Source organism: Nonomuraea sp. NEAU-A123, from assembly GCF_018603905.1.
GTDB lineage: Bacteria > Actinomycetota > Actinomycetes > Streptosporangiales > Streptosporangiaceae > Nonomuraea.
Genome location: NZ_JAHFZZ010000031.1, coordinates 1 through 57,671, shown reverse-complemented (window position 1 = coordinate 57,671; position 57,671 = coordinate 1). Strand labels below are relative to the sequence as shown.

37 protein-coding genes and 4 CRISPR repeat arrays (1 of these 41 running past the window's edge) are annotated in these 57,671 nt (G+C 66.1%); of the genes, 29 read left to right on the top strand and 8 right to left on the bottom strand.

The window, feature by feature from the left end; genetic code table 11:
* Window positions 1-1,364: a CRISPR direct-repeat array (repeat unit 28 nt; unit sequence GGACCATCCCCGCGAGCGCGGGGCCGAC); it reaches 1,155 nt to the left of the window's first position.
* A 12-nt stretch (window positions 1,365-1,376) separates the two neighbouring features.
* A CRISPR array of direct repeats spans window positions 1,377-2,807; the repeat unit is 28 nt; unit sequence GGACCATCCCCGCGAGCGCGGGGCCGAC.
* Window positions 2,808-3,011: 204 nt separating this feature from the next.
* From cas3 to mobF, 9 genes are all read left to right on the top strand, one after another.
* Entirely contained in the window at window positions 3,012-5,900 is a 2,889-nt protein-coding gene (gene cas3 / locus KLK06_RS52260) for a CRISPR-associated helicase Cas3' (RefSeq protein WP_214643347.1), read from the top strand.
* A gap of 242 nt (window positions 5,901-6,142) precedes the next feature.
* Window positions 6,143-7,822, top strand: coding sequence for a type I-E CRISPR-associated protein Cse1/CasA (casA, locus tag KLK06_RS52255; protein WP_214643346.1), 1,680 nt, complete (start codon window positions 6,143-6,145; stop codon window positions 7,820-7,822).
* Between the two features lie 14 nt (window positions 7,823-7,836).
* On the top strand, window positions 7,837-8,475 hold the full coding sequence (gene casB, locus KLK06_RS52250; RefSeq protein WP_214643345.1) for a type I-E CRISPR-associated protein Cse2/CasB: 639 nt from the start codon (window positions 7,837-7,839) through the stop codon (window positions 8,473-8,475).
* Between the two features lie 60 nt (window positions 8,476-8,535).
* Complete coding sequence (cas7e, locus tag KLK06_RS52245; protein WP_214643344.1) at window positions 8,536-9,684, top strand: type I-E CRISPR-associated protein Cas7/Cse4/CasC; 1,149 nt, start codon at window positions 8,536-8,538, stop codon at window positions 9,682-9,684.
* Entirely contained in the window at window positions 9,681-10,463 is a 783-nt protein-coding gene (gene cas5e, locus KLK06_RS52240; protein ID WP_214643343.1) for a type I-E CRISPR-associated protein Cas5/CasD, read from the top strand. The genes cas7e and cas5e overlap by 4 nt, the downstream gene beginning before the upstream one ends.
* Window positions 10,464-10,469: 6 nt before the next feature.
* Window positions 10,470-11,249 carry a type I-E CRISPR-associated protein Cas6/Cse3/CasE gene (cas6e, locus tag KLK06_RS52235; RefSeq protein ID WP_214643342.1) on the top strand — a complete coding sequence of 260 codons (780 nt, stop codon included), beginning with the start codon at window positions 10,470-10,472 and terminating at the stop codon, window positions 11,247-11,249.
* Window positions 11,249-12,298, top strand: a complete 1,050-nt coding sequence (gene cas1e, locus KLK06_RS52230) for a type I-E CRISPR-associated endonuclease Cas1e (RefSeq protein ID WP_214643341.1) — start codon at window positions 11,249-11,251, stop codon at window positions 12,296-12,298. The genes cas6e and cas1e overlap by 1 nt, the downstream gene beginning before the upstream one ends.
* Window positions 12,295-12,573: a type I-E CRISPR-associated endoribonuclease Cas2e gene (cas2e, locus tag KLK06_RS52225; protein ID WP_214643340.1), complete on the top strand. Its 279-nt coding sequence runs from the start codon at window positions 12,295-12,297 to the stop codon at window positions 12,571-12,573. Before cas1e ends, cas2e begins: the two co-directional genes overlap by 4 nt.
* A gap of 18 nt (window positions 12,574-12,591) precedes the next feature.
* Window positions 12,592-14,999: a CRISPR direct-repeat array (repeat unit 28 nt; unit sequence GTCGGCCCCGCACGCGCGGGGATGGTCC).
* 318 nt (window positions 15,000-15,317) lie between these two features.
* Window positions 15,318-19,322, top strand: a complete 4,005-nt coding sequence (gene mobF, locus KLK06_RS52220) for a MobF family relaxase (RefSeq protein WP_214643339.1) — start codon at window positions 15,318-15,320, stop codon at window positions 19,320-19,322.
* Window positions 19,323-19,683: 361 nt separating this feature from the next.
* Here the strand turns inward: mobF and KLK06_RS52215 are convergent, their stop codons facing one another.
* On the bottom strand, window positions 19,684-20,031 hold the full coding sequence (locus KLK06_RS52215) for a GntR family transcriptional regulator (protein ID WP_214643338.1): 348 nt from the start codon (window positions 20,029-20,031) through the stop codon (window positions 19,684-19,686).
* A 729-nt stretch (window positions 20,032-20,760) separates the two neighbouring features.
* Here KLK06_RS52215 and KLK06_RS52210 point away from each other — a divergent pair.
* The 7 genes from KLK06_RS52210 (at window position 20,761) to KLK06_RS52180 (ending at window position 35,014) form a co-directional block, all read left to right on the top strand.
* Window positions 20,761-21,159, top strand: coding sequence for a hypothetical protein (locus KLK06_RS52210; RefSeq protein ID WP_214643337.1), 399 nt, complete (start codon window positions 20,761-20,763; stop codon window positions 21,157-21,159).
* A 15-nt stretch (window positions 21,160-21,174) separates the two neighbouring features.
* Window positions 21,175-22,023, top strand: a complete 849-nt coding sequence (locus KLK06_RS52205; protein WP_214643336.1) for a hypothetical protein — start codon at window positions 21,175-21,177, stop codon at window positions 22,021-22,023.
* 382 nt (window positions 22,024-22,405) lie between these two features.
* Complete coding sequence (locus tag KLK06_RS52200) at window positions 22,406-24,256, top strand: recombinase family protein (RefSeq protein ID WP_214643335.1); 1,851 nt, start codon at window positions 22,406-22,408, stop codon at window positions 24,254-24,256.
* The gene (locus tag KLK06_RS52195) at window positions 24,204-24,983 is read left to right on the top strand and encodes a DUF2637 domain-containing protein (protein WP_308168861.1); all 780 of its coding nucleotides are present in this window, start codon (window positions 24,204-24,206) and stop codon (window positions 24,981-24,983) included. The genes KLK06_RS52200 and KLK06_RS52195 overlap by 53 nt, the downstream gene beginning before the upstream one ends.
* 643 nt (window positions 24,984-25,626) lie before the next feature.
* The gene (locus tag KLK06_RS62790; protein WP_214643333.1) at window positions 25,627-29,286 is read left to right on the top strand and encodes an AAA domain-containing protein; all 3,660 of its coding nucleotides are present in this window, start codon (window positions 25,627-25,629) and stop codon (window positions 29,284-29,286) included.
* Window positions 29,287-29,324: 38 nt separating this feature from the next.
* Entirely contained in the window at window positions 29,325-32,546 is a 3,222-nt protein-coding gene (locus tag KLK06_RS52185; RefSeq protein WP_214643332.1) for a hypothetical protein, read from the top strand.
* Complete coding sequence (locus KLK06_RS52180) at window positions 32,543-35,014, top strand: HAMP domain-containing sensor histidine kinase (protein WP_214643331.1); 2,472 nt, start codon at window positions 32,543-32,545, stop codon at window positions 35,012-35,014. The genes KLK06_RS52185 and KLK06_RS52180 overlap by 4 nt, the downstream gene beginning before the upstream one ends.
* Here the strand turns inward: KLK06_RS52180 and KLK06_RS52175 are convergent.
* Both KLK06_RS52175 and KLK06_RS52170 read right to left on the bottom strand, forming a co-directional pair.
* Window positions 34,969-36,048, bottom strand: coding sequence for a hypothetical protein (locus KLK06_RS52175; protein WP_214643330.1), 1,080 nt, complete (start codon window positions 36,046-36,048; stop codon window positions 34,969-34,971). The two genes, KLK06_RS52180 and KLK06_RS52175, sit on opposite strands and share 46 nt — an antisense overlap.
* Window positions 36,049-36,668: 620 nt before the next feature.
* Window positions 36,669-36,887: a transposase gene (locus KLK06_RS52170; protein WP_308168867.1), complete on the bottom strand. Its 219-nt coding sequence runs from the start codon at window positions 36,885-36,887 to the stop codon at window positions 36,669-36,671.
* Window positions 36,888-37,064: 177 nt separating this feature from the next.
* Here KLK06_RS52170 and KLK06_RS52165 point away from each other — a divergent pair, with 177 nt between their 5' ends.
* Entirely contained in the window at window positions 37,065-37,667 is a 603-nt protein-coding gene (locus KLK06_RS52165) for a hypothetical protein (protein ID WP_214643329.1), read from the top strand.
* Window positions 37,668-37,811: 144 nt separating this feature from the next.
* Here the strand turns inward: KLK06_RS52165 and KLK06_RS52160 are convergent, their stop codons facing one another.
* Complete coding sequence (locus KLK06_RS52160; RefSeq protein WP_214643328.1) at window positions 37,812-38,804, bottom strand: nucleoside triphosphate pyrophosphohydrolase family protein; 993 nt, start codon at window positions 38,802-38,804, stop codon at window positions 37,812-37,814.
* On the opposite strand from KLK06_RS52160, the gene KLK06_RS52155 reads away from it, so the two are divergent.
* The 4 genes from KLK06_RS52155 to KLK06_RS52140 all read left to right on the top strand — a co-directional run bounded on the left by KLK06_RS52155 (window position 38,795) and on the right by KLK06_RS52140 (window position 41,503).
* On the top strand, window positions 38,795-39,085 hold the full coding sequence (locus KLK06_RS52155; RefSeq protein WP_214643327.1) for a phosphopantetheine-binding protein: 291 nt from the start codon (window positions 38,795-38,797) through the stop codon (window positions 39,083-39,085). The genes KLK06_RS52160 and KLK06_RS52155 overlap by 10 nt on opposite strands.
* Window positions 39,082-39,498 carry a helix-turn-helix domain-containing protein gene (locus KLK06_RS52150; RefSeq protein WP_214643326.1) on the top strand — a complete coding sequence of 139 codons (417 nt, stop codon included), beginning with the start codon at window positions 39,082-39,084 and terminating at the stop codon, window positions 39,496-39,498. Before KLK06_RS52155 ends, KLK06_RS52150 begins: the two co-directional genes overlap by 4 nt.
* Window positions 39,495-40,442 carry an ImmA/IrrE family metallo-endopeptidase gene (locus tag KLK06_RS52145; protein WP_214643325.1) on the top strand — a complete coding sequence of 316 codons (948 nt, stop codon included), beginning with the start codon at window positions 39,495-39,497 and terminating at the stop codon, window positions 40,440-40,442. Before KLK06_RS52150 ends, KLK06_RS52145 begins: the two co-directional genes overlap by 4 nt.
* A gap of 206 nt (window positions 40,443-40,648) precedes the next feature.
* On the top strand, window positions 40,649-41,503 hold the full coding sequence (locus tag KLK06_RS52140; RefSeq protein ID WP_214643324.1) for a hypothetical protein: 855 nt from the start codon (window positions 40,649-40,651) through the stop codon (window positions 41,501-41,503).
* Window positions 41,504-41,564: 61 nt separating this feature from the next.
* Here the strand turns inward: KLK06_RS52140 and KLK06_RS52135 are convergent, their stop codons facing one another.
* On the bottom strand, window positions 41,565-42,608 hold the full coding sequence (locus KLK06_RS52135; protein ID WP_214643323.1) for a nucleotide kinase domain-containing protein: 1,044 nt from the start codon (window positions 42,606-42,608) through the stop codon (window positions 41,565-41,567).
* A 993-nt stretch (window positions 42,609-43,601) separates the two neighbouring features.
* The gene (locus tag KLK06_RS52130; RefSeq protein ID WP_214643322.1) at window positions 43,602-44,327 is read right to left on the bottom strand and encodes a hypothetical protein; all 726 of its coding nucleotides are present in this window, start codon (window positions 44,325-44,327) and stop codon (window positions 43,602-43,604) included.
* Window positions 44,328-44,534: 207 nt separating this feature from the next.
* Between KLK06_RS52130 and KLK06_RS52125 the strand changes: the two genes are divergently transcribed.
* Entirely contained in the window at window positions 44,535-45,119 is a 585-nt protein-coding gene (locus tag KLK06_RS52125; RefSeq protein WP_214643321.1) for a hypothetical protein, read from the top strand.
* 62 nt (window positions 45,120-45,181) lie between these two features.
* Here the strand turns inward: KLK06_RS52125 and KLK06_RS52120 are convergent, their stop codons facing one another.
* Complete coding sequence (locus KLK06_RS52120) at window positions 45,182-45,352, bottom strand: hypothetical protein (RefSeq protein ID WP_214643320.1); 171 nt, start codon at window positions 45,350-45,352, stop codon at window positions 45,182-45,184.
* On the opposite strand from KLK06_RS52120, the gene KLK06_RS52115 reads away from it, so the two are divergent.
* Entirely contained in the window at window positions 45,345-45,548 is a 204-nt protein-coding gene (locus KLK06_RS52115) for a hypothetical protein (protein ID WP_214643319.1), read from the top strand. The two genes, KLK06_RS52120 and KLK06_RS52115, sit on opposite strands and share 8 nt — an antisense overlap.
* A gap of 32 nt (window positions 45,549-45,580) precedes the next feature.
* On the opposite strand, the gene KLK06_RS52110 is transcribed toward KLK06_RS52115, so the two are convergent.
* Window positions 45,581-46,552, bottom strand: a complete 972-nt coding sequence (locus KLK06_RS52110; protein ID WP_214643318.1) for a hypothetical protein — start codon at window positions 46,550-46,552, stop codon at window positions 45,581-45,583.
* 623 nt (window positions 46,553-47,175) lie between these two features.
* On the opposite strand from KLK06_RS52110, the gene KLK06_RS52105 reads away from it, so the two are divergent.
* The 6 genes from KLK06_RS52105 (at window position 47,176) to KLK06_RS52080 (ending at window position 57,651) form a co-directional block, all read left to right on the top strand.
* Window positions 47,176-48,549, top strand: a complete 1,374-nt coding sequence (locus KLK06_RS52105; protein ID WP_214643317.1) for a recombinase family protein — start codon at window positions 47,176-47,178, stop codon at window positions 48,547-48,549.
* Between the two features lie 225 nt (window positions 48,550-48,774).
* The gene (locus KLK06_RS52100; protein WP_214643316.1) at window positions 48,775-49,452 is read left to right on the top strand and encodes a DUF2637 domain-containing protein; all 678 of its coding nucleotides are present in this window, start codon (window positions 48,775-48,777) and stop codon (window positions 49,450-49,452) included.
* A 143-nt stretch (window positions 49,453-49,595) separates the two neighbouring features.
* Window positions 49,596-51,710: a CRISPR direct-repeat array (repeat unit 28 nt; unit sequence CCACTCATCACCCTGGAGGGATCGCAAC).
* A 460-nt stretch (window positions 51,711-52,170) separates the two neighbouring features.
* Window positions 52,171-52,860 carry a CRISPR-associated endoribonuclease Cas6 gene (gene cas6, locus KLK06_RS52095; RefSeq protein ID WP_214643315.1) on the top strand — a complete coding sequence of 230 codons (690 nt, stop codon included), beginning with the start codon at window positions 52,171-52,173 and terminating at the stop codon, window positions 52,858-52,860.
* A complete protein-coding gene (locus KLK06_RS52090) occupies window positions 52,848-54,284 on the top strand; it encodes a hypothetical protein (protein ID WP_214643314.1) in 1,437 nt (478 codons plus the stop codon). Before cas6 ends, KLK06_RS52090 begins: the two co-directional genes overlap by 13 nt.
* Window positions 54,284-55,348: a type I-B CRISPR-associated protein Cas7/Cst2/DevR gene (gene cas7i / locus KLK06_RS52085; RefSeq protein ID WP_214643313.1), complete on the top strand. Its 1,065-nt coding sequence runs from the start codon at window positions 54,284-54,286 to the stop codon at window positions 55,346-55,348. Before KLK06_RS52090 ends, cas7i begins: the two co-directional genes overlap by 1 nt.
* Window positions 55,349-55,353: 5 nt before the next feature.
* Window positions 55,354-57,651 (top strand): CRISPR-associated endonuclease Cas3'', encoded by a 2,298-nt coding sequence (locus tag KLK06_RS52080; RefSeq protein ID WP_214643384.1) that lies wholly within the window; start codon window positions 55,354-55,356, stop codon window positions 57,649-57,651.
* Window positions 57,652-57,671: the final 20 nt, after the last annotated feature.

Sequence of the window (57,671 nt, the reverse complement as noted above, 5' to 3'; positions counted from 1 at the left end):
CATCCCCGCGAGCGCGGGGCCGACCAGGGGTTCACGGTGGAGCAGGCTGCGGGCCGAGGACCATCCCCGCGAGCGCGGGGCCGACGTCCCCCTGGGGGTGCGGTCCTGGCTGGGGCGGGGACCATCCCCGCGAGTGCGGGACCGACCACCTGCGCCTCGCCTACGGCGGGAAGATCCGAGGACCATCCCCGCGAGCGCAGGGCCGACGCGTCCAGGTTGGGCACGCACCCGTAGCCCGTGGGTCCATCCCCGCGAGCGCGGGGCCGACCATGCGGCTCTCCGAGCCGCTGTTCGCCTGGAAGGACCATCCCCGCGAGCGCGCGGGGCCGACATCGAACCACACGAAATGGCTACTCGCAGGTACCGATCACCCCCGCGAGCGCGGGGCCGACTTGGACACCCAGACCGTCTACGAGAACGACACCGGACCATCCCCGCGCGTGCGGGGCCGACGAAGCGGGCGCACCCCATCGACGGGAGCGCCTAGGACCATCCCCTCGCGTGCGGGGCCGACCAAGTCGGCAATCTGCGTGGCTCGGTGAACGAGGGACCATCCCCGCGAGTGCGGGGCCGACGGACCGGCCTCGATCACCTGCTGCAGCAGCGACGGACCATCCCCGCGCGTGCGGGGGCCGACTTCTGGGCGGACTTGACGTCGTCCTGGGCGTCCGGACCATCCCCGCGAGCGCGGGGCCGACGACAAATGGGCGATACTGTTCATCATCGTCGCAGGACCATCCCCGCGAGCGCGGGGCCGACCCGTTGCGTTCGATGCGGTCGGCGGCCCGCATGGGACCTTCCCCGCGAGCGCGGGGCCGACGCCCCCACCCAGAACGGCAAGACGTACCTCGGAGGACCGTCCCCGCGAGCGCGGGGCCGACGCCATCCAATGGCAGCCACACTCCCCTGAGTGGGGACCATCCCTGCGAGCGCGGGGCCGACGGCGCCAGAAAGATCCGGTCCGGAACCAGGCTGGGACCATCCCCGCGCGTGCGGGGCCGACACGGTGACGGGCTTGTGCGGGCGGCTGATCGCCGGACCATCCCCGCGCGTGCGGGGCCGACCCGTCACACACCGCGGGTGCAAACTGATGAGAGGACCATCCCCACGCGTGCGGGGCCGACGGCGGCGACCAGGCCCGCTGGCGCAGGGCCTGAGGACCATCCCCGCGAGCGCGGGGCCGACTGCCCGCTACGGCTCGACAGGTCGGCCCGCTCCGGACCATCCCCGCGAGCGCGGGGCCGACTCCCGGGCGACCATCCGGCCGAGCATCGGCAGCGGACCATCCCCGCGAGCGCGGGGCCGACAATCACCACGGCGCGCTCCTGCCAGGAGAACGGACCATCCCCGCGAGCGCGGGGCCGACGATGGTCCCGGGACCATCCCCGCGAGCGCGGGGCCGACGTGACCGCATTCCGCGCGTCATCGGGTCACGCAGGACCATCTCCGCGAGCGCGGGGCCGACCCCAGCAGCGCGCCGCTCGTGCCGAGCACGGCGGGACCATCCCCGCGAGCGCGGGGCCGACGTCAACCAGGCTGCCACGTTCGACGGGGTGGCCGGACCATCCCCGCGAGCGCGGGGCCGACAGTCCCGTACTCACGCCGGCCACCAGCGCCGTCGGACCATCCCCGCGAGCGCGGGGCCGACACCAGCTCGCCCTCATCCGAGTCGGGCTGAACCGGACCATCCCCGCGAGCGCGGGGCCGACGGAGGGGACGGTCCGGAACACTGCGGTCGGCGGGGACCATCCCCGCGAGCGCGGGGCCGACTTGACCGGCTCGTCACTGGCGGCGATCTCGATCGGACCATCCCCGCGAGCGCGGGGCCGACTCCAGGGCTCCCTGGGAGACTCCGTCCGCCACGGGACCATCCCCGCGAGCGCGGGGCCGACGTTTCGCGCGGTTCCGGGGCCGAACGTGGCGGGGGACCATCCCCGCGAGCGCGGGGCCGACCTTGCCGGGCAGGACGCGGCGTTCGTGTTCGTGGGACCATCCCCGCGAGCGCGGGGCCGACGGTGCCAGTGAAGGCGGTCACGTGGAGCCAGGCGGACCATCCCCGCGAGCGCGGGGCCGACCGGTCGTCGGGGTCGGCGATATGCGCGATCACCGGACCATCCCCGCGAGCGCGGGGCCGACCACCTGGAAGTCCACGTCGGGGCGTCCTCCGGCGGACCATCCCCGCGAGCGCGGGGCCGACGCCGCCGCCTGCTGGCGGGCCTGCTTCTCCAGGGGACCATCCCCGCGAGCGCGGGGCCGACGGCGCCAGCGGCGATCGCGGCCACCCTCTTGGAGGACCATCCCCGCGAGCGCGGGGCCGACGTCAGCTCGCGCATCGCCGGGTCGGCGTGCGGGGGACCATCCCCGCGAGCGCGGGGCCGACGATCTTCGTGGGCTTCATCTACTCCTCCGGAGCGGACCATCCCCGCGAGCGCGGGGCCGACTATGCGCTCCCCTGAACGAAGTAGTTGACCGCCGGACCATCCCCGCGAGCGCGGGGCCGACCGGCGAGCTGGCCGCGGTCCAACGGCGGCAAGGGGACCATCCCCGCGAGCGCGGGGCCGACCTGGCCTTGCTGATGCCGACCCGCTCGGCGAGCGGACCATCCCCGCGAGCGCGGGGCCGACGTCGCCTTTCTGTCGTGCGAGCCGAAGACCAAGGGACCATCCCCGCGAGCGCGGGGCCGACCTGCTCGATGAGGGGGATCGGTTTGCCCTCAAAGGACCATCCCCGCGAGCGCGGGGCCGACAGCGCGATCAGGATCGTCACGAACTGGAGCAGCGGACCATCCCCGCGAGCGCGGGGCCGACACTTGTTCACCTGCGGTTTCGTTGGCGGGGCGTGCTGTTTTCCTTTAGTTGCTAGCGAGGGGTGCTGCATCTTCTGCTCTGTGGCCTATTCGGGTCGCTCTTCCTGCTAACGCGGTGAAGTGGGTGAACGATACCGCAGGTGTGGATCACGGTCCTGTTTTGTCGGTGGCAGTGTTTAGCGTGGCCAGTTGATGGGAGGGCGCGATGCAGTGGCATGACGAGTTTGGTTACGACTCTGTGCTAATGCGGCAGCTTGGGGCTCTGTGGGGTAAATCCCGCCAGAAAGCAGGCGGTAGGACAAATCTCCTGCTTTCGCATTTATTGGACACTGCGGCTGTGGCGGAGCAGATCTGGGATAACTATTTGCCGCCCTCGGCCAAGCAGACATTGAATGACATTTCGAACGGTCGGGGGAGATCGTTTTTCGCCTGGCTGTGCGGGGTGCACGACTGCGGAAAGGCGACGCCCGCGTTTCAGCGGGTAGATGCCGAAGGCGCGGAGGCGGTACGGCGGGCTGGGCTGAGCTGGAACGAGCTTGTGGTGAAGCGGGCTCGGTGGCGGCATGACAAGGCCGGTGGAGCGCTCCTGCTGCGTCTTCTGCGGGAGGTCGGCTGGGAGGCCGGGCAGATCGCGTGGTTGTGGCCGCTGGTGGCTGGCCACCACGGATCTGTTCCGGCGGTGGGTGCGTTGGCGGGGCTCAGGACGGCACGGGGTGAGCCGCAGGGGCAAGGTCCGGCGTGGATCAGGGTGCAGTCCGCGTTGGTGGAGGTCTTCACCCGGCTTGTCGGATTCAAGGATCTCGCCGACGTGCAGCCCGAGAATGCGCCCAGCCGTGCCGTGCAACTGCAGCTCAGTGGCCTGGTGGTGATGGCTGACTGGATCGCCAGCGACGAGCGTCATTTCGCTGGGGTCGATGACCTGGCCGACGTGACCATGCAGCGGTCTCAGGCGCGGGCGTTGAAGGCATGGGGACAACTCGGGCTGCGCGGCGGCTGGGGGCGGCTGGAATGCCCGACGCCGGAAGCCTTTGAACAGCGTTTCGATCAGCCGCCGCGCCCATCACAGGAACTTGTGACGCGGGTGGCAGGGCGGATGCCCGGGCCTGGATTGCTGATCGTCGAAGCGCCGATGGGGGAGGGCAAGACCAAGGCGGCCTTGTTGGCGGCCGAGGTGCTGGCGGCGCGGTTCGGAGCCGATGGGGTGTTTGTGGGTATGCCGACGCAGGCGACGAGCGATCCGATGTTCAGCCAGGTACGCGCCTGGCTGAACAGGATCGACGGGGAGTTGGCCGGTCAGGTGGCGCTGCTGCACGGCAAGCGGATGTTCAACAAGGAATGGCAGAGCCTTCTGGATGAGCCGGGCACCGATCCCGACAGCTTCTATGGCAGCGTCGAGGAAGACGACCTGTACGGCTTGGCCGACTCCCCGTTCAGCCAGGGGGTGCAAGGGAACGCGGAGCGGCAGGCGCCGGCTGAGTGGTTCCTGGGCCGCAAGCGCGGGCTGTTGAGCCCGTTCGTGGTCGGCACCATCGATCAGTTGTTGTTCGCGGCGACGCGGACCAAGCATGTGATGTTGCGCGCTGCCGGGCTCATGGGCAAGGTCGTCGTCTTGGATGAGGTGCACGCGGCCGACGTTTACATGTCGCAGTTCCTCAAGGAAGGGTTGCGCTGGCTTGGGCAGGCGCGGGTGCCGGTGGTGTTGCTGTCGGCGACGTTGCCGCCGGCGCAGCGACGCGAACTGGTCGAGGCTTACCTGGCCGGTGCGGCATCGGCGGAGGTGTTCGACGCGGCGGAGCTGCCGCAGGCTGGGGGATATCCCAGTGTCAGCGCCGTGTGCCTGGCAGGTGGGCGGGCGGTCTACGACGTGGATCATGTGCGGCAGTGGCGGTCCGATCTGAACGTGTCGGTGACAGTCCTGCCCGAGGCCCTCGACACAGGCACGGCAGGGGACGGCCGGGCCGCTGAGGGCGCGGTTGCCGAGCTGTTGCAGGAGCGGCTGGCTCAGGGCGGATGCGCGCTGGTGATCCGTAACACCGTCCCTCGGGCGCAGCGCACCTATCAGGCGCTGCGGGAGCGTTTCGGCGATGAGGTCCGGCTGTTGCATGGGCGGATGACAGCCCATGATCGGGCGGAGGGCACCCAGGAGTGTCTGAATCTACTCGGTCCCTCGCGCGAGGAAGGTTCGCCGCGGCCTGGGCGATTGATCCTGGTCGCCACTCAGCTCGCCGAGCAGTCTTTCGACGTGGACGCGGATGTGCTGGTCACCGACCTGACCACGATCGACCTGCTGCTGCAACGGCTGGGCCGTGTCCACCGCCACGACGGGGTGTTGCGGCCGGAACGAGTTCGCCGGCCGCAGGTGGTCATCACCGGATTCGCGCCACGGGGCGGGGCCGCTCCGGCGATTCTGGCGGCGAGCGAGGCGATCTATGGCCGGTACCTGCTGCTGCGTACCGCCGCTGTGGTCTGTGCCGCCGACGGCGGCCACTGGTCGGTGCCCGGCGACGTGCCGAGTCTGGTCGGGCGGGTGTACGGCGACGCACGCGACGTCGTCCCGTCCGCCTGGGCCGAGGACGAGCAGCAGGCTCATGATGCGTGGGTGACCCATCAGCAGGATCGTGCCCGCAGTGCGGAGCACTTCCTGCTCACCCAGGCCAACGAACATACGAAAGCGACGCTGGATGGGCTGCACTATGGCGCGGCCACCGGCAGCCTGGCCGAGCACAAGCTGCAGGCCGTGGTCCGTGATGGGGACCGCAGCGTGGAGGTGATCCTGGTGCGCCACGACGAACGCGGATACCGCACGCTGGGCGGCAGGTGGCTGGGGGTCAATGGTGAGGCATTGTCGGATGAATTGCTGGAGGAGGTGCTGGGGGCGACCGTACGGTTGCCCGCCAAGCTCACCGAGCCGGCCGAGCGCGAGTTGCCGCCGCTGGATGGCTGGCGGGATCACCCGTGGCTGAAACGGAGCCTGGCGTTGGTCCTGGACTCCACGGCTTCGGGCTCGTTGGGCGAATACGCGGTGCGGTACGACGATGAGCTGGGGCTTGTGGTGGACGGTGGTCCGCAACCTCCCTTCCGGCGGCGCACATGAGTCCGCGCGGGCCTGTCACCGTCGGTGACGTGGCGTCGCCGGAACGGCGCCTGGCCCGCGCGCGGCCTCGATCCCCGCACGGCGGGGCCAACGGATGCCCGAAACACAACCATGGGCCATCCCCGCAACGGCTATCACGCAGGGTCGAGCACCACTCTAGGCATTCCCCTGACGGGGCGGTGCCCTCCGTGACACGCTACGCATCCACAGGTCTCTAAACATAACCAGTTAGAGGGTTCCTGATGTTCGGCTACGATCTGATCGACTCGCCTTGGCTGCTGCTTCGGCCACGGGCTGAGAACGCTTCCGAAGAATGCTCGTTGCGCCAGACGCTGCTGCGCGCCCATGACTTCGACGCGATCGAGGTCGATGTCCCCACGCACACCCCGGCGTTGCTGCGCCAGGTGCTGCTCCCCGTGGTGATGGATGCCCTGGGACGGCCCCGAGATCGTGCGGAATGGGCACGACGGTTCGCCAACGGGCGCTTCACCGATGAGGAACAGCGCGTGATCGGCGCCTACCTCGATGAGCACCGGCCCCGCCTTGACCTGTTCAGCGCGGAGGCTCCGTTCGCCCAGGTGGCCGGGCTGCACACGACCAAGGAGGAGACGAAGGGGTCGGCGCTGCTGGTCGCCACCGCAGCCTCCGGCAACAACGTGCCGCTGTTCGCGACGCGCACCGAGGGTGATCCGCTGCCGTTGACACCGGCTGAGGCAGCACGGTGGCTGCTGCATGCCCACTGCTGGGACACCGCGGGGATCAAGTCAGGCGCGGTCGGCGACAACGAGGTAAAAGCAGGCAAGACCACCGGAAACGTCACCGGTCCGCTGGGCTCGCTGGGCGTGGTCATCCCGCTCGGGCGCACTCTGTTTGAGACGCTGATGCTCAACATCCCCATCGGCCATCAACCGGCCGAGGACCTCCCACAGTGGCGCCGCCCACCCACCGAAGCGCGCTGGCGCAGCCGTGCCGCCACCGGACTGCTCGACCTGTGGACATGGCAGTCGCGGCGGATCCGCCTCATTGCGGAGGAGACCGATCACGGCCTGCGCGTCTGCCGGCTCGTGCTGTGCGCAGGGGATCGACTGCAGGCCATCCCGGAATGGGAACCGCACACGGCATGGACGTTCCAGAAGATCCCCAAGAGCCCGACAGGAACGGTCCGCCGACCGCGAAGGCACATTCCGGGCAAGGCCGCATGGCGCGGGCTGGAGGCGCTGCTCGCCTCGGAACGGCAGAACGGCGACGGCATCGTCGAGACCTCGGCGCTGTTGAGCCAGCTCGCTGACGTCCAAGCCGAAGGCCTTCTGGACTTCGACTACCCGCTGCGAGTGCAGACGATCGGCATCACCTACGGCACTCAGTCCGCGGTCGTAGAAGACGTCCTGTTCGATTCGATCCCCCTGCCGGTCGCGGCGCTGCGCACCGACACCGATACGTACACCACCTTGATCGAGGTGGCCGAGCAGGCCGAAGACCTGGCCCGGGCCGTGAACGACCTGTCGGCCGATCTGCGCCGGGCGCGGGGGGCCGATCCGATCCCGTGGGACAAGGGGCAGCGCCCCGGCGAGTTCGTGCTGCACGCTCTCGACCCGCTGGTGCGGCGCTTGCTGGTCGGGGTACGCGCCGCCGACGGTGATCCGGACCTGCTGGAGCGGGGCCGTACCGCCTGGGAGAAGCTCGCCCGCGAACGGACCAGGGATGTCGCGGAGAAGCTCCTGGCCACCGCCACCGGCAGCGAGTTCGCCGGGCGGGTCGTGGAGAAGAACAACCGCGAGTACGTGTACCGGCTCGCCTCAGCCGAACAGAACTTCCACCAGCGGGTGAGCACCGCGCTGCCCCGCTGGGCTCAGACGGTACGTGACCTGCGGCACAACGATCCCGGCGAGCTCACCGTCTCAACAGCCGTCCAGCCAGCGTGATTGCGAGGACACTCATGCCCCCCACCAACGATCGCCGCGCGCGCTACTGGAGCAGATATGTCGCTGCCGACGGGACATGGCGCGACAAGCGTGAACGCCCGCCGGGTGAGGACCTGGCCGCGTTCCGAGCCGGGCTGGGACGCCTCGCCGGCACGGTGCCGGCCCTGTGGCCGTACTACACCTCCCCGGTCGATGATCGGCTCGCCCGCCAGGACAAGGTGTCGCAGGAGATGGAGGCCGAACACGCCGCGCTCGCCCTGTACGGCATGCACCAGCAGGCCCGCCCCGACCCCATGCACCAGCCCGGCATCCGGCTGGGCCAAGCCCTGCGACGGCTCCACAAGGAGACCGACCACGACAAGGGATTCACCCGCGAAGCGGTGGATCGGCGGGTGAATTCCGCCGCCTCCGCCACGCAGGTCTCCGCTCTCCTCAACCACCTGCGTGGCCTGATCTCTCAGCTGCGGACCGTCGGTCAGCCGCTGGACTACGACCTGCTGCTGAAGGACATCCGCGACTGGCAGCGCCCCGACACCCGTCAACAGGCCCGCCGCAGGCTGGGACTGGACTACTACGGCTGGCGCCCGACCGCGAAGACCAACGCGCAGACACCTGCCGGACCGCAATCCGGCGCGGACACCACCCGTTCCTGACGGCCTACTCCGCAGACCTGTCCATCATCTCTTCCCCATCCCATCCCATCCGGAGTCTCCATGGACGAGCGCCTCTACATCGACGTGCACATCATCCAGACCGTTCCCCCGGCGAACCTCAACCGAGACGATCAGGGCAACCCGAAGGAGGCCTACTTCGGCGGGCACCGCAGGGCCCGGGTGTCTTCCCAGGCGTGGAAGCGCGCCACCCGCACCAGCTTCGCCAAGCACGCCCCCCAACAGGACCACGCGACCCGGACCAAGCGGATCGTCGCCGAGCTGGCGAAGCGGCTGGCCGCCCGTACCGGGCTGGCGGCCGAGCAGGCCGCCCGGCTATCTACCGCACTCCTGGAGCCGCTGGGCATCAAGGCGGGCAAGAAGGCCGGCGACACCGCATACCTGCTGTTCTTCGGCTACCGGCAGCTGGAGGACATCATCGACCTGGTCGCCGGTCAGGCCGACGACCTGGCCGCTCTGGAAGACGAACAACTCGCCAAGGCAGTCAAAGACCTCCCGGTGGCCGAGAAGCTACAGACGGGTCACCCGATGGACGTGGCGCTGTTCGGACGGATGGTCGCCGACATCCCCTCCCTCAACGTCGACGCCGCCACCCAGGTCGCCCACGCGCTGTCCACCCACGCCGTGGAGCTGGAATTCGACTACTACACCGCGGTCGACGATGAGAACCTCAAGGAGGAGACCGGCGCCGGCATGATCGGCACGATCGGCTTCAACTCCGCCACCTTGTACCGCTACGCCACCATCGGCCTGCCCCAGCTGATCTCCAACCTCGGCGACAGCGACGCCGCCCTCACCGCCGTCGACGCCTTCATCGAGCACTTCGCCCGCTCCATCCCCTCCGGGCACCAAAACTCCTTCGCTCACCGCACACTGCCCAGCCTCCTCGCCGTCGTGGTCCGCCAAGACCAGCCGGTCAACCTCGTCTCCGCCTACGAAAAGCCGCTGGTCGCCAGCGACGACGGCGAAGGCCTGGCCGCCGAATCCGCCGTACGCCTGGCCGTGGAATACGACCGCGCCACCCGGCAATGGGGAGACACCCCCGCCCACACCGCTGTCTGCCACACCTTCGACCCAGACGGACACACCGGCGAACGACTCACCACGATCATCGGCGCGAACACCACCTTCCCCACCCTGATCGCCAACCTGCACGCCACCCTGGCCAAGCACCTCAAGCAGGCCCGGTGAGCGCCCCCCAGGCCACCTTGGCCCTACGCCTGGGCGGCCCCTTGCAATCCTGGGGCGACCGCAGCGCGTTCAACCGGCGCGACACCCGGCCAGAACCCACCAAATCCGGCGTCCTGGGCCTGCTCGCCGCCGCATCCGGCAGAGCCCGTGAGGAACCCCTGGACGACCTGCTCGGCCTACGGCTCGGCGTACGCGTCGACCAACCCGGCAGCCTGCTGCGCGACTACCACACCGTCAGCGACTACCGGGGACGACCCCTGCCCCAGGCGGGCGTATCGGCGAAAGGCGTCCAAAGGCCCACCTCGCCCGCCAAGTACACGCACGTCACCCAGCGCTTCTACCTCCAGGACGCGGTCTTCCTCGCCGCGCTGCACGGCCCCGCCGCCCTGGTGCAGACGCTGGCCGAAGCGGTCAAACACCCGGCCTTCCCCCTCGCACTCGGCCGCCGCTCCTGCGTCCCCACCCAGCCGCTCTTCCTCGCCATCCGCGAGGCCCCCCTGCTAGAGGTCCTGCGAACAGAACCCTGGCAAGCCACCGAAACCGCCCAACAGCTCTACGCACGCGACCGGGGCCGACCCGCCACCATCGACGTGTCAGCCACCATCGACGACCCCGACGGCCCAGACTCCCTCACCGACGTCCCCCACTCCTTCGCCCCCCGCGAACGCCGGTTCACCAGCCGCCGCATCCAGCACCTCTGGATCACCCTGCCCACCGGATCCGCCGAATCCCGCGACGCCGTGCAGAGCCACGACCCGTTCGCACTCCTGGGCTGGTGACCCGACATGACCTACCTGTCTCGCATCAGGATCAATCCGCTACGCGACAAGAGCCGCCTGTTTCTGTCCAGCCCGCACGCCATGCACGGCGCCGTCATGCACGGAATCCCCGACGCGCCCACCGACCAGCGCATCCTGTGGCGGCTGGACGCCGACAATCCTCACCGGCCCATGCTGTTCGTCCTGACGGTCACCCGGCCGGATTGGAGCCACCTCATCGAACAGGCCGGCTGGCCCGACGCCGACGGCGAACACGCCGCCATCCGCGACTACGCGCCACTGCTGGCCCAGATCGCCGTCGGCCGGGAATTCGCCTTCCGGCTCACCGCCAACCCCGTACAGAACACGACTAACCCGATCAAACCAACCCCCACCCAACTCGAACGAGCCACAGAGGCCAAACGACGCTCCTTCCGCCTCGGCCACCGCACCGCCGACGCCCAGCTCACCTGGTTTCTGTCCCGCACCGGCCGCTGGGGATTCGACGTCCCGCCCGCTCACACCGACCCACCCGCACCCGGCCTGCAACCAACCGACGATGAGCCCACGCCCACGCCGCGCGAGGTCCGCATCACCGCCCGAGAGCGCCGCTCGTTCCGCAAGAAGAACGGCGGTCGCCAGCCGATCATCCTGCACACCGCCACCTTCGAAGGCCGGCTGCGTGTCACCGACCCCGCCGCCTTCACGGAACGGCTCCTGGCCGGCATCGGTCCGGCCAAGTCCTACGGCTGCGGCCTGCTCACCCTGGCCCCACTAACCGGCCGCCCAGCACAGCAGGACCCGTGATGGCCGACATCTGGTGGAAAGCCCATCCCCACGACCTGCACCGCATCGCCGACCGGGTCTCCAGCGTCTACATCGAACGCAGCCACATCGACCGCGACGAAAACGCCATCGTCGTCATCAACAAACGCGACACCGTCCGGATCCCCGCCGCGATGGTCGCCGTCATGCTGATCGGACCCGGCACCCGCATCACCCACGGCGCCGTCCAACTCCTCGGCGATTCCGGCACCGCAGTGTGCTGGGTCGGCGAACAAGGCGTCCGCCTCTACGCTTCCGGCCTGGGCCCCAGCCGCGGCTCCGGACTGCTCTATCGCCAAGCCTGGCTCGTCACTCACCCCAAAGAACGCCTTGCCGTCGCCCGCGCCATGTACGGCATGCGTTTCCCCGGCGAAGACGTCTCCACGATGACCATGCAACAACTACGTGGCCGAGAAGGCGCCCGCGTCCGCAAGCAATACCAACACCACTCCCGCCGCACTGGAGTGCTCTGGACCGGACGCGACTACCGCCCCGGCGACGCCTTCGCCACCGGCGACGACCTCAACCGACTGCTGTCCGCCGCGAACACCGCCCTGTACGGCATCAGCCACGCCGTCATCGTCGGACTGGGCGCCAGCCCCGGACTCGGCTTCGTCCACACCGGCGCCGCCACTTCCTTCGTCATGGACATCGCCGACCTCTACAAGGCCGAATACACCATCCCCCTCGCCTTCAACCTCGCAGCCAAAGGCCTCACCGAAGAACGCGACGCCCGCCTCGGCCTCCGCGACCGAATCGCCGAAGACAAACTCCTCGGCCGCATCGTCCGCGACATCAAAACCCTGCTTTCGCCCGACGGAACCGACATCCCAGAGATCGAAGTCAACCAACTCTGGGACGAGAAAGTCGGCACCGTCGCCGGAGGCGTCAACTGGGCAGGAACAGAAGAATTCCCTGACGACCCCCTCTATGCAGAATTCAACCAAGCCGCCATGGGCGAAGAACACATCGCCGTCATCGGCCCCGAATTCGACGACCGACCCCACAGCAACGAGGCGGCCGACACATGACCGTCATCGTCCTCGTCGCTGCCCCCGAAGGACTCCGCGGCCACCTCACCCGCTGGATGGTCGAAGTCAACGCCGGCGTCTTCGTCGGCAACCCCAGCAAACGCATCCGCGACCGCATCTGGGAACTCCTCGCCACCCGCATCGGCGATGGCCAAGCCATCCTCGTCGAACCAGCCACCAACGAACAAGGCTGGGCCACCCGCACCGCCGGCAAAGACCGCTGCTACCCCATCGACTTCGACGGACTAATCCTCTCCGCCCGAAACCGCCGATAAAACCCCAGCTCAGCAAGTGTCGGCCCCGCACGCGCGGGGATAGTCCCGGAGAGCCCGAGAGCGTCCGGGACCTGTATGAGTCGGCCCCGCACGCGCGGGGATAGTCCCGTTGGTTCCGCTTCTGGTCCAGAGAGGCGAACGTCGGCCCCGCACGCGCGGGGATAGTCCGCGGAACGGTCCGGTCTTCGCGCTGATGCTGGTGTCGGCCCCGCACGCGCGGGGATAGTCCGCTCAACAAGATCCCCAGCCGGACGGCCGCGCTGTCGGCCCCGCACGCGCGGGGATAGTCCTTCATCACCACCCACACCGGCCGGCTGCCCAACGTCGGCCCCGCACGCGCGGGGATAGTCCCGGCAGCGGTCGGGGGCGTGAGACGCCAGTCAAGTCGGCCCCGCACGCGCGGGGATAGTCCCCGGACATGCTCCTGGAAACCGTGGTGATGTTCGTCGGCCCCGCACGCGCGGGGATAGTCCGAGCAGATCGGCACCCTCACCAGCGGCCTCGACGTCGGCCCCGCACGCGCGGGGATAGTCCTCGGTCACCTCCGCGAGAACCCCGACATCGTTCGTCGGCCCCGCACGCGCGGGGATAGTCCGATGAGCCTCGCCCGGCACGGTTCCGACACCGAGTCGGCCCCGCACGCGCGGGGATGGTCCGAGCGCTGTCCTACTGTCCGCCCTGTGTGTGGCGTCGGCCCCGCACGCGCGGGGATGGTCCCGGAGGGTGTAGTCCCGTGCTCATGGTCGTGAAGTCGGCCCCGCACGCGCGGGGATGGTCCCCACGGCGCGGCGTTCTTCGACACCCCGTCCATGTCGGCCCCGCACGCGCGGGGATGGTCCGACGCGAACCCGCGTGCGCGGCGCTGTAGTCGAGTCGGCCCCGCACGCGCGGGGATGGTCCGCAGGTGCTCGACATGGGGCCCGAGCAGGGCACGTCGGCCCCGCACGCGCGGGGATGGTCCCCGGCCGGGCCCCTGGCCTGGCTCCTGCCACTCGTCGGCCCCGCACGCGCGGGGATGGTCCTGTGTCGGTCCAGGCCGACCGACACATTCCGACGTCGGCCCCGCACGCGCGGGGATGGTCCACGGACATACGGCACGCAATGCGGACATGGGAGGTCGGCCCCGCAGGCGCGGGGATGGTCCCACGTAGCTTCCCGTACCTGGCTCCGTCTCCACGTCGGCCCCGCACGCGCGGGGATGGTCCGTCCCCCTCGGCCTACGGCCGACCCTTCGGGCAGTCGGCCCCGCACGCGCGGGGATGGTCCCCGATTCCGAGCGAGTCGCGCATGGAGCAGATTGTCGGCCCTGCACGCGCGGGGATGGTCCGCCCGGCCGTGACGCGTTCCTGGCCCGCTTCGAGTCGGCCCCGCACGCGCGGGGATGGTCCCCGACGTCAGGGCAGCCAGGTCGTCCAGCACGCGTCGGCCCCGCACGCGCGGGGATGGTCCCGCGGTCATCCGTGACGAGCCTGACAAGGTGCTGTCGGCCCCGCACGCGCGGGGATGGTCCCGGGTTCCCGACTCCGTGCGGGGGCTGAAGGTGTCGGCCCCGCACGCGCGGGGATGGTCCGCCCAGCGTGTGGACGTGCCGCCCCAGCCGCAGGTCGGCCCCGCACGCGCGGGGATGGTCCGCGGGGCAGCAGCGTGCCGTCGACGAAGCGGACGTCGGCCCCGGCACGCGCGGGGATGGTCCGCTCGGCCACACCGACCCCCGGTTCGACGGTGAGTCGGCCCCGCACGCGCGGGGATGGTCCCGGGATCCAACCCCTCACACACCGGCCGACGGCGTCGGCCCTGCACGCGCGGGGATGGTCCGCCGAGCGGCGGCATCTGGCATGCTTCCAGCGCGTCGGCCCCGCAGGCGCGGGGATGGTTCCGCGCTGCAGATCGGCCTGTACGGCGCGGTCGGGTCGGCCCCGCATGCGCGGGGATGGTCCCAGCGACGCCCGCTTGCCGGTGCCGCGCGTGTCGTCGGTCCGGCACACGCGGGGATGGTCCCGTGCCCATCCCGTACAGATGGTTGACCACGTAGTCGGCCCCGCACACGCGGGGATGGTCCGGAGATCCGTCCGGGGGTTCTAGGTAGCCGGAAGTCGGCCCCGCACACGCGGGGATGGTTCCGGCACGTTCGTCCCGCCTCCGCCCGAAGACCCCGGCGCCCCCGCACACGCGGGGATGGTCCCACGTCTTTGGTCGGCTCCTGGATCGCCCCGAGGTCGGCGCCGCACCCGCGGGGATGGTCCGATTTCCGGGCAGGTTTCGCGAGGGCCCTTACGGTCGGCCCCGCACCCGCGGGGATGGTCCGGACGGCAGCCCGGACGCCTTCACGGGCACCGCGTCGACCCCGCACCTGCGGGGATGATCCCAGATGTTCCGCCTGGGAATAGACCCACCCGCCGTCAGCCCCGCACGCGCGGGGACCGCCCCTGGGCTCTGGCGACTACCGGTCAGGCTCGCGTTGCGATGCTGAAACTGCCCTGCGTCATGCCGAGCGATTCAAGCGTTTCTATCAGCAATCAGCGATGAGAAGGGTCTGAACACCAGCATCACCGAAGTATCAAGCTAAGCGAAAACGCAGATCTCAATCGATTGTTATGTATTAACTAGTATGCAAGACTATCTGTCAAAGATGATGTCAATATCACTGAAAAAGGACGATGGTATCTGCGATACGTCTGGGGCTGCGCCTGCCGCCAGCGGTCCCACTGCCGTCGCTGCTGCCGGTGTCCGAAACGGGGTATCGCATGGCATGGGTCAACGTGTTGGGCCCCTGCATGGAGCAGGTGGAATACCGATTACAGGAGGGCGCTGGCTGCGGCGTGCCCCACGCTGGCGAGCACGGCCACGAACACCATGAGGAGCCTGATGGGCAGCTGAGCTACCGGCTGGGCGGCGAGAGCGCCCTGGTGTGGATCGGTGAGGGCCTGCGCGAGGTAGGCATCACCCCCGGTACGCGGCTGACACCCGACCAGCACGGCAAGGCGCGGGCGCTGATGAACGGTGAGGACCCGAACACCGGCAAGCTGCTAATGAAGGCCAAGCACGTGGTTGACCCGCGCGGCAAACTGCCCGCGGCACCGTTCGGGGAGGCATTAGAGAAGGCCGCCGCCGCACGCGGGACCACCGTCGAGGCTCTGCTGGCTGCCCGCCCCGCCATGGTCAAGCGCGCGGCTCAGATGGCGCGCGGTATCGCTCGGAAGGGCGAGGCACACCTGGTACGCATCAGTGATCTGGACCGGCTGGCCTTCGCCGCCGGCCTCGACCTGGCCGATGTATACGAGCCAGAGGAGTTGGCGTATGCGCGGAAGTGGCGCGATGCACGGGTCCGCATCGGTAACCGGGGCTATGACCTGACCCTGGACGTGACCAAGAGCGTGTCGGTGCTGATCGGGTTGGCCGGCCCGAGCTTCGCGGCCGAGTTGGAGGACATCGTCAGCGCCGCGATGTTCGAGACCGTCGCGGCCGTCGAGCAGTGGGTGAGCTACGGGCAGCGGGGCCACCAAGGCGATGGCCAGTTGGCTGGGCAGATGGCCACGACGGGGTCGATGGGCTGGGTGATGTGGCACCGGACTGCGCGTCCGGTGGGTTCGGCGGCGCCGGATCCACACCTGCACGCGCACATAGTGATCGCAAACCTAGCCCGTGGACGGGATGGGAAGTGGTCGGCGATCGCCTCCGGAGGGCGGGACCTGCACCGGCACGCGCGCGCCGCCGACGCCTTCTTCAAGGCACGGCATCGCCGGGGAATGACCGAGCGCTGCGGCATCGCCTGGACGCGGGATCCGGAGACGGGCGCGTGGGAGATCGCGGCCATCCCGGTTGTGGCGCGGACGTTGTTCTCCAAGCGGGACGGTCAGGTCAAGCAGGTGCTGGCCAAACTCGGCTTCGCCGCCGGGGAGGCCTCACGCCAGGTACGTAAGGTGGCTTCGACGCAAAGCCGCCAGCGCAAAACCGACGCCACAAAGGCCGACCTGCGCGCCGACTGGCGCAACCAGCTCGAAGCGGCTGGCATGGACGCCACCGCGCTGGTCGCGGCCTGCCGGACCGGCGCGCAGTTGCCCGTACGGCCTTCTCCGGCAGAGATAGCGGCCTGGATCTGGCGACCCGAGGGCGGCCTGACCTCGCATCGCAAGGAGATCACCCGCGCCGATGTGCTGGCCGCGGTCCTCGACGCTCTCCCCGATGGCGTGGCGAACCTGGCCGAGGCCGAGACGCTCACCGACCAAGTGCTGGAGCTGGCTCCGGCGGTACGCCTGCCCGACGCCGGAGCCCGCCATCTGGCCAACTCCGCCCGCTACACCAGCACCGACATCCTGCGCGCCGAACAGGCACTACTGGCCAGTGTGCGCCGCCGCTACGCCACCGGCGTGGCCGTGCTCGATGCCGACGCTGTCCGCCTGGCTCTGGACACCTTCCAGGTCAGCCACCACTTGACCTTCACCGGCGAGCAGCGCGCCGTGCTGGAGCGCATCCTGTGCGCAGGGCACGGAGTGGAGGCGATCATCGGCGTTCCCGGCGCGGGCAAGACTACGTTGATGGCCGCCGCCCGCACCGCGTATGAGAGCCGCGGCCTGGTCGTCCAGGGCGCGGCCACCGCGGCGGTGGCCGCCGCCACCCTCCGCGCCGAATCCGGCATCGGCACCGACACCATCGCCACCTGGCTGCTGCGCATCCAGCATGGCCCGGGTCTGGCAGGGGTGGACGTTTTGGTGGTCGATGAGGCTGCCATGGTGGATGACCGGCAGCTGGCAGCGCTGCTGGACGACGCCGAACGGCACGGCACCAAGGTGGTGCTGCTGGGCGACCCCAAGCAACTGCGGGCGGTCGGGGTGGGTGGCGGATTTGCTGCCATCCACCGCCAGGTGGACGGGCTGGCCCTGCGGCACAACCGCCGTCAGCGCGACCCGTTGGAACGCAAGGCCCTGGAGTTGTTCCGGGCCGGTCAACGCCGTCAGGCCTTACACACCTGGGCAGCGGGCGGCCGAGTACGTACCGAGGCCGGTGCAGATGACACGATGGCGCGTCTGATCGCTGACTGGGCGGCCACCCGGCGACCGTACCTGACCAACGGAGGCCCGCAGACGCATGACGAGCTCGCCGGCCTGCTGGTGCTGGCGGGAACGAATGAGGCTGTCAACCGGCTCAACCTGGCCGCCCGAGCGATACGCCGCGAGCTGTGCGAGTTGTCCGGCCCTGATCGCATCTACCGCCTGGCCGGCGGCGCCAGCATCGCCCTGGCGGTCGGAGATCACGTACGGGTGCGCAAGAACGACTACCGGGCCCGCCGCGGCGAAGGCCCCGTAGATGTGCTCAACGGCTACCGAGGCTGCATCACAGCTCTCGACCATCGCCACGGTGTGCAGGTCGAATGGCGCCGGACTGGCCCAGACGGAGCCGCCCTGGTGCGTGAATGGGTCAGCCCCGCCTACATCGCGGTCGGAGGCCTGTCGTACGGCACTGTGATGACCGTGGCCGCCGCCCAGGGTCTGAACAGTCAGCACACCCTCATCTATGGCCTGGGTCTGGACCCGCACACCCTGTATACGGCCATGAGCCGCGACCGGCAGAGCGCCCACCTGTACCTACCGCGCGAGCTCCTGGAAAACGACGCCGATCGGCTCCGCCACGGCCCAACCCGCGGCCCGGCCGACGAACTACAGCGCGCTCTGGCCGCCTATGCCACCACGCTCTACGGCGACCGCGCCGATCACCTCCTGACTCCCGAACCCGAACCCATTGCCCACCAGCTAGACCCCACGCCGCCCTCCCGCGCCGGTCAGACCCAGGACGCCGAGCTTGAGGCCGCTCGTGCGGAGTTGCAGGCCGCCGCCCGCGAGGCTCACCTTGCCGTCGAACGCGCCCGCGTCCTGCAGTCCCTCACCAACTCCCCGTCCGGTGTCGAGCTTGCCAGCGACGCCGAATTGAGCCAGCGCATGGGCCAGCTCGGCCAACACCTCAGCACGACGACAACAAACGCCGACGCCGCCGAAAAGATCATTCAACGCCTGGTCACTGAGGGCGGCGGGCACCGCGAACGCCGCCTGCTGACTGAGCGCGCCAACCTTGAGGAACAGGCCCACCAGATCGAGACGGCCGAGACCGCCGCCCTCCGGCTTCAGCAAGCCCGCCAAGCCGTCAACGAAAGCCGCCAGCGCCTGGCCAAGCTGCGTCGGCAAGAACGCACCATCGAGCGTGAGCTGGCTAGCCTGCGCCCCTGGCAGCGGGCCCACCGCCGCGACCTGACAGCCACCTTCACCGATCTGCACCGACAACAAGACCGCCTGACCCAACAGCTCACGCCGATCCTCGCCCAGGGCCCGGCGCTGGAAGACGCCGCCCGCCAGACCGCCGCGCAGGCCCCGCCCCCATATGCCTGGCCACAGGTACGACAACGCCACGCCGAACTAAAGCGCACCTTTGACTCCGCCCTCCGCGCGGCACGAGAGCGCGACGTCGCACTTGCCCAGATGCGCGCTCATGAGCACCGCAAAGCCCATGCCGCCGCTCAGCAAGAACTCACAGCGATCCAAAGCGAGATCATGCGCCGCATTGACCTGCCTCCTGACCAGCGCGACCTTGAACAACTCATCCGAGCCGAACACGTCACGTCATGGCGCGCGGACGCCCGGCAAAAGACAGGTCAATACACCCATCGGGGCATCGATCAGCATGACCCGTCTCAGGCGTACCAGCCACCGCACCATCGCTCCGGCACCGAACCCCATCGTGGAGAGGGTCTCAGCCGATAAACACGAGATCGGACAGGCACTCTCGGCCGGGCGGAACCATCCGACTCTGTTGGTGAGTCGGGAAGTCAGATGGCGCCGGGTTCAAGCGTCAGAAACGATCTTTAGATGCCCTGATCGTAGCGAAACTCGACGTCACCTCGGCCTTCCTCGCAGGCCGAGTATCGCCGTCGCTCGCCGCAGGTCCAGGTAGTCGTCCCTCGCTGCGCTCGGGCCGCTCCACCTGGACCTGCGTCCTCTCGACGGCGGTTCGGCAGCTGCCGAGGAAGGCCCGGGAGCGCCGCAAAGGAGCCGCGAAGGTGCGTGGCGTTGCACGCGTACGACTCTCTGGAAGGCCTTGACGTCGAAGGGGCATGTGGAATGCTCAGCGACCTTCAAGGCCCTTCACACGATCCTCCAGGCTTTCCAAGCGCTCGACCAGCCGTCGCACCTCGCTCATCACCTGCTCCAGCTCGGAGGACGGCTCAGTCTGGCCAGGAGTCTTGACCACGTATGTGCCGCGCGTCGATTGCGTGCTGATCATGCCGTCGCGCGTGAGTTCGTCCAATGCTCGACGGATCGTCTCGACGGCCACGCCATAACGCTGAGCCAACTCCCGCCGAGCTGGCAGTCGCTCGCCCACCTTGAGGCGGCCTGCCGTCACCTCATGACGCAGGTCGTCCGCAATCTGAAGGTAGGCAGGTCGAGCATTGCTGAAATCAGGCACCGACACGACACCTAGGCTAGGTCCTCTAGCTGTACCAGGAAAGTGGTGTTGAGCTATATCTAGACTGAACTAGTACAATAGTGCTTAGCTAGTGATCCAATGAAAGCGAGCAGGGAGGTGCTTGGTGGGCAAGGGCGGCCGTCGTGGTCTGGCGGTTTCAGCCAGGAGATCCAACGATCTCGGATCGAATTGACATGCTTACGGTCTGTGACGGAGTTGGGTATGCCAGGGCGATGGCGGGTGTTCGCAGGGCGCCAAAGGTACGGCAGGAAAACTTCTGACTCGTCGAGTCATGCTGCGTAATGGCATTTGTGTAATTATGGGTTGATGCGCCTGGTGCGTATGCGACCCCGAAATGCCAAGGGGGTGGGAAATCGGGAAACGGCCGTCGGCTGGGACGCGGATAGGCGCCCACGCATGCCCACGGGCAGGTGAACAGCCTCGCTGGAACCCCGCGAAATTGACTCTCTACAGGTTCTCTGCCGGGGAGGCGCCGGCGCCGTAATGCTTGGCTGGCGTCGGGCGCCGGTGCCTCCCGTCAAACCCACTCCAAGGAGGTGGGCATGTTGAGCATGCCACTTATCCCCGGTGCTTACACCTTCAGAATGCCTCAGCAGATCGTATATGGGCTGCTCTGCTCCCTGTCGACAGCCGTCCAAGGACTGGTGCCTCTCGTCACCACTCTGACGGCACAATGGCGACTTGACAAGATCTCCGCCAGTCAAGTCAAGACCGATGGCTGAGACTGTCTGGCTGTCGTCAGACGGCCCACACAGTGACGACTACACCAGCGAGGTCGCCGCCGCCTTATCCGAGGTGGTGCGCGTACTCAACCATGCCACGCTCTCCCACGCTGGCGTCACCTATCCGTCCACCGTGTACGACGTGCTCGGCCGTATCCGCGTTTCCGCAGCTGGGCTTGACCAGCTGCTGGCGCAGCTCGGTGAGGTGCTACGGCGCATGCTGGCATCCGGACAACTGGGTGGCGACCACGGCGACCCCGCCGAGCGTCTTGACAAGGCCTTGTCAGAACTGGCTGCAGCTCGGGAGACAGCACGTGACCTCGCGGTCCGAATCGACCGTGCTTTCAGCACTACGGCCAGCCTGCACCTCACAGACAGAGGCAGCCACTAGATGCAAGGGACAGGGGTGTACTTCGACGACCAATTCCCAATTGGGAGGCAGGTGGCAGGCCTGTCGGACGCTGCATTCCGTCTGCATGTCACAGCGATCTTTTGGTGCGCCCGCAACCTGACCGACGGTGCGGTACTCCAGGAAGACCTGATCGACATGTGTCCGCGAGTGCGGAAGCCGCAGCGCTTCATCACCGAACTCGTGTCCCGGGATATCTGGCATGAGCCTGGCAAGAGCTGTCCCTCCGATCTCTGCCCGGCACCTGTAGGGAAGGGGTGGGTGATCCACGACTTTTTCGACCGCATGCCCTCCAAGGAGCGGGTGGCGGCAGAACGGAAGGGCAACGCCGAGCGGCAGAGGAGGTACCGAGAAAGGCAACGCAACCGAACCGAGCCACACCCCATGAACGGTGGCGTTAGTAACGCCGAACGTAACGCGTTACTAACGCCACCCAGGTCCGTCCAGTCCCCGAAGGGGACTAGGACGGATGAAGACAGTCAGTCGTCTTCTCGTCATAACGCGCGTGCGTGGGCGAACGACGACGACTCCATCGATCGCGGTATCGTCCAACTCCTGGCGGAGTTGACCAGCCGCGATATCTCCCTCCTCGATGCCGCCGCGATCCGCCACGCGATCCTCGACGGCCGGTCCGTCAAGCACCGCAGTCGCTACGTAGCCAGGGCAATCGAAGATGACCCCGGCAAGTTCCTGCCCGCGGCCGAGGGCGTCGAGCCCAGTCCGCTGAGAATCGCCCCAGATTGGTGCGGCCACTGCGACGAGCGCACCCGGCTGCTGGAACTTCGCGACAACACTGCGGCCCGCTGCCCGGTGTGCCATCCACTCGCTAAGAGACCTGCATCATGACCAGACGCAAAGCACCGCCTTGCCTGAGGAAGCACCGCAGGCAGCCTGTGCTTTTCGACGTCACGGAAACATCCGACCCGCCCCTCTACCGAGGCGCTAGCCGCAACGTGCGGATCTACGCCGAGGTGCGGCTGCCGAACGGCCCCGACGCCAGTACCGCCAAGCACGTCGCCGGGGCCGCACCCCTACCGCCAGCAACGAACGCATAGGAGTGCCCCCATCATGACTGCATCCACCATCCGTAACCAACCGACTCCGCACGTTGCCTTACCAAGTGGACTGCCCGGCCTGACGCATGGCGCTGCTACAGAGCTGCTCGCCATCCTGTTGGAGGCCTACCGGGAATTGCAGACCAGCCAGCCGGACGCGGCCTGAGGAACCTATGAACACCATCCCCTTCGCCTTCTACGGCCGGGTCTCCACCGAGGACAACCAAGACCCCCAGTCCTCACGGGCCTGGCAGATCACCCGCTCCCGCGCGCTCATCGAGCCGCGCGGGGGCGTGGTCGTCACCGAGTTCTTCGACATCGACAAGTCCCGCTCGATCCCCTGGCAGCGCCGCCCGCAAGCGGCGGCGCTGCTCGCCGAGCTACGCAACCCCGACCGCGGCTTCGACGCCGTGGTGATCGGCGAGCCGCACCGGGCCTTCTACGGCAACCAGTACTCCCTGACCTTCCCTCTCTTCGAGCACTTCAGGGTCCGGCTCTGGGTGCCGGAGGTGGGTGGCCCGATCGATCCGGACAACGAGGCGCATGACCTGGTCATGAGTGTGTTCGGTGGGATGAGCAAGGGCGAGCGCAACCGCATCAAGATTCGCGTGCGCAGCGCCATGTCCGCCCAAGCCCAGATGGAAGGCCGCTTCCTCGGGGGCCGGCCGCCGTACGGGTACCGCTTGGCCGATGCGGGGCCCCACCCCAACCCAGCCAAGGCGGCGGACGGCAAGCGCGCTCACCGTCTGGAGCTCGACCCCGTCGCCGCGCCCGTCGTGGAACAGATCTTTGCCGCATTTCTTGAGGGCTACGGCCTGTTCGCCATCGCCGAGATGCTGACATACAACGGCATACCCTGCCCCTCCGCCCACGATCCAGGCCGGAATCGCCATCGCTCCGGCATCGCCTGGTCCAAGAGCGCGGTACGCGCCATCTTGACCAATCCCCGCTACACCGGCTACCAGGTGTGGAACCGTCAGCGCAAAGACGAGGTCCTCATCGATGTGGACGACGTCGGCCTGGGCCACACCACGAAACTCAGATGGAACTCCAAGCAGGAGTGGGTCTGGTCGGAGACAGTCGTTCACCCGCCGATCGTGTCCAAGGAGGACTTCGATGCCGTTCAGGCGGCGCTGTCAGGGCGAGGCGCTCGGCACACCGACAAGACCCGCAAGCGCACCCCCAAGCCGTACCAGCTTCGGGGACTGCTGTACTGCGGCGTCTGCGACCGCAGAATGCAGGGCCAATGGGTCAACGATGCGGCCTACTACCGCTGCCGCTTCCCTGAGGAGTACGCCCTGGCCAATCACGTCATGCATCCCCGTAACGTCTATCTACGAGAGGACCGTGTCGTCCCGCGACTGGATCGCTGGCTCGGCCGGCTGTTCGCATCGCACAACGTCGACCGGACCCTCGACATCCTGACGGCCGCGCAGGATCTGATCCCACCGGAGGCTCAAGCACTCGTCGTAGCGCGCCGCCAGATCGCCGAGTGTGACCGTAGGCTCGCCCAGCATCGGGCCGCCCTTGAGGCGGGCGCCGATCCGGCGGTTGTCGCCGGATGGATCCAGGAAGAGCTCGTTCGCAAGACCGCAGCCGAGCAAGGTCTCAACCGCGCGCACGTACTGCCTCGAAAGCGGTTGGGACGCAATGAACTGGCGGAGATCACGCATAGGCTCGGCGACATGGTGCGAGTTCTCTCGAACGCTGACCCGCTGCGAAAGGCCAAGATCTACGCGAACATTGGACTGCGGCTGATCTACCACCCAGCAAAACAAAAAGTCCTGGTCACATCTACGCATGACCAGGACCGCATAGGCGACCGGTTTGTGTCCGAGGGGGGACACACTCGATACGTACATGCCGTTCAGTGCCTCCACCACGCTCGTTCTCCCAGGCCGGGAGGGGTGAGCAGCTATGGAGTCGACCATGCGGGCTGTGCGCCGCATTCATCGTACGACGATCACCGGGGTGCTCCTTCTCGCGGCCATCGCGGCGGTCGTGTCGTTCCGCCACATGCATGAGCTGTGTCTCCGCCATGGTGAGGATCACTTGGCGGCGGTGCTCATCCCGCTCGCGGTCGATGGCACGATCGTCGTTGCCTCGATGTCCATCCTTCTGGCTAATCGATACGGTTCGCGCGGAGGCTTCTTGGCATGGGCCATGTTGCTGGTCGGCAGTCTCGCCAGCCTCGGGGCCAACATCGCCGTCGCAGAGCCGAGCGTGATCGGCCGGATCATTGCGGCCTGGCCGAGCGCCGCTTTGATCGGCAGCTATGAGCTGTTGATGTCTCAGATTCGCCGGACTTCTGCCCCGGGACCCGGTGTTAGGCAGGAGACGGTGACAGCGGATCAAGAACGTGCTGGTACCGATGACCACGATCTCTCAGCACAGGTGGCTTCGGATGGGTGCGAGGCGGAAGACCTCCGTCGAATCGCTTGGCAGTGGGCGCTGACGAATCGCCGTCCTGACGGAGCACTTCCATCGGGTCGAGTCATCGCTGAGCAGTTCGCGCGGAGTGCTCGGTGGGGTCGCTGGATCAAGCGGATAGGTATCGAAGGGAAGCTTGCGGAACACGATCACTCCACTGCCGCATGCGGCACACCCGCGTGTGCGGCCAGATACGCCGCGTATGGCCCTTGGTCCGTACATGCCCGCCAGCTCTTCCTGAAAGGCGGCACCGAACACCTCGTGCCGGTTCAATCGCAGGAAGACGAACAGCTTCGTCCCACTGGATCGCCCCGATTGTGATCTGCTCAGTCGCAGACAGCTCCACCGGCCGGTGCCACGCCCCGGGGACGATGAACCACGAGTCCTCGTCCTAACGCCGACCGCAGACGCGATCGGGAGTTACCACCAACACCACCAGAGTTACATGACCAACGTTTTAGGGCTTCCAGCACGACTCTGAAAGAAGAACTCAGCGGCTGCACGGTCGCCTGTAGTGCCCAACTACCGGGTAGGGCTCGGCCGGAGTCGTCAGCGTCCTGTTGTGATCGCACGGCACTAGCCGGCCGGACAGGTACTGGCGGACCCTTGCCGCTGAGCCAGATGCGACAACAGATCATCGAGTCGGGCTGTATACCCCTCCAATCATCCGGTGCAGGCAGACACGTTTGGGCTTGGTCAAGGTCGGATCCGACCGTCGTCAGGGAATCCCGCATATGCGGAATGCCCGCCATGCACCTTGATCCAACAGACTACCGCTAGTCTGTCCTAATTTATCATCTTCTGAGATCTGCGGCATTGATTGTGAACCTTGATGTGCTCTGTCTGTTTCATATGCACACAAGGGCGAAATTTGGCGAAATCGAAGTGATCATAACCGCCCCTGAGTAGCATCGGCTCCTCGCGGGTGGACGAGAATCCGAGGTCTTAGGTGGATGCGAGCTCTGTGGATCCAAGCGAAATCGACCAGCTGGTCCAGCACTTTTTCGGTCGCGCTACGGCCAGTAGGGAGTCCTACCGGCCCGCTGGGCGCAAGAAAGTCGAGGAAGTCCGAAAAGAGGTCATCGAGGGGGTGCTCTACCGCTACGACCTGGTTGACGGCAGCAGTCGCAGAGTGGTCTTGCAAATCTATTGCGGAATGTCGAGAATCGGTGGTCATTTCTGGGAGCAAGAAGTCCGAGTGCTGCTCCGAGCCGCCTCATTGCGCCATCCCGCATTGCCGACCATCATCAGCGGCGGCTATGAGGAGCCGGAGGTCGCCAGGCGGGTTGCCCCTAGCGTTGATGGATTTGCCTATGTGGCAACTAAAGGAGCGAATCATAATCTCGCCCTCCCGGAATTGAAAAAGGAACTCCGGGAGAATCCCGTGACTGCGGTTCGGCAGTTCTATATGCTCGCGGATGGGCTGGCGCAACTGCACAACCTCGGCATCGCGCACCGCAACCTCTGGGCCGGCACCGTGGATGTGGACTGGGATCCGGAACAGTCGACACCGCAATTTCGGCTGTCGCGGTTCGAGATGAGCCGGATGGTCGCCGACCTGCTGCGCGCCACGGTCCATGACCCCCAGAAGATCGAGCTGCGGACCAAGCGCATCAGCAGCATTCAGGATTCGCGGGCGCTGCCGTACTATCCGCAGGAACGCCTGCGCTACCTGTTTGCGTCCAGGGACGAGGCGGGAGCGCACCTTGGTGACCTCAGGTCCGATGTCTTCGCGCTCGGAATCCTGGCCTGTGAATGGTTTCTTGATGATCTTCCTGCCGTCGACATCTCCGCCCTCGAGGGCGGAGAAGAGACCATCAACGCCGTTATGAAGATCCAGGAGAGATTGCGCGACCGGCTCATCAACAGGCGGGATCTGCCCAAGGTGCTGCATGGACCGCTCCGCGAGCTGCTTCAGGACATGCTCAACCCGTTTCCGCATCTGCGCCCCGAGGCCAGAGATGTGGTGACCCGTCTCAATACGTGCTTTGAGCAACTCACCAGCGCCTTGGCAGGGCCGCGGTCGAGCAAGCCCTATCTGGTCGCTTTCATACCTCACGAGTACCGGGGGCCGCTATGGGAGAAGGGATGGCTCAACGGGGATCCGAACAGCGCTGAAGGCAGGGAAAAACTCGCCGCCTTCATCGAGGAGGACCTGCGCGGCGCCACTTTGCTCTTCGCGCCGTACGGCGCGGAGCCGTATATCCGAAGCGGTGATTCCAAGTCCAAGCGGGAGTCGCGCCAGTTGCTGAAGGGGCAGACGCACGCATGGTTCTGCAGGCCGTTCCGGCCGCGCAGCCCGCTTGGCTCGGCGCTGGGACCGCCGGTTGACGACGTTCTGCTCATCACCTTTGTCGTGCCGCTGGATAGCCTGCGCGGAAAGAGTGTCGACCGGGCAGCCGTCCGGGCCCAGGCCGACCGTGCGATTCCTCAGGTGCAGGCCGTCGCCTACGACGTCGCTCCGGACGAGCTATCCGACATGCGAGAGGACCGGCCAAGGTGGAAGCCGCTGATCGAGGCGCTCACGCCCCCTCTCGCCACCGCGCCTGACGAGCTCGCTTTCGAACAAGCCCTGGAATGGCTGCTCATCTACCAGGGCGCCGAACTGCGGGCACGCGAGTATCCGTACGAGATCGCCGGGCAGACCGGCAGGATCGCCACGCTTCGGCTGGACCATGTGCGGGACGATCACCGCAAACATGCAGATGGGATGACCCGTCGATTCTACAACCAGTTCCGCCCCAGCTTCGGCGAGTTCTTCGCCAACCTGGTCGACGACGACGGTTGGAACGAGATCGAGGTCTTCGGGGACAGGGACGGCCTCCCGGATTACAAAAGCCGCCATGGAAAGGTCTCCGTCCACGAGCAGCTCGGCGACGACGCCGTCACTGTGCGGCAGCTCACCCAGGAATCGAAGCTGCCCGCACAAGGATGGCTGAGGCCCGCTGGCGACGGTGGAAGCTACGTGGCGTTGCAGCGGCAAATGGACGCGCGCTGGGAACTGCTGGACAACAAGGTTCTGCTAGGCCAGCTCCGCCAGCCGTCCACCATCCGGGGCCTCCCCGGACGGTGGACGGACGTGATCGGGGACTTCAGCAGCGGCGACGTCGTCCTCGACCTGCTGGTGAGCGAGCCCTTCTTTGCTCTCCAGGGGCCGCCGGGCACGGGGAAAACGGAGGTGGCCGCGCGGGCGCTGACGGCATTCTTGAAGGTGGAACAGGGCGCGCGGGTCCTGGTGTCGGCCCAGTCGAATTACGCGCTGGACAACCTGGCCCTGCGGCTCCTCCAGAGGATGGACGCGCTCGACGCGCAGTACCGCCGGACGGCGCGGATGGACCAGACGGTCGCGCTCCGGGTGACGACCAATGCGGGTGAGGCTCGGGTGGACGAGCGCATGGCGCCGTTCACGCTGGGCAGGCTCACTGATCGGCTCAAGAAGGGCCTGTACCGCCATGCCATGAATGAGCACAAGAACGAAACCGACAGGGAGGTGCGCCGGTTCCTGAAGGAGCGCTGGCTTCCGGTCGTGGAAGGCTGCCGGCCGGAGCTCGCCGACCGCCTGCTGCGGGGCGCCAGCATCGTCTTCGCTACCTGCGCCGCCGCGGTTCCGCAGTTCGTCGCCTCGGATGAGTCCTCGGCGGTGTTCGACTGGGTGCTGATCGAGGAGGCCGCCAAGGCATGGCCGACCGAACTGGCGATTCCGCTGGCCCGCGGCCTGCGCTGGACCCTGATCGGGGACCATCGCCAGCTCCCCGCCCATCGCCGCCGGGAGGTGCTGCAGTTCTTGCACGACAGCAACACCGACGAGGACGACGATGTAGGCATCCACGGCGGCCGGAGTAAGGAATACGAGACAATTCTCAACCTTTTCGGTTCGCTTTTCGACGCTCCGGAGACCACCGGCGACGGCGACGGCGACGGCGAGGTGAGGCTGCACCATCCAGTTCAGCGGCTCACCCGCCAGTTCCGCATGAACGAGCCGATCAAGGAGATCGTCAGCAGGGTCTTCTACCCGAAGAGTGAGGCCCGAGACGCCGACGGGCTGCGCGAAGGACTGCTGGAAACCCGAAAGAAGCATGAGCCGCACGGTCTCAAAGCACCGGGTTGGCTCGGCGGCCATTCCCTGGTGTGGCTGGACACCAACGTGCTACCGGAGTGCGCCGACGAACCGGCTTGGGCCAATCCCGGTGAGGTCGACGTGGTCGCGGGCCTGGTCTCCCAGTTGCGTCCTACGCCCGAACCCGGGCGGCACGGCCTGGGTGAGGAACCGCTGGCCATCCTCACGCCCTACCGCCGACAGGCCGACCTGCTCCGTGCCCGCAGCCACCTGAACAAACACGTCTCCACCATCCATTCGTTCCAGGGAAGGGAGGCCGACATCGTCATCGTCTCTCTGGTGCGTGACACGCGGCGCGGTGACACCGAACACCCGTGGCGGAGCATCGGCCATCTCGATCAGCAGGAACTCGTCAACGTCATGTTCTCGCGGGCGCGAAGGCTGCTCATCGTCGTCGGCGACTTCCTTCATTTCCAAGAGTGCGGGTCCTCCTTCTGGCAAGAAGTGTGCAACGGCGTCGAGCGCTTCGGTGCCGTCGTTCCCGCAAGCTCGGTGGTGGCGCCTTGAGCACCGCGGTCATCAGCGTGCCCTGCGAGGTCGTCCCAGTGAATGTGCGTCTGGGTTACGGGCTCAGGCTTTCCCCGGTCGAACTCGGACTGCTGGAGGGGATGGCACTCCTCCGCAAGCGGCAAATGGCGCGGGACGAATCGGACCGCATAGCGGTCGACGATGTCGTCCGCTGGCTGGGGCTCAGCAAGCGCCTCACCCTCGACCTCATCGCGGATCTGTGGCGCAAGAACTATGTAACGCTGGATCCGTCGACCGGTGAGGTGCGCGTCACCCCCGATGTGGCGCGCCGCTACGAGGAGAAAACGCTGCATGAGCTGCCCGGCGCGGAGGTCTCCGCGGCGGAGAAGGAGCTCATGGTTGACAAGCTTGGCGGCCGGGTCCTACCCGTTGGCGGCACCCTCCGACCCGTCAACGGGCACATCGCCGTCCCAGTCGAGAACAGCAAGGTTTCCATCGACGATGTGCCGGTGCCCCAGCTCGTAGCTGCGATCGAGGAAACCCTCCGCAGGGAACAGCAGGACGAGAAGCGCCCAGGACGGGAGCAGCAGGTGTTGGCCGCGCACGTGCCCCCGAGGGCCTTACGTAAGAAGCGGGAGACGCGATGGGTGCCCCTTGAGGTTCAGGTCGGAACGGACGACATGACCAGCAGACTCCGCATCCGGGTGCTGGACGACCGGTATCCCCTGACCTACCGCGAGCGAGCCGCGACGCAACTCGCCACCCTGGTGGAGAAGTACCCGAACACGCCCTTTGCCCGGTCTCTGCGCGCCCAGGCCGACTCCGCGTACAAGGAGCCGCCCTCGCTGGAGGACGCCATGGACCGACTGGAGAAGGCGGCGGCCAAGACCGAAACCATCCCCGCAGGAAAGCGCCGCGAGCATCATCTGGATCTTTGCGACCAGGCGCGCCGGCTCGACACGCTCTATGACGTCCGTGCGTCCATGCAGGTGCGGTGCCGCGTGCTTTCGGACGTGACGTCGCACACAGAGTGCGTGCGGGATCTCATCGGCGCGGCGAAGCGCCAGATCGTCGTCGTGACTCCGATCGTGGAGTATCGGCAACTACACTCTCTGGTCGACGCGCTCCGTAAGAGACTGGCGCAGGGGGTACGGCTGGTGCTTGTCTGGGGCACCCGCCCCGGCGAGGAACTCCACCCCCGTGTGCTGGAGCTTCTCGCCGATCTCAGCGAGGAATTCCCCGAGCGGGTCGTGTGGTCCACCCACCCGAGCCGCACTAACGCCTGCCTGGTGATCGCTGATGATCGGATTGCCCTGATCAGCGGCTGTCCGCCGCTGCGCACGGTAAATCCCGCGGAGAAGGGCGGTCAGGCGCGCGGCTCAGGCGGTCGGGAACTGGGCCTACGGATCGTGGCGGCCTCGTCCGGTCCCTGCCCGCCCCTGGAGGCATTGCTCGAATGGGCGCGCAAGGCGATCCCGGACTACCTGGTCAGCACCATGGTCCAGATACGGCATGGCGATTTCTCGGACGTGCGCACCCCGGCGTCCGCGCGCCCGCTTGAGCTGCCGGCTGACCCCACCGACAGCGATGTCGCGTTCTGGCGCGAGGCCTGGATCAGATACGCCCGCTCTTTCCGCCAGAAGGTGTCCGCGTCCGCCAGTCCGTGGGCGGAGGTGGTCTACGACGAGGCACACCGCCACCTGCTGTCCGACGCCTTGCGCTCGGCCGAGCGCCGCATACTGATCAGCTCTCGCCGCATCGGGTTCGAGATGGGCGGCACCCGGCTTGATGACGCGGTGCGGGCACCGCTTCTCCGGGGAGTCGGCGTCACCGTCCTGCACGGTGAGGACCATACCGCGGAGGCGTCCACGCCCGGTGTCCTATGGTCCCTCCGGGAACAGTTCCCCGATGAGCTGTTGACCGAACGCCGAGACACCAACGCGCGCGTTCTCGTCTTCGACGAACAGGTCGTGGTCGGCAGCTTCGACCCGCTGTCGGGAGGATCGGGCGCCCCGCACCGGCGGCGTTCGGACATCGGCATCAAGATCGCCGGAGGAGAGATCGCGGGTGAGGTCATGGCCGCCCTACGGGTCGAGACGGCAGCGGTGTCACCGCACCCGGAGGAGATCTCGCCGAGCGAGTTGGTCGCCACTGCGGTCTCCGCGCAGGTCCTGTTCGGCGCCCTCCGGGAAGTGGCTTCCGATGACGAACCGGCGCGGGCCGCCGTGATTCGCGTGCACATCGATGACACCGGGGAAGCGATGGCGTGGTCCCTGCTCAACGACCTGGAGAGCAAGAACGTGGACGCGGGCGTGCTGCGGGTGGCGGCTGCCCACGTCCTGCGGAGGGCTCCCGCCGCGGAGCGCGCTGGGCGATGGTGGCGCTGGCTGATGCTCGAACGCTGGCATGCGGAGGCGTTCGTCGAGGCCGCGGTGCTGCGCGATACCATCGCCGATCCGGACATGCGCCCGCGCCGGATCCTCACCGCGGTGGCCGCCGCCCGCGGCCATGCCGAGTTTGCCGACTCGATCGCCGAGGCCGTCCTCTCAGATCCCACGGAGGCGGAGAAGGCGGTGCTCGCCACCGTCGGCACCGCCGAGGTGCTGCTCGCCACGCTCGACGAGCACGCCGAAGCAGCGGATCAGGCGCTGGAGTTGCTGGCCGACGAGCTGGGCGAGCCCTGGCGTGAGATGACGGCGATTGCCCGGAACCACTGGGCGACCGTCCACCGGCCGCTCCCGCTGGGACACATCCTCGCCGAGTCGGATGCCGAGCACCAGCGCGCTGATCTCGCCGGTGCATGGCGCGATCTCGCCCTTCGGCTGCAGCGGGTCGAACGGACCACGTTTCGGTTCGCCTCGAGTGTCAAGACTCACGCCCGGCTGTTCCGCGACGACGGCCCCTTCGGCTTGTTGCGCCCTGTCATCGAGAGGCGGGGCATCGCGGCCCTCCGCTCCTGGTTGAGCACGCAGCCCGTGGACGACGTCCGGGCGCTCGTCCACGAAATCGGTGCCGAGGTCCAGCAACAGGGCGAGCTGATGCACGACTACCAGCGCCTCCCGCCTTATCTCCAGCGGCTGGAGGCTCTTGTCCTGGCGGCGCGGGAGATCGCGGCGGCGGCCCGCGAGCCGGCCGGGGGCGGATACGAGCTGGAGTCGGCCCGGAAACTGGTCCGGACGATGGCTGCCTGGTGGCCCTCAGCCCCCGAGGCGCTCTTGGCCATTCCCGACCCGGAGCGGCGGCTGGCCGCGCGCGCTCTGGCGGACCTGGACGTCGTGAACAGGTGGGGAGGGTCATGAACTGGCTTGCCGTGCTAGCCGACTGGGACGGCCGATGGAGATACCCAGCACTGCTGGTCGAGGTCGCCCGCCCAGCTGGCGCTCGCCTTGAGCAGCGCTGCGCCGAGCGGATCCTGGACGGTATTGCGGAACCGGTCAGCGAGCCCCGCCAGGCCATCGAGGTACTGCTGGAGCGCGGCGAGTTCGGGGTGGCGCAAGGGCTGGCAGGGAGCGGGCTGTTCCCCACCGACACCGCGAACGACATCGCCGATATGGTCCGCGCCGCCCAGGAGGCGACGAAGAGCGAATTGGCCCGGCGTCGCGACGGACTGATCCAGCGGGCCCAGCGGGCCCAGTTCCACGAGCCGCCTCCGGCGGTCTCCTCCCTGCTCCGCGATCGCCGGCAGGAGGCCGTCGACACCCTTAATGACTGGGAAAGCCGCCTGCATGAGGCCGAGGCGAAGGAGAAGGCCCGGCTGACGAAGTGGCTCACCGCCGAGGAGTCGGCAGGGAACACCGAGTGGGCAGACGCGGTACAGGGCTGCCTCGACGCCGGTGAGTTTCCTGCCGCCGAACGGCTTCTTGAGGCGGGGCCCGCGAAGGACGTCCCAGGCGGTCCGCACTGCGTGCCCCGGTGGGCGCCTTGGCCGTGGTCGGACCGTGAGCTTCCGGAGATCCTGCGGTGGTATCGCGGGGGCGCGGCCCCGCCGGGCTTTAGGAGGCACTGGTGCCCGGTGCCCGATGACGTGCCCACCACGGACCTGCTCGCCACGCTAGAGAAACTGAACCGGCGGTGCGATCAGGAGACTGTGCGCGACTTCGCCGCCGCCCTCGACCATGCTCTGGGGGCCGGACGCCTCCCGCACGAGGTCGAGCCGTACGGTACAGGATTCCGTACCCACCTCGCCGCCGTCTCGGATTACCGGCTCCCGTGGCTCGACCTGCCCAAGAAGATTCCGCTGTACATCGGCCCCCCTGGATGGACGCCATCGGCCGATAGGCAAGCGCTATGGTTCGTGCCCGGCTCCGGAACATCCGGCGCTGCGCCACCGCCGGGCGTCGCGGTACTGGATGCGACCACGATCCTCCGGCTGATCGCCCCCGAGAGAACCGGCGACCCAGCAAATGAGTCACACCGGCGCGTCAACCTGCTCCGTGAGATCGGCGGCCAGCTTCGAGTGGCCGACGTCTTGGGCGAGCACGCCACGGCGGTATTACACCAGACCTCCGTCCACGAAACACGTGACGCGATTGCGTGGTGCCTCGACCTGCTCGGTGTTCACCCTGGCGGGGGCGTGATGGACACGCTGCTGTATGACACAGGCGCGTATCTGCGGGCCCTGCGGGTCGCGCTGGAGCAGCTGGCTCCCGACGGCCGTCGCCCGGTCGAGCTCACCGTCGAGGACCTCGCCGCTTGGCGCCAGGACCGGGAGACCATGGCGGACTTCCACGAGCGGGTTCTCGCGCCGATCTGCTCCGACCGGGAGGTCGCGGTCCTGCTGCACGTGGCGCTCATGATCTACGGCGAGCGACCCGACGCGGAGTTCACAGTCGACGACCTCGGTGAGTATCTGGCCATCGGACGATCGTTCGACGACCTGGCGTCGCTTGCGGCGGCCACCCGGCGAGCCATCACCGGCGTCCTCTTCGAAGGGCGCGGAACTGGCGTCTACGGGTGGTCGAGACCCGGGCTGGCGGCGTTGCTGAGCTCCGGGGACATGGAGGCACGGCTCGACGAGGACTTCGAGGAACTGACCCAACGGCGGTTGCGCACCATTGGGAGCGCCACTCTGCACCTGCAGAACGTCGGGCTGACCTCCGCCATGCATCAGGTGAAGACGAACGTGTTCGCTGTCAAGGACATCCTGTCTGAACTCGCGGCACGGAATGATCATCCGAATCAACTGGCGAGGGCCCTACTCTTCATCGCCGATCTGGACGAAGTGTGGGCGTTGTCGGAACCCGAGGGGGCCCAGACCCTGCTCAAACGCGTGCCCTTCGATCTGTGCGCGCTGTTGCGAGGCCGGAGACACCATTTCCACGTCACGTACAAGGACGTTCAGATCACCCTTCAGGAGGATGCCGCTGATCCGCTGATCGTCTGGGGCAGTAGACCCCTGGTCAAGCTGGCATTGGACAACCTGCTCAACAATGCAGTCCGCGCCGCGCAGCGAACGCAGCGCGGGACCCGCGGACGCGTTCACCTCAGCTTCGACACCGAATCGCTGGAGCCCGGAAAGCCACCAGCCTGGGCCCGTATAGGCGTAGAGGACTCCGGCTGTGGAATCCCCCCAGAACTGAGGCGGGTGCTGTTGGACCCGGACGTCAGGCGGGTACGTTCGGAATACGGCGGAGGGGTGGGAGTGCGGCACGCCCAGGACCACATCACCTACAACGGAGGCATGCTGGAGATCATGGATCAGATGTCTGGCCTTGGCGGTGCTCACCTCGAAGTCTGGCTGCCGCTGGCAGGAACGCCGGACCACTGAGTTGGAAACGCTGGCCGCTGAGTGTCACCGCCCCGGACGACTTGCCCATGGCGGAGCAATCGGGACACGGCACTACGGACATCGGCAAGCGAGCCGCTGGGATCCTTGTGAACGATCAGCGCGATCCGGTACTCCTCCTTCAGATCCTCCACGATTCCCGGTTTCATGTATGCCGTGAGCAGCGCCGCCGGGACGTGCGGAGCGTGATCGCGGAGGTATGCGAGCACATCGAGGCCGCCATAGTCGTCGTTGTCGTCGTTCAAATGGAGATCGACGAGTGCGGCGTTGAAGTCGAGTGCACCCGACGTCGTTTGGAGAAAACGCTGCCAGCAGCGCGATGACTTGATCAGGGTGCACGCGTAGGGAGCGAGACGATCACATAGGTAGGGACCGATGCGGTCCTCCACGATGAGCAGCCGCTGTTCCGCTGTCGCCGATCTTGGTTCATCAGCTGCCAGCAGTTGGTCCGTCTGCGCCACCTTGCGGTCCCCGGGAAACAGGTCGGCGAAGCGCGACCACCCGGAAGGCGGGGGCTGGGACAGCGCCAGTCGCCCGACCGCGTCTAGCAGGCGATCCCGAGCCTGAAAAACACTTCTCCACAACCTCTCCGGCACCGTCGGATGTACCGTGCGTGGATCGCCGCGCCATAACTCCAAGAGCTGATCGATCTCCTTGGGCTGAGGTCGCTCTCCCAGCTGGTCCGCGGCGTCCCTGAACAGAAAAGCGTCGACCTGGACGCCGTCCAGGAGGAACTGATAGGTCCGAGTCTGCCGTTCCTGACCCGGAATCGGCACCGTCCATGCCCTCAATTGCCTACGCAGGTAGCTCATATGCGTCTGAACCGCCTGGTCGCTGCCGCCCCCAGTGAGGACATCCCGCAGCAACTCTCCTGGCACCGGTCGCCCGTCGGCGAGGAGAAGTCGGACGAGAACCGCGGCTGGGGCAGGACTTACTTCGACTACGTCATTTGCAGGGGAGCGCATGCGGGCCTTACCGAGAATGTCGATGAAGGCCATGGGTTCGTGCTTCGCCATGACCCCCGACTCTAGCGAATCACCTCAAGAGTAGTCAGGGAAATCGGCGGAAGAACCGCTGAAACCCCGCTGAGAGCGGCCCTGTCGGCTTCAGCCGAAGTTCAGCCGAGGCCCTATTTGGCTGTTCAGTATTTGGATCTTAGCTGTAGGCATGAACGGAAAAGGTTGTGGTCTCGTTGGCGCGAATCTGGCGATCTCCCTGCTCTCTGGCTGCTCGACTGATGTCCATGGGTGGCCGGTCCACCTCACCTGGCCGATCCTGCTGGTCGCACTCCTATTCTGGGTGCTCCGCGTTGGCTACGAATTCCTCTTGCTTGAGTGGTTCAGCCGCAAGAGTCCTTCTGTCCGCAGGGACATTCTCAAATTCTTCCCTAAAGTGATGTGCCGACTGCATTCTCGTGATCGGGGAAAACCATGAGAGTGCGTGTGCGTGTCCTCTTGAACCAGCCTCGTTGGTTCACGGGTTTGGGTGGCTTCGCCCAGCGTGACAGCAGCGTGATTTATTGATCTTCAATTTGGCTGCGGGGCAGGGCACCGGGCCGACGGTCACGTCGGTGGTGCCGGTTCCACGGGTCGGTTGGGGGGCTCGCGTCTCGGAGTGTCAGGGCGGGGGCTGGTGATCAGATGGGAACGGGCAGCGCCAGGACGGATGAGAGGGCGCGTTGCAGCTGGTCGGCCCAGGGCCAGGTGCGTGGGATCTTGACGGTGCGTCGTCGCTGGCCACGGACCAGGCGGGCGCTGGTGTGCAGCAGTGCGTAGCGCAGGGTGGCCGGTTCGGCGATCGCCAACTCGGCCTTGTAGCACAGCAGCCGGAACCAGGCGAGCAGGTCGCAGCCGATCGCGGCGGCGGTGTTGATGGCCAGCTCACTTCAGCCACCGTGAATCGGCGAGGCTAGCTACATACAACTAGTACCAAAAGGTACTTTGTGTGAAGATGGCAGCTCCGGTAAACTATCCGATTGTGACTAATGCAGGGCCCAGCATCCAGCGGCTCTTGGGAGTATACGAGGTGCACAATGGAGCTGCAGAAATTGCGCTTCCGGCCGAGCTCACTCGTGGTGCTCGAAGGCTTGGACCGCAGCGGAAAATCTACTCAGCGCCAACGGCTCTCCACTCTTGATTGGGCCGTCCCTGCCCCGCTGTTCACGCATATGCCATCCGGCTTGACTCGTGTGACGACGAGCATCTACTCCCTTACTGAAGGTATCCAGATCAAGTCGTCGTTAGCGCGCCAGCTGTTACATCTCGCGTGCCATGCAGAGAACATCGCGGCAATTGCTGAGGCCCGTCACGAGCAAGGCGTGGTGCTGGATCGATGGTGGTGGTCCACTGTGGCCTACGGCTGGTATGGCTGCGACCTGGCCAGCCTCGGCGTAGATGAGTCCGCGTTCTTTGGGATGATCAACGCAATCTGGGCGAGTCAGCCAGCAGACTTGGTTTTCCTGTTCACCTCGCCCTTTGAAAGGGATGAGCTAAACCGCGACCAGGTTCGCCGTGGCTACGAGACTCTTGCGCGCCAGCATGCCTCCATGACGCTCGAAGTGCCTCCTGCTGATGAGGCGACGACTACGGCCTTCCTCGTTGAGCAGCTGCTCCTCCACAAGCTGGTGAAGATGTAGCTGGCAAAGGACTACTTCCTGTGCACGACAGGAGATCGGTTCTGACGGTGCTTCCCGGCAATTTCGTCGAAGTCTGAGCTGGCAAGGTGCGTGTAAGGCCGAACCTGGTGCGTTGCTCTCCTCCTTCGTGATGGTGCTGTTGCCTCACTGGGCGGGCATGGAGGAAACGACGAGCGTCTGGGTGTTCATGTCAAGATCGATGATGCCGCCGCCAGCTTGGCGCAGCTGCCGCCAGGCCGTGTAGCCGGTCAGGATGGCCTTCTCCCAGTCGGCGGCGCGGTGGGCGGAGACCTCGAGGTGTCCGACCATGGAGCCGATGGTGTCGAGTAGGTCGTTGTCGATGTGGGCCTTACCGTCGAGGTAGTTGTGGCGGCTGGCGTAGGAGAACACCAAGGCGGAGATGCCTTCCTCGATGGCGATGGCCCGGCCGCCGTCTTCTGCTTCGTCGACGGCGGGGTTGGAACGGCGCTTGCGGCGTAGCAAGGAGCGCATCACCGGGGACCATCCAAGGACTGCTGCGTAGGACAGGTGGAAGATGTCGTGCATCCTGTAGTCGTCGCTGACGTGGGAGGCGTCGGTGAGCGGATCTCCCACGGCGGCGCCATCCCATGTGAGGATCGATTTGGTTATGCCGTTCACGTCGGCGAGACGAAGGATGAATCGCGCGGTGCGTGGAAGTCGTTCTTTCTGCGGATAGTCCTCGTCGAAGGGGATCTGATCTGCAGTGGTGGGGCGCCAGCGATCAGCGACTTTGTGCAGGTTGGCGGCCGCGACATCGGCTAGGTCGAGGCCGGATTGCTCGGCGAGTACGGCCAGGTACCACAGGGCGTCACCGAGTTCCTCGCGCAACTGGGCCTTGAACGTCGGATTGGCCCGCCCGTCACGCAACTGCTTCTTGTAGGCCGTGGCGACCGCCCCGACCTCGCCGATGAGCCCGAGGAGAGGTACGGCTACGGCGTCCGTGCCGGCTTCCACCTCCTGAAGGGTCTTGCAGGCGGCTTGTTGGTAGTCGCTCATATCCACGCTCGCTCCTCGTGTCGGCTTCTCCTGCACGCCTTGTAGGATATCCAGGAGTGTGGCATTGTCGGACAGGAAATTCAGGAAAACGCCACAGCCGGGGAGGGAAGATGTCCGCAAGCATGACCCGGGAAGACGTAGTGGATCTCACGATCGGCTTACTGGCTGCGGAGCAAGACCGGGACCCGGCTGAGCTGCGCGCAGAACTGGAGAGCCAGGGCTGCGAACTGCCGATCGACTCACAGCTGATCGCCGAGATCCTGACCCGAGTCGAGGATCACTTCGGGGTTCGCATCCCAGCCGACAACGAAGCCGCCCGCTCTCTGCGGTCGGTGCAGGCGTTCGCCGGGACGATCCTCGCCGCAGCCGCCATTGCCGTCGCAAGTAAGGAGGTGTCATGACTGCCCCAGAAGAACACATTGCCCGCGATCCTGACTGGAGCCCGAGTTGGGAGCTGGTCGGAGAGAGACTGCGCACCGCCCGCGAATATTTGAACTTCTCTCAGCAGCATGTCGCAGACAGGACAGGCATCCCGCGGACGGCCGTCAGCGACATCGAGCGCGGGACACGTAAGGTCGACAGCCTGGAGTTGCGCAAGCTGGCACGGTTCTACAAACGCCCTATCGGCTACTTCCTTGATGAGGACACCGAGGCCGCCATCGCTGATCACGCAGCGGCCATGCTCGCTCGGGCGCTGAGCCCTCTCAGCGACGGCGACCGGGAGCAGGTGGTCAAGTTCGCGCAGTTCCTGCAGTCCGCATATGCGGCCGAGGCCGAGGAGGAGCAGCGGGTGGCCGGGGAGAGAGACCGGTGACCTGGGGGCTGGCGCACGGGCGTGCGATGATCCGGGCCGCTCAGGCACACCGCGACCTGGATCTAGATCAGAGCCGGTACGTCGACGTATACCAGGCTTTACACCGTGCAGGGCTGATGGTGATATGCACCCCAATGTCGGCCCTGTTCGGTGCCTACCTGCCGGCCGCCGTAGGTTCGGGAGGCAGGAAGGCGGGCGTCCTGCTGAACAGCCACCGCAGCGTCATTGATCAGCGCCACAGCGCTGCTCACGAACTTGGCCACCATGTGTTCGGTCACGGCGAATGTGTATCTGAGGGCTCGCAAGTGTTCGAGGACAACGATCCAGGAGCATGGCCGGTGAGGGAAAAGGAGGCGGAAGCCTTCGCCGCCTGGTTCCTGATGCCGCGCGTAGCGACTCGCAAGGTGATCGCCGCTCTTGGTGTCGAGGCCATTACGAGGCCTGACGAGGTGTATCAAATCGGGCTGCACTTGGGTACCTCCTACCAGGGCACGCTCCGCCATCTCGCCAGCCTGAAGCTCATCTCCTCGGCCAACGCGCGCAGTTGGGCACGCTTGCCCAGAGGAAAGGTTCGAGCACGAGCCGTCGGTCGGGCTGCCTCATCACCAGGCAACGACATCTGGGTTCTCGGTCCGGCCGCACACGGCGCTACGTTGCACGTACGCCCCGGCGACCGGCTAGTGGTGAGCTTGTCATCAACCACGGATTCCGCTGCGGAGACGCTCAGTCAGCCGGCGGGGGTACGACGTGCTATCTCCCCGAGCGGGGACGAAGCAGGCATGCTGGGATTTGAGCTAGATCTCGATGATCCCTTGGAGTTCGATATCACCGACCAGTTCTCTGCTGGAGGTCCGTTGCGGCATCCGGCAGCAGGAAGGCTCGGATGGGAGGTGACACTAGCTCCCGTCCGGGTTCCTCGGGTTGGCTTCAACGAGCCAGACTGATGTGGATGGGGAATGGTTGGCTACCGATCTAGCGGGATCGGCCAGCTCATCAATGGTGAGTCGCCCGTGTCCGGACGGGCGACCGGACTGAACGTCCCGGGATGTGTGCCCGGGAGGCTGAAACGCCTGCGCTCGCAGGGTTCGTGGCTAGATTCCAGCCCAGCCGCGACAACATGATCCGTCTACCGCGAGAAACGGACATCGCGATGTCAGTCCTGTACATCCACGCACCGAACGTCTCCGAAGCATGGCTGCAGGCCGTGCGTGCGCTGGGCCAGCGGCGGCCAGAACCCCGTGCTTTGCACATGATCGTGTCAATTGACGCCCCGGTCGCTGAGGACAAGCACATTCGAGCTGCAGTAGACAGACTCCTCGACGATCTCCGGCAGCCGGGTGTCGACACCGTGGCCAACACGATCTTCCCCGCGGCCATTGCGGCCACCAGCTCCAACCACAAGGAACTGGTCGAACGCTACCTGCGCTACCTACCACGGCTACGCGGATTCAAGGGCAACCAGTTCGGTACCTACTTCGCCAGGCTGGTCGCGTATCCGGGAATCAAAGGAGCAGTCGACCAGCTAGCTGCTGTCGTGGATCGGCTTCAAAAAGGCGGCCGTGCACGCTTCACCCGCTACGAAGCACTCATCGACCAACCCGAAGTGGATGGTGCACCCGATACGGACACCACCGCGCCGCAGGAGCCGGGTGAGCTGACCAATGACTTCTCGCTTCTGCCCGACGACGGGGCAACCGCTCCGATCTACGTGCCCGGCAAAGACCGAACACCTGGCCACTTCCCCTGCCTGAGCCACTGCTCATTCCAACTCGATGCCGACGCCCAGGTGCACATGCTGGCCTACTACCGCAGCCAGTCGATGGTGGAGCGGGCCTACGGAAACTATCTGGGACTGGGCCGGCTGCTTCAGTACGTGGCCAGTCAGGCAGGACTGCGTACTGGGCAGCTCACGGTCGTAGCCGGGCAGGCGCAGATCGAGATGGCGCGCCGCCAAGTGCGCTTGCTGACATCGCAGCCCGAGATCATTCCCGGCTTCGCTGGTTAACAAGTCGATCTCACGGCGGACATGTCTTGAGACTTGCCTGGTCGGCCTCTGGCGCCAGAAGTCACCGCCGCTGCTCAAGGCACTCCGCAGGGGGCAGCTCTTCGCTATTGATCTCCCACTTCGGCGGAAACCATGCGGTCAAAGGAGCCGAATCTGCCCGGTAGCCCTGCTTGATCCGGGTACGACCGCTGACACCCTGCACGTGGGGATGGGCCACGCGCGAGTATTTGTCGACCTCGCAGAAGAGGTTCTGGCAGTCGATCAACTGCAAACGCCTACCGAACAAGCCAGAGAACTCCAGGCCGAGACGCTCGAACTGGACCTCCTGCATGTCAGCCATGTACCGGATCACCTCCGCCTCGACGCCCTGCGCGCCAAGGCCGAAGCATTTGCGGATGCCGTCACGAGCTCCGGGACCGGCCACGACGAAGTCCATCTCGCTGAAACTCAGGACCGACGTGTAGTTGAGGTCAATCAGGAACTGGAACGCAAGGAAGTCCCCCAACCCGGGATATCCCTTCAAGACCTCGAAAGCCGCCGCCATGGTGGTCGCAGAGGCGATCTTGGCTGGCGCGTCGGTAGCCATCATCAGTTCCAGCAACCGTAGGTGATTACGGTGCTTACGCAGCTCACCAAGCGGTGGCTGCGGGATCACGTAGGCGGGCGAGTACAGACGCTGTCCTTCAGAGAAGGCGCCGCTCAATACGGCGTCATAGGCCTGCCACGAGTAGTTCGCCCAACTGATCTCGCCGAGTACGGCTGTCAGCAACCGCCAGGTGGAGATCCGGTTGAACAGCTTAAACAGCATGACCCGGAAGAAAACCTCAGACCACTCGGACGGCCCTCGGTAGATGACCTGGGTGATGAGGTGTTGGCTCACGCGGTCACTAGCCCGATAGCAGTTGGTGAAGCGGTATCTGGCCAAGATCGGATCAGCTGTCCATGGGCCGACCTGCCCGGCGAGCTTCCTCTCGTACACCCGCTGCCGCTCCGCAGCGAAGCGCCAGTAGGTGTCGAACACCGTTGTGGGGCTCAGCCGCCGACCCGCGATGACCAGCTCTGACGTCCCGTCGAAGGCAGCCCTCGGTTTGATCGTTGTCGACACCGTAGAATTATATATCTCATGTATATCTTGCGCCTGCGAATGCGAGAGAAGAGGCATGGAGCTCCTCAGGGACTCGACCAAACGCACCACATCAGTGCAGTGGCCGGACGCCGTTGACGCCCGACTCGAGGTATTGGCGGCCCTGGCAACTGCGGCAGGAGAGCAGGTCTCAAGGGCTCAATTGCTGGCAGCGCTGGTCGCCATGGCACCGCTCGACAAGGAAGCACTCAGTGCGGCTGTGCATTCGTACAGGCAGCAGTTGCACGACGAGTTCGCCACTGCCACGGTTCAGGTCGAAGATCTTCCCCGAGTAAGACGTTCTGGGCGAAAGCGCCGTACGACCTGAGCTGGGTGCTGGGGTTTTGCTGTGCGATCAGGGCGGTGGCTGCGAGGCGTTCACCCCACATTCTGACGTAGGAAGAGCAACGATTGAGGACCCGGCCACCAACCGGTGGGCGGGTCCGATCTGGCGGTGGCGGGACGAGATCTTTGATGCCGCTCTGATGCGTGCAACACTTTGCTCAGCGCAAACACGTGTGCCCTCAGCCAGCCGGACGGGGCTTTTGCATGTGTCTGGAGGTGACTGTGCCTTCCAGCCACGGCGTCGAGCCCGTCACCGTCGCCCAGGCCGTGGCCCGGCTGGGCAAGCGGCCTGGCGTCTGGTCGGTCACTCGCCGTGCTGGATGAGGCCATCGCCCTGCATACGGCCCCGCGCCGCCCATGACGCCGCCCGATCGTCGAGGTCGCCGTCATCGCTGTCAGCGCGGGCACCGCGAGAACGTCCTCGCCCGCCTGGACGCCGAATGCCGCGCTGACCTCGAACGGACCCGCAGTCGGTCGCCCCCGCTGTCGTGGCGCTGATCGCTCAGGCCGTGCGCGTGACACGGCATGCCGCGCAATAAGAACACGCCCGGCTGAAACGAGGCGTGAAACGCCGACACCCCAGAGCCGCAAGCTAACCTTGCGGTGTCCCAATCAGCCAGGCGAGCTGTGTCACGGGGAAGGAGTGCTCGAGTCGTCCCCGGTTATCTCGTCGGCGGCTAACTCCCGCAGGAACTCCTGATCTTCCGCCATTTGCCGTTCCAGCCGTTCCTGCTTTGCAAATTCGGCCATCACGTCCTGCTCTGCTTTCCAGTCGTTGAGCGCATCGACGGCTTGGGTGAACCGGTCCGGCGTCTCGGGCAACGTTCGGTCGCCCCGGTAGAATGAGCGTATGCAAGCCCTCGCGTGATAGCAGGCGACGCGTCGCAACACCGATTCCGGCGCGTGAATCGTCCACCAGAGGGCGAAGCGATAGGAGAGGATCTCGTACGCGGCATCGAGTCGGTTGCGGAGATCGTTATTTGAGAAGTTGCTGACATGCAGGTCCAGAGCGATCAGCAGATCGTCGCGGCGCCTCTCCCAGTCCTTTACCTGTGACTTGTCCGGCAGCGCCGGCTTGGGGAGGGGCTTAGGGAGGGGCAGACCCCGCTTTCGAGCTTGGTCTCTACGAACATCCTCTCGGATCTCGGCCATCTCGATTCCTTCGCGTGGGTCGGGCTCCAGGAGCAGCAACTTGGCGATGACCTCGAGCGCACCCTGAGCAGCTGTTCGCTCGCGCGTCCGGAGTTCTTCCCTTCGCTTAACCAAGCGACTGTTCACGATGCTGACAATTGGCCCGACGATGGCGGCCACGGCAGCAATGACGGCGGCAACAAGGGTGACCTCAGACTCATCCACACCGTGACGGTAATCGTCTGGCGCTTCCTCGTCTCCCACCTGATATGAGAAGCCCGGTGTTGATTCCCACGCGCAAGCATTTCGACCGGCCATGCGTGCTGGTGAGGCCGCCAGTGGTCAACCGGCGAAGACCGAGAAAGATCTGGCCGATGTGAGATCTTCTCGTGCGGCTTGCTGGCACATCTGCCGAATGGTATTCGTTCTCACATGGAGCTTGCGGTCAGATCGTATGAGCCGGTTGCCAGAAACCACCTCGACAGACTGGCCGAGATCGTGGCGGCTGAACTCCGAAGGTTTGTCCAGCGGTGCCCCGAGTTCCAGGACCGAATGATCGCAAGCGTGCTGGCACAGGGCGCTGCATTGCACATGCTCACAGGTGCCACCGGGGTAAAGGATTTGGACGTGTGGATGTTCTTCGCTGCGCTCCCCGGGCGCCGGTTTCCGGAGTACTCCCAGCTGGTCATGCGCTACGACTTCGGCCCGTCGAATTTGGGCAGACAGGACTACCGATTGGCCGATGCACGCAATGACCGCGAACGACGGCTGTGGGCTTCATGGGCCAGTGAGCACCAAGGGCGGCGGGTGGATGTGATGAAACGTGCACTGCAGGATCCACCCGATGACGATCCTGCAACGGCGATTCAGTCCTGGCTGCGAGCTGGACAGAGACGTGGACGCGGATCGGCGTTCTTCCTTGCCAGAAAACCAATGGTCCTAATCGACCCCCTGCCTCGCCGCCACGAGATCATCTGGTGTGGTGACCACGTTGCCGTGGGCCCAGCTGACACGTGAATCAACCTCGCCAAGCGGGCGGCAGCGAAGCCTGGCCGGATCGTCTGAACGGCGGCGTGCCGCTACTGGTCGGTGGGCAGCATGGCGACCGCGGCCTCAAGGTCGCCGTGGGTGGGCAGGGTGTGGCGGCGGGTGGTGCCCAGGCGGGCATGCCCCATCGGCTCGGTGGGCACGACGATGTCGATGCTCTGACGCAGCAGGTTGATGGCGAAGGTGTGACGCAGGGTGCACACGGAGATGGCGGGCGTGCCGTTGTCGTCGACCGTCGAGGGCGAGCTCGTCGAGCAGCCGGTCGACGGCGCGGGTCTTCACCTGGCCGCCGCGGTAGCGGTTGAAAAACAGCGCCGGGTTATCCAGCCGCGCATCACTCTCCCTGTGCTGCCGCACGATCAGAGGCTAGCGGTCCAGATGATAGACCACCGCCGGTAGCGGCCCGCCGTATCCTCGATTCCATGCCTTCCTCAGTCTCGCGCTGTCATCTCGTCCCGACAGGTTCTGCAGATCGGCCATCCGTCCGCGCCGATTTGGAAGGGGAGTCCACATCGGATGCAATTGGCGAGGCCGTCGAAGGCATGGGAGCAACCGAAGCAGAATGAGCGGGGAGTCTCCGGAGCGTCCGCTAGAAACGCCCCGTGGACTAGAGTTTCGCCCCAGCATTCAGGGCACACGTCGGCTGGGGGCTCGCCCTTGCGGAAGGCGCGCCACGAGTTTCCCAACACGTCCACCATGTACGCAAGAGGCAGCGTGTTGGGATCCCACTCCGTCTGGCAGAACCGGCATTGGGCCTCGCCGGCGTCTGCGATCATTGCCCACTGCCCGCAGTTTGGGCATTTGAGCGTCTGTGCCGCATAGGGCTGGAGTTCGGGTCGGAGTCGCTTCATCCGCGTGGTGACGAGTGTCCTGATCTGGTGCAATCGGCCCCGCACCAGTTCCATCCCGTCCGCAACATGTGCTTCTTCGGTGCCCTGAAGGTCCGGTTGGAGCTGTTCGTGGATGAAGGTGAGCAGGAAGTCCAGGACTTCGGCTGCGGCGGCCTCGATCGCGATTGCCGTACTGGTGAGGCCGAAGTGCTGAAGGCGGTTGCGATGGTTTGCCAGACGGGTGATGGCCGCCTTGATCTCAGGTGGGATCGAGACGCCTTGGTCACGAAGTCGTTTGATCGTTTGGCTCATGTCGCAGCTGTTGAAGTCGCCCCGTTTGTAAAGCCTCTCATCGGCCTCGTCAGGTTTCGTGAACACCAGACGCCAGTCAAAGATGATCAAGCAGGCTTTGAGGAGGACTTCGGTGGCGGCCTGAAGGTGGAGGACCGCGTATTTGAGATCGCGTGGGCTTGGGTCGCCGTCGAGGTGGTCTACCACGCTGATCAGGTAGTCCATGCCGTTTGCGGACAGCGGGAAGTGGATGTTCGACCCCTTCGCGCCGGCGGCTCGCATGTCCTTACCTCGTTGGTTTGCCGTAACAGGGCCACGCATAGGAGGCCGCTAGCCTTTTGGGGCACCATATCTGAGTCCGTGGATAGCTTGCTGGATAACCTTCGCTATCCAGCAAGATAGCGATCACGGGCCGGGAACGAGCTGGGCAGTCGCCGCCCAGCGCGCCCCCTTCGTTCCCCGGTTATCTGGCAACGAGGCGGACCAGGCCAGCGGAGGGCTAAAGGCGGGCATATGGAACGCAGTCGTCGCCGAGCAGTTCGGCGGTGCTCACCCGCTCGCCTTGCACCTGGACGGCTTCCTCGCCGACCTGAGCTAACGTCGCGCCCCTGGCTGCAAATCGCGAGGCGCCCTCATGGAGCTCTTCGCGTAAGCGAAATGGTAAATATGAAGACCAGTAGTATATATGTGCCGACTGGATGTAGAAAATTATCCTCTGATGTAAAACTCTGTCGCTTGTGACCTATGTGATCATCTTTATGGATGATGAAATGTAGGAGCGCTATCCGGCTGGACGCGAGAGGTGGACCATGGCTGCGACGCTGGTACCCCTGCCCCTGATGACGGTGCAGGAGGTGAGTGACGACACGCTGGTGGCATGGGCGGCGCGGACGAGACGGTGCCGGGTGATCGAGCCGCGCCGGCGCGGGTTGCGGTTCGTGTTTTATGGGCGGGTGTCGACGGAGGATCATCAGGATCCGGTGTCGTCGCGGGCGCGGCAGCGGGATCAGGCTGCAGTTTTGGTGGCGCGGTTCGGGCGGATCGTGGCCGAGTACTTCGATGTTGGGCAAAGCCGGGTATTGCCGTGGTCGCGGCGGCCGGAGGCTGCGGCGTTGGTGGTGGCGATGGCCGACCCGGAGCGCGGGTTCGACGCGATCGTGGTGGGAGAGTATGAGCGTGGTTTCTACGGCAGCCAGTTCGCTCTGATGGCGCCGTTATTCGAGCATTATGGCGTGCAGTTGTGGATGCCCGAGGTCGGTGGCCGGGTCGACTTTGCCGGCGAGGGGCACGAGCAGTTGATGATCGCGCTCGGGATCCAGTCCAAGCGGGAGATCACCCGGGCTCGGATTCGGGTGCGGACCGCGATGGCGGCTCAAGTCCGCGAGCAGGGCCGGTACCAGGGCGGGCGTCCGCCGTATGGGTATCGGCTGGTGGATGCTGGCCCGCATCCGAACCGGGCGCATGCGGCATGGGGGCGGCGGGCGTGGCGGTTGGAGCCGGACCCGGACACCGCGCCGATCGTCACGTGGATGTTCGCCCAGCGGCGGGCCGGACATAGCCTGGCCAGGATCACCAGGGCGCTCAACGACGCCGACGTGCCGTGCCCGTCGGCCGCAGATCCGAAGCGTAATGCGCACCGGTCGGGTGCCGGGTGGACGCTGACCACGGTGCGGGCGATTCTGTGTAATCCGCGGTATACGGGGCGGCAGGTGTGGAACCGGCAGCCGAGCGAGCACGAGTTGATCGATCCGGGCAACACCGGGCTGGGGCATCGGCAGGTGCAGCGGTGGAACCTGCCCGACGGCTGGGTGATCTCCACACGGCCCGCGCATCCGGCGCTGGTCAGTGAGGCGGACTTCATCGCACTACAGGGAATGCGCGCCGTAGCCGACGGGACGCGTTCGGAGCGCTGTTATTTGCTGGCTGGGCTGTTGCGCTGCGGGATCTGTGGCCGACGGCTGGAGTCGTGCTGGGCCAACAACCGGGCCGCCTACCGGTGTCGACACGGCCACAGCAGCGCCAGCCGTCCCGATCCCGACCGGCCCAAGAACCTCTACATCCGCCAGGATCGCATCCTGCCGCACCTGCCGGCCCTGTACGTGCTGCTGGCCGGACCTGATCTCGCCGGCTGGCCGACCAGCGCTCTGCCGCTCGGCGTCGCGGACATCATCGGCCGTCTGCGCGCCGACCGCATGACCTTGGTCTACGATCCCGAGACTCGCGCCCTGAGGGCGGACACGCGAGAGGAGGTGAAGGTCATCCTGGATCCCGCCCGCTGACTTGTAGCGGACAAGACACCGTGCTCCGATGTCTCCGGCCTGCTGGAAGGAGGAAGGCTAGCAAGCCCTGATCCCGGCGTCAGCCGAAGGCTGGGCCAGGGTGACGTACCTTCATGCCCGGAAATGCCCAGCTATGTACAACTTACGTGTCCGAAAGCCGATACGTACATGCCGTTCAGCGTCTCCACGACGCTTGTTCTCCCAGTTCAGGAGGGCTGAGCAGCGATGGAGCCGAACGCGCGGGCCGTGTCTCGCATCCGGCGAACGACGATCACAGGGGTTCTCTTCCTTGCTGGCATCGCGGCGATCGTGTCGTTCCGTCACATGCATGAACTCTGTCTCCGGCACGGTGAGGATCGCCTGGCGGCGGTGCTCATCCCGCTCGCGGTCGACGGCACGATCGTCGTTGCCTCAATGTCCATCCTCCTGGCCAACCGGTACGGGTCGCGTGGTGGCGTGCTGGCGTGGACCATGCTCGGGGTCGGCAGTCTCGCCAGCCTTGCCGCGAACGTCGCGGTCGCGGAGCCCAGCATGATCGGCCGGGTTATCGCTGCATGGCCAAGTGCGGCTCTCATTGGTAGCTACGAACTCTTGATGTCTCAGGTCCGTCGGTTCTCAGCCGGGTCGAAGCGCATGGCAGACGCCGTGGAAGACCTGCCGACTGCGGGATCAGATGCTCATGAACCTGGAGGCGAAGCCTTGAGCGATCTATCTGCTCGCGGAATAGGTCGTCGTGACATCGAGGCCCTGGGTCTTCACCGCTCTGCCTGGCGATGGGCGCAGGAGAACCGGCGCCCGGACGGAGGACTACCATCCGGAAAGGACATCGCTACGCAGTTCTCCCGTAGTCCTCGTTGGGGGCGGTGGATCAAGAATGCGGGGTTGGCGGGTGATCTAGGATGATTTCGCGACCCTGTCCTGGACCGCGTCCCAAGGAGCGGTGTTTACCAGCCTGACCTGTGCCTCAGCATTACCGCCGGGTTGCTGCAAAATGGCATTATCTATGCTCTGCTGTGCAAGCTTTGACCTGGGACTTTACCGTGGGGCCACTCATCACCCTGGAGGGATCGCAACGCGAGCGCGACGAGTTCCCGGTCGATGACGTCCAGCCACTCATCACCCTGGAGGGATCGCAACGAGGGGCGGGGAGGGAGCCCCGGGAGATGGCCTCCCGGGCCACTCATCACCCTGGAGGGATCGCAACTGGACCTGCCGTCCAACCCCAGCACCATGGTCCAGGCCACTCATCACCCTGGAGGGATCGCAACGCCGTCCGGGCTGCTCGCAGGAGAGCGACTGATCATGCCACTCATCACCCTGGAGGGATCGCAACCCGATGAGGTGGGCCAGGAGGCCAATACGCTCCTCGCCACTCATCACCCTGGAGGGATCGCAACCTGCTCCTGGCCGCGATGATCCGCCGCGCGCCCGGCGGCCACTCATCACCCTGGAGGGATCGCAACAGGATCCGCACCTGCTCCTCAGCGATCCCCATGTCATGCCACTCATCACCCTGGAGGGATCGCAACGCAAGGGCGCACGATCCCGCCAGGGCCGCCTGCACTGCCACTCATCACCCTGGAGGGATCGCAACGCCCGCCATTCCCGCCAGGATATGAATACGGATCTGGGCCACTCATCACCCTGGAGGGATCGCAACCGACCAGGCCGGGGGCGATCAACGCCCGGAAGATGAGCCACTCATCACCCTGGAGGGATCGCAACAGATGGCCGGTGTGTGCCCGTCCTGCCAGGAGCCGGCCACTCATCACCCTGGAGGGATCGCAACTCGACTGCGGTGGCGGTGGCGTACGTTTTGGTTTCCGCCACTCATCACCCTGGAGGGATCGCAACCGGAGCCTGGCGCATCCCATGCCCCGGTGCGGAGGCCACTCATCACCCTGGAGGGATCGCAACCGGTCCAGGGGCGTACGGCGCACCGGCTGCGGATGGCCACTCATCACCCTGGAGGGATCGCAACGTCACTTCGCTCCTCGCCGTGGATTGGGTGCCGCCGCCACTCATCACCCTGGAGGGATCGCAACGCGAGGACATCCCGCTGGAGGGCTAACACCGGATGGGGCCACTCATCACCCTGGAGGGATCGCAACTACATGCTGAGCGTGCTGTCGTCGGCGGTGATCCGGCCACTCATCACCCTGGAGGGATCGCAACGTGACGTGGTCGCGGATTGCAAGGTTGCCCTGCCGGCCACTCATCACCCTGGAGGGATCGCAACTTGACGTTCCGTCGCCCCGCCCGCCGACCGAAGGGCGTCGTTCATCACCCCTGGAGGGATCGCAACTGGCCGCCCGCGGGGCTTGGATGCGGGCCTAAGGGGTCGTTCATCACCCCTGGAGGGATCGCAACGCCGCGAGCACCACCGACCCGGCCACGGTGCCCACCCGGGTCGTTCATCACCCCTGGAGGGATCGCAACGTCGGGTGAGGCTTGCGGAACCAGCGGACGCGGTCGGGTCGGTCATCATCCCTGGAGGGATCGCAACTGGTAATCGTTGTCGCCGGACGTGAGCATCTCGGGTCGTTCATCATTCCTGGAGGGATCGCAACAGCCACGGTGTGTCGCAGCGGGAGCAGTGCAGGATGAGTCGTTCATCACCCCTGCAGGGATCCCAACATGATTCTCAACCGGTGGGGTGGCCACCTCGACCGCGTCGTTCAGCACCCCTGGAGGGATCGCAACGCCCTGATGAAGGAAGACGATCAGGCAGCCGCCAAGTCGTTCATCACCCCTGGAGGGATCGCAACTGGCTGGTCCATCCGGCAAGCGCGGCGAGGTCGGCGGTGTCGTTCATCACCTCTGGAGGGATCGCAACCACGCTGCTCGGCAACGCGATCGCCTTCTACTCGGGCGGTCGTTCATCACCCCTGGAGGGATCGCAACAATTCCTTGCACACGCGATGGATGGCGACCCACATAGCCACTCATCACCCTGGAGGGATCGCAACGATGGCTTGAGCTCGGTCAGGACCAGCACGTGGCCACTCATCACCCTGGAGGGATCGCAACGCGATCGCGAGAATCTCGCCCTCGAACGGGGCGCACGGCCACTCATCACCCTGGAGGGATCGCAACTGGACCGGGATCATCTCGTCAGCCCTCTTCTCGGGGGCCACTCATCACCCTGGAGGGATCGCAACCAATCCAGGCGCCCGCACGGCATCGGAGTACCCCTGCGACTCATCGAGACGCGAACACCGTCGATGAGCTCGAGGTCCAGGAAGCCCCCCCACCAGGACGCAGTACAGACCCCGCTGAGCAGGTCCGCAGTCCGTCCACCGGGATTTCTCGTGGCCGCCTACCTGGAGTCGTGTGGCCATCCACCTGGCACGTTGGGTCCGCTGACCAAGAGTTCCTGATGCCCGCTTACAACGACACGCTTGGATGAGACATCACAGTCGGCAGTCGCCCATCACTCACAGTGAGGTGCGATCCGTCCAAGAGCTGGCTCAACGGTAGAACATGTCAAGTCTGAGCACGGTCTCCGTGGGTGCTACGTGCCGACCCCGCCCCCGGCATGGAGTCTTGCGATAGCTCAGAAATTGTCAGAGCTTCCTGCTACTACTGGGCCAAGTCCAAATGGCTTAAGGGGAGGAGCTCGTGCGGTTTCGCGTTGATGTTGCTGCCAGTAAGCCGGTGCTGCCGTGGCATGAGGTTCACGGTCCGGCCAGGGCAGTTATCTATGACCTGATTGAAAGTCAAGACGCGGCGGTAGCCGAAGAGCTTCATGATGTCGGCTGGCAGGGCGGCTCACTTCGTCCGGTAGGGGTTTCTCCGCCGTTGTTTTCTGGTACACGGCGTCTTCCGGGCGCGTATTCGGCCTCGTCGGACGGGGTGATATCGATGGGGTCTCCGGTACCGCGGATTGCAGCGTGTCTGCTGGCAGCGATGGCGGGACGGGGCGAGATCCGTTGGGGGTCGGTGACCTTGTCGGTCAAAGGCGTCCAATTAGATGGTGTTACTGACCATGCGGATGGATTTGCGGTTTTTGAGACGGTTTCGCCGGTTTTGGTGAAACATGAAGATCTCTACCTGGTTCCCGGAGACGCTCATTTTCAGGAGCGGTTGACGCATAACCTCCGGCATAAGGCAGATGTTCTTGGGTTGCCGAATGAGGTGGAAGTGGAGGTGGAGGATTCAGGTCCTCGTCGTCGATTCGATATGCCGAAGGGCTTTCGTATTGGGGCGACCGCGCGGGTTCGGGTGGCGGGGGCGCCGCAGTTGCTGGACGCGCTGTATGAGTGGGGGCTGGGGCTGTCCACCGTGGAGGGGTTCGGGTGGATCAGGTGAGCGCCACGCAGAACCCAGCGTCCTCGTTGCGGATTACCGAGCACCCGCTGCAACGCTGCGGAGCGTGGGCGGTGGCGGTACTCGCCGGTTGTGAGCGGGCCGAGCAGGTCACGGCGGAGCAGTTCGATGTCGTGATTCAGCGGATCATCGGGGACGTGGTCGAGGCGGCCATCGCTCATCAGGGCAGCGGTGCCTACGACTGGTGGAAGGTTCTGTTCGCGCTTTACCCGAACTCCAAGCCGACCCATGCTAAGCGGGAGAAGGACCGTACTGTCCTGGGCCGGGAGATGGCTTGGCTGTTCTCTCCGGACGAGGCCGAACGGTCGTGGCGGGCCTGCACGTTCTGCGGACAGGCGAGCGGTGTGTTGTGGGCGAAGTCGACGCTGCCGATGTTCGATTCGATTCGGGCGCTGAACACGCTGCCACCCGGGACGGCAGGGTGGCCGGTGTGCCGGGGGTGTCGGGTGGCGTTGTGGGCATTGCCGTACGGGGCTTGGCTCACAGCTGGTTCGGCCACGGTGCTGATATGTGCCAACCCACAAGTCGAGCGACAGTTCGTAGCCCGGAATGTGCGGCGAGCTGGGCGGATACGCCAGTTGGGTTTCGATGGTTTGCCCGCAATGGCCGGGCCTGAGGCGGTCACGTTGCAGGCGCTGTATGAGCATGCCGGCGACGCGCCAGCGGCGACCAGCTTGTGGATGTTCAAGAACGACAACCAGGAGCCATGGCTGCGGGTGTCGGAGACGCGGACGGGCGTGGCCCAGTTCGTGCATCGAATACTGGCTGATCCCGACTGCGCGAAGGGTTGGCAGGATCTGCGGCTGATCCTGAAGCGCAGCAACCGGCAGGGAAGGGCGGCGGCGGACGGCGCCACCGCCGCGGCACGGCTGCTATTCGATCGCGAGGGGGAGCGGTCGGATCGGCTACCGATGGAGCTGTGGGCGCGCTCGGGGGACGGGGAGAAGGTCTCACGGCACACGCTGGTGCGATGGCGGGCTTTGTGCCGTCTTTATGCGGAGGTGATGTACGGAATGGACGCCGATCGGCTCAAGCCTGTCGCAGAACTGCTGGCCAGCTGGATCGCTCAAGAATCACATCGCGGCCGGTTCAATGAGTACTGCCGTGCCGCTGGCAGTGGCTATCAACTGCAGAGGTTGCTGATGAAGACAAACGCAAGCCTGCGTTTGCGCGGTGTGCCGCAGGAGGCAATAAGCTCTGCAACGCTTACAGACCTATTCGCGAATGGCTCTAAGGGGTGGCTTGATCGCGCGCTGCTCTTCTTCGAGGTCAGCGCGAGGCTGGATGAAAAGCGAGTGCCAATCGGAGCCAGAAAATACGACGATGATGAGGAGGCCGAGGCCGAGGCCGAGGGCGAGATCGGGTTCGACAAGACGAACGTCGACGAGGTCGAGGAGTACTCCTGATGGCGTACCTAACAGGCAAAATCGCGCTGGCCGTCAGCGCAGGCGCACCAAACAACGGGCGCGGTGAGAACACCACGACCACGCCGGTCAAGAAGGCGCGAATCCGCGGCCAGATTTATCCATACGTGTCGGCCCAGGCGTTTCGCCGGTGGCTGCGCGACACGATGACCGGCATGGGCATGGTCGCCTCTCCGACCGAACGAGTGGGTAAGGCGCAAGGCAAGGCGCAAAAGGCGAATACGGCGGCCGACCCCATCCGGTACGCCGATGATGACCTGTTCGGCTATATGAAGGCGGCCGCCAAAAGCGCCGATGAGGCCACCACCCTGCGGGACACGCCGTTCATGGTGGGCACGTTCATGTCCGTGGAGCCGGCCCGCCCGACCGAGGACTTCGGCGTGATGTCTCGTGGCGTTGAGGACCCGGTCCTGCACGGGCACGAGTTTTACACCGCTGACCTGGTGGCGCCGTTCCTGCTCGACCTTCCTCGGGTGGGCACCTTCACCTTGCCGGCCTCGAACGGTGGCGGCCGGGCGAACTACCTGTCGGCGGATGCGGCGCTGAGCGTGGCCCAGGCGGTGAGCATGGGCGCCGAAGCGATCACCTTCCGCGGCCATGCCGCGATTCGCCTACCGCTGGAGGTACGCCGGGACCGGGTCGCGATGCTGCTGGACGCGCTGGCCGAACTGACCGGTGGAGCCAAGAAGGCGCTGCATTATGGCGACCGCACGCCGGCCCTTGTGGCCGCACTGCCTATGGCGGGCGGCGTGAACCCGCTCACGTTCGTGATCGACGGTGCCGCTGACGGCAGCGGGCTGACGGTGAGCGGCAAGGTGCTGCGCCAGGAACTGCAGGCCTGGCAGGGCCAATGGGAGGCGCCCGTACGGCTGGGATGGCGGCCGGGCTTCCAGGAGAGAAACCGGAAAGAGTTCGATCACGACCTCGCCGACCTGATCGAGGAGGGGCAGGTTGTCATCGATCACCCGCGATCGATGCTTCGTTGCCTGGCGGAGGAGATCCGTACCGGGCACCATGACGCCTGGTTCGACGATCCGGCCCGGTGAACCCGATGAGCGGCATGCCCAGTTCGATCCAGGCGGTCCGGGTAGATTTGTACGCGCCGGTCGCCTCCTTCCGCGATCCGATGTTCCCCGGTGTCAGCAGATGTCTACCGGTACCGCCGCCCTCCACCGTGCGCGGCATGCTGGCCGCCGCCACCGGTCGCGCCAGCGAAGCGATCACGCTCGGCCTGGCCGCATCTGCCGAAGGCAGGGGCGTTGACGCCGAGACCTATCACCCCATCGCCGCCGACGGCTCCAACCCGGCCATCGCGGGCAGGGTGGCGGCTGGCAAGGGCGGCGTGACCATCCGGGACAGGCCGTTCCTCGTCGGGGTTCGCTTGACGATCTGGATCCCCGCTCCTGATGGAGAACGGATCGCGCAGGCGTTGCGCCGGCCGGTGTGGGGTCTGCGGTTGGGCCGCTCGCAAGATCTCGTGCATATCGTTTCCGTCCGCGAGGTCATCTTGCAGCCCACCGAGCGGGCCAGGGTGGGGCACGCTTTGGCTCCGGTGGGAGGTCACGAGGCGCCGTTGGCTAGCACACTGCGGCTGGCCGAAGCGATCAGTTCCGACCGGGGCCGTACCGAGTACCGCAGCTACCAGTGGTGCTCAGAGTCGGCTGGTGAACATGCCGTCGTGGGGGCGTACCGCGATGAGGATCAGGCAGTCTGGCTGAGCTCGCCTGCCTCATCGGATGAACGCGACGCGCAGTTGTCTCAGGTGCTCGCCAAGTCCGCCAGCGGATCGGGATTGGGACGACCGGAACTGCTGACGGAGCACAGCCTCGCCGTTCGGGATGCCACTCGTACGATCGCACGCCGGATCGACTCTCCGGGCGTGCTGGCCTTCTACCCGAACTTCTGGTCCTGGGCGGAGACCGCTGCCCTGCTGCACGACGCCGGCAAGGTTGCCGAGGGCTTCCAACGCCAGCTCCGCCCTGGCGGAGAGAGCTGGGGTGAACGGCATGAGGTGCTCTCGCTCGCCTATGTGGACCTGCTCACCCGCCATATGGACCCACAAGAGCGCAAGATGATCGCTGCTGGTGTGGCCTTTCACCACCGGCCGCTGACCTCGCACCGCCGGGGTGACCTGCGTTCCATGTATCCCCCCGTAGCGGCGTGGGAGCGCAAATTCGGCCGCGATCCCGCCCCGGTGCTCGGGCGTCCCCGCGTTCAGATCCCGGCCGCCCGCCATCGCGCCTGGCTGGCCTGGCTTGCCCATCAGCTGGCCATCCCCGTGCCCGCCAACGACCGCCGCCTGTGGGAGCTCGCCCGCGATGCCTTCGCCCGGCTGAGCGCCGAGTGGATCAACCCGGTCAGCGAAGAGGACGGTCTGGTTGCTGTACTTCTGCAGGGCGCGGTCACCCTCGCGGACCACTCCGGTTCCGCACACGTGCCTTTGCAGACGCACATGCCGCTACCGCGGGACTTCCTGAGCCGGTTGCCCACGCCCTACCCGCACCAGCGACAGGCCGCCGACATCGCAGAGCACCTCATCCTGGTTGCACCCACGGGAAGCGGCAAGACCGAGGCGGGGCTGGCTTGGGCCTCACGTCAGCTCGACGACATGCCAGGTCAGCCGCGGTTGGCCTGGCTGCTGCCGTACCGGGCCTCGATCGACGCCGCCCGTGATCGCTTCATCAAGCATCTCGACTCTGCTCCTGGGCAGGAGCGTCCGGACATCGGCGTGCTCCACGCCACCGCAGCGCGTACGTTGCTGGCCCGAGCGATCGCTGACGAATGTACGCCCGGCCCGGCCGACGCCCGTCGGGCTCGTGCCCGAGCTGGTGCGATGAGGCTGTTCAGCCAACGGGTCAGGGTCGCCACCCCTCATCAACTCCTGCGCGCGGCCATTGCTGGAACCCGCTACTCCAGCGTTCTGCTCGAACAGGTCAATGCCCTGATGGTCCTGGACGAGCTTCACGCCTACGATCCCGCGACCTTCGGTCGGATCTGCGCCTGCATGCAGTTGTGGCAGCGGCTTGGCAGCCGGGTAGCGGTCTTGTCCGCCACCCTCGCCCAACCGATGATCAACCTGATCCACGACACACTCGGCTCGGTCGAGGTCCGCCGGGCGCCGGTAGGCACAGCACCTGCGCGGCACCGGCTCACGCTCGACGAAGATCCGATCGACTCAGAGGCCAGTCTGGAGCGCATCCGCAGCTGGCTGGACGAGGGGCAGAGCGTCCTGGTGATCGCTAAGAGCCTGCTGACGAAGGGCTTTGGTGTCGGGGCACGGGTCAGGAGAGTGTCGGGGTGTGGTCATCGTTGGGCAGTTGACCCGTGGACGGGAGCGGGCTCCCGGTAGCTGAGGTGTTGTCTATGCAG

What these genes read in the sequence shown, in the direction of transcription:
- cas3 (WP_214643347.1), top strand. Translation starts at nt 3,012, where the DNA reads ATGCAGTGGCATGACGAGTTTGGTTACGACTCTGTGCTAATGCGGCAG.
- casA (WP_214643346.1), top strand. Translation starts at nt 6,143, where the DNA reads ATGTTCGGCTACGATCTGATCGACTCGCCTTGGCTGCTGCTTCGGCCA.
- casB (WP_214643345.1), top strand. Translation starts at nt 7,837, where the DNA reads ATGCCCCCCACCAACGATCGCCGCGCGCGCTACTGGAGCAGATATGTC.
- cas7e (WP_214643344.1), top strand. Translation starts at nt 8,536, where the DNA reads ATGGACGAGCGCCTCTACATCGACGTGCACATCATCCAGACCGTTCCC.
- cas6e (WP_214643342.1), top strand. Translation starts at nt 10,470, where the DNA reads ATGACCTACCTGTCTCGCATCAGGATCAATCCGCTACGCGACAAGAGC.
- cas1e (WP_214643341.1), top strand. Translation starts at nt 11,249, where the DNA reads ATGGCCGACATCTGGTGGAAAGCCCATCCCCACGACCTGCACCGCATC.
- cas2e (WP_214643340.1), top strand. Translation starts at nt 12,295, where the DNA reads ATGACCGTCATCGTCCTCGTCGCTGCCCCCGAAGGACTCCGCGGCCAC.
- mobF (WP_214643339.1), top strand. Translation starts at nt 15,318, where the DNA reads ATGGCATGGGTCAACGTGTTGGGCCCCTGCATGGAGCAGGTGGAATAC.
- KLK06_RS52210 (WP_214643337.1), top strand. Translation starts at nt 20,761, where the DNA reads ATGGCTGAGACTGTCTGGCTGTCGTCAGACGGCCCACACAGTGACGAC.
- KLK06_RS52200 (WP_214643335.1), top strand. Translation starts at nt 22,406, where the DNA reads ATGAACACCATCCCCTTCGCCTTCTACGGCCGGGTCTCCACCGAGGAC.
- KLK06_RS52180 (WP_214643331.1), top strand. Translation starts at nt 32,543, where the DNA reads ATGAACTGGCTTGCCGTGCTAGCCGACTGGGACGGCCGATGGAGATAC.
- KLK06_RS52175 (WP_214643330.1), bottom strand. Translation starts at nt 36,048, where the DNA reads ATGGCGAAGCACGAACCCATGGCCTTCATCGACATTCTCGGTAAGGCC.
- KLK06_RS52165 (WP_214643329.1), top strand. Translation starts at nt 37,065, where the DNA reads ATGGAGCTGCAGAAATTGCGCTTCCGGCCGAGCTCACTCGTGGTGCTC.
- KLK06_RS52155 (WP_214643327.1), top strand. Translation starts at nt 38,795, where the DNA reads ATGTCCGCAAGCATGACCCGGGAAGACGTAGTGGATCTCACGATCGGC.
- KLK06_RS52150 (WP_214643326.1), top strand. Translation starts at nt 39,082, where the DNA reads ATGACTGCCCCAGAAGAACACATTGCCCGCGATCCTGACTGGAGCCCG.
- KLK06_RS52140 (WP_214643324.1), top strand. Translation starts at nt 40,649, where the DNA reads ATGTCAGTCCTGTACATCCACGCACCGAACGTCTCCGAAGCATGGCTG.
- KLK06_RS52125 (WP_214643321.1), top strand. Translation starts at nt 44,535, where the DNA reads ATGGAGCTTGCGGTCAGATCGTATGAGCCGGTTGCCAGAAACCACCTC.
- KLK06_RS52110 (WP_214643318.1), bottom strand. Translation starts at nt 46,552, where the DNA reads ATGCGAGCCGCCGGCGCGAAGGGGTCGAACATCCACTTCCCGCTGTCC.
- KLK06_RS52100 (WP_214643316.1), top strand. Translation starts at nt 48,775, where the DNA reads ATGGAGCCGAACGCGCGGGCCGTGTCTCGCATCCGGCGAACGACGATC.
- cas7i (WP_214643313.1), top strand. Translation starts at nt 54,284, where the DNA reads ATGGCGTACCTAACAGGCAAAATCGCGCTGGCCGTCAGCGCAGGCGCA.
- KLK06_RS52080 (WP_214643384.1), top strand. Translation starts at nt 55,354, where the DNA reads ATGAGCGGCATGCCCAGTTCGATCCAGGCGGTCCGGGTAGATTTGTAC.